The following is a 55,644-nucleotide window of genomic DNA, read 5'->3' as shown; positions in this document are numbered from 1 at the left end:
TGCTCTTTACAAACTCCTGAATCTTAACGGGAACTACGGCTTGCGGCACCGTCATGCGGCGGCAACTCACTTCTTTCCAATTCCCTTTCTTGTCAAACTCTACCTTATCGCCGTTGATAAACACTACATCGTAAGAAGAATCGAGAAACTCTTTCTCCATCTTCACAAAGGCTACTTTCGCATCGGAGAAATGCTGCTTGATAAAAGTTTGGGCAGTAGCCGGAAGCTGTTCGAAAGCAATTGGTTTGTCATTGTCCGCCATTGCCACTTGCATCGTAAATAAACTCACTAATAAAAACATCCACTTTTTCATAAGGCTTACTTTTTAAAGGGTTAATGATTCGTTTCGTTTAATTTTCTAATGCAAAGCAAAGCAACAAATCTGAAAGAATTTAGGAATTGAAAGAGTTATACGAGGAATTAACGTATTTTGACGTATTAAGAAAAAACAAATGCAAAGACGCCAAAACGCAGAAATAATATTAATTCACTTTGCGCTTTTGCGTCTCTGCATTCAATTTTAAAACTACTCTTGCGCACTTTTCTTCATCCGAAGCTCGTAAAGGTCGCTCCGGCGATCGCGCAAGTTGCGTACGCTTCCGTATGTGTGAAGCTCGTTCAACAAGTCAAGATCGACATCCGAAACGAGAATCATTTCAGTGTTTGGCGTAGCTTCGGCACGCTTGCCATCGGTGGGAAAAGCAAAATCGCAAGGGGTAAACACACCCGACTGAGCATATTGGATGTCCATGTTGTGCACACGAGGCAGATTACCCACACTACCGGCTATCACCACAAAACACTCGTTCTCAATGGCACGTGCCTGAGCACAGACCCTAACACGCGAATAACCGTTTTGCGTATCGGTAAGGAAAGGCACAAAAAGAATTTGCATCCCTTGGTCTGCCATCAGACGGGAAAGTTCGGGGAACTCCACATCGTAACAAATCAACACGCCTATCTTGGCACAATCGGTATCAAAAGTGCGTACCATCTTGCCTCCGCTTAACCCCCAACTCTTTACCTCATCGGGCGTGACGTGCACTTTTTCGTACATCTCTACCGTACCGTCCCGCCGACAAAGGAAACCCACATTATACAAGCTTCCGTCTTCTTTTACATAAGGCATACTTCCGGTAATAATATTGATGTTGTAACTGATGGCAAGCTCCATAAAGCGGTCTCGCACTTCTTCGGTGTATTGTGCCAAAGCACGGATGGATTGCGCTTCACCCATATCGTTAAACTTTGCCATCAAAGGCGCGTTGAAGTATTCAGGGAAAAGAACAAAATCGCTTTTATAGCCCGACACGGCATCGACGAAGAATTCTACTTGTTCGAACACATCATCAAGTGTCTTGTAAGAACGCATCTGCCATTGTACCAAACCGACACGCACCGTGGTTTTCTTGTCGACATACGAATCTGTAGGCGGCTGGTAATAGATGTTATCCCACTGAAGAAGCGTAGCGCAATGACGCGACTCCTCATCATTGGGCAAATAATTGCGCATCACGCGGCGCACGTGAAAATCATTCGAAAGCTGGAAAGTGAGCACTGGGTCGTAGATTTCACGCAAGCGTACCTTTTCAATGTATTCCTTGGGACGCATCGTATCGGCATACTTGTAATAGTTAGGGATACGTCCGCCGAACATAATGGCTTTCAAGTTCAGCTTCTCGCAAAGCTCCTTGCGGTAATCATACATTCGGCGTGCCAGCCGGAGCCCACGGTATTCGGGATGGATAAACACCTCGATGCCATAAAGGATATTCCCTTTCGGGTTGTGGGTATTGAACGTCTCGTTCCCCGTCACTTTAGCGTAAGTATGATCCCCTTTCACCATATCGTAATCGACAATAATCGAAAGGGCACATCCTACGATTTTGTCATCTGCCACGGTCACAATCTGCCCTTCGGGGAAAATGGTTATCAGTTTCTTTATCTGGGCACGTGTCCAGAATACATCTTTGTCGGCATACACACGTGTGAACGATTGCGCCAACTGGTCGTAATCCTCCATACGGAGATTACGGATTTCAATCTTGTTGATTTTATGTGTCTGTTCCATAAGTGTTTATAGTTAATAATTCATAGTTGACAGTTCATAATTGATAGTTAAATCAGATATTATCAACTATAAACTGCAACTATCAACTAATCTCAGTTTCTCACTAAATAAAGCCGGTCGGTGATGCAGGCGGGAAGTTCTTCCTGATAGTGCGTCACCATGATGAGTGTCTTATCCATACGCTCGCAAAAGGCTTCGATGATGTCTTTCACCATTCTCCGGTTATACAAGTCGAGTCCGTGGAGCGGTTCATCCAATATCAGAAGTTCGGGATCTTTTACGAAAGCACGCGCCAACAAGACCAAACGTTGCTCTCCGCTGGAAAGCTGAAGGAAACTACGGTCTTTCAAATCAAGAATGCCGAAGATATCCATCCACCATTCACATACTTTCCGCTCGGTTTCATTCGATTTCTTATAAAGTCCGATGGAATCGTGCAAGCCGCTCGCCACAATATCAATGGCAGGCAAATTCTTCAAGTATGCCCGGTGCATTTCAGGACTAACATAGCCAATATGCTTCTTAATTTCCCAAATGCTCTCCCCGCTCCCGCGCTTCCGCCCGAAAAGCGAAATATCACACGCATAGCTTTGGGGATTGTCGGCACATACAAGGCTGAGCAAGGTGGACTTCCCTGACCCATTGTCTCCGCTCAATGCCCATTTCTCGCCGCACCTTACCGTCCAATCCAGATCTTTTAATATTGTACGTTCGCCATAGCAGATGCTTACCTTACGAAGGTCAACAATATGTTCGGTGTGATACAGATTATTGGCATAAGGCAAGTTCAGAATGCGTTCACGCTTTTCTTCTGACAATACGTGAGGAGGGATTGCGGGACATGATGCCAAGTATTCCGAGAGCGTCATTTTAGTTCCGCAAGTACGGTCAAATACCGGCACTACGTGGGTGATGAAGGAAGGGATATCGTCCGATTTCGAGAGCACAAGGATGATTTGCAGGTCAGCCATTTCTGTCAATTTCTTCAAGAGCACTTGTAGCAAGTCGCGTGTCTTAGCATCCAGTCCGATGAAAGGATTATCCATAATCAATACCCGCGGATGGCTCAAGAGGGTCTTAGTAAGCTGGAATTTCCGAAGCTCCCCACTCGAAAGCAGGATAATATGCTTGTCAAGCATTGCCTCTACCCCGAACAAGTCGAACAAAGTGCGTTTCAAGGCTTCGTCCTTGCACGGTGGAAGCAAATCACGCACCACGGGCGTATCGTCCACATCGTGCGTGTTCCATCGTTGCTGATAATAATACGTAGCGTCCGAATCGCCATACGAATCACGGAAAGTGATGTACTTGATGTTGTCGGACACCATTTTCGATGCAGATGGAGAGAAATCATACTTCACCTCGTTCATCATCAGGAGCGGATAACGTCCCGTAAGGGTATCGACCAAAAGGCTTTTCCCTCCTCCGTTCGGTCCCACGATAGCAATGTGCTCGTCCGCTCCGAATTGTAAGTTAATGGGTTCCCGCAAGCGGTATGCCGGATGCCGGGTTACACCATTTTCAATTGTAATGATATTTTGCATTGTTCTCTATTTTATATTTCATATCTTATCTTATTGATGAATGATTGTTGCCGAACGGGGAGATACCACCAATTGGTTCCCTACAACTGTTCCAAATCCCATAATCAAGTCTATCTTTCCGCCTTGGCACACAATCCAATATTTTCCTTCAGGAATATCCACCGTTACCGGCTCGGTCCGTGCATTCAATACTATAATCGTGTTCATCCATGCGTCTCCGCACGGATTTCCCTTCAAGCGGAAAGCCACTACATTCCTTGCCTCCACCGGAAGAAACTCCAAATGTTCCTTTATCAAACTGGTATCACCCATACGGAAAGCGGGATGTGCCTTGCGCATCGCTATCAGCCCCCGGTAATAATCGAAGACCTCCCGATGAAGCATCTTGTTGTGCCAATTGATAGCATTCACCTCATCAGATAGGTTATACGGATTCGGCTCACCCTTCCGGTCGCGTAAGAATTCGTCTCCTGCAAAAAGAAAAGGAATACCTTGCGAAGTTAGGATAGCCGTTGTACCTAACTTCTGCAACGCACACAACTCTTGCACGGAAGCACCGGGCAAAGTCGCCTTCAAACGGTCGGTAAGGCACAAATCATCATGGCAACTCACATAGCTGATAAATTGTGCAGGAGAAAGCGAAACCGAATCATTAGGAGTCAAAGGGTATACTCCACCCGACAAACCGAAGCGAATCCCCCGTTCATATCCCAGACGCCCAATAAGGAACGCCCCTTTCTTATCATCACCGAAAGGTCCGCGCAAGCTATCGCGAAACTCATCACGGAAAACCGCTATGCCAGGTATTTTATCTACATTCGCCTTCATGGCAAGACTATCTGGAGAAAGTCCGGGAGCCGACGCCGACCAACCTTCGCCTCCTATATAAATAGTAGGGTCAATGCGGTCGAGAGCACGACGCACAGCATTCATCGTTTCTATATCGTGCAGACCCATGAGATCGAAACGGAAACCATCGATGTGATATTCTTTTGCCCAATAGCATACAGACTCCACGATAAATCTCCGCATCATCGCCCGTTCACTGGCGGTCTCGTTTCCGCATCCCGAACCGTTGGCAAAGTTCCCGTCCGCATCCTTGCGATAGAAATAACCGGGAACGGTACGCTCGAAGATTCCTCCTTGTGTGGTGAACGTATGGTTATAGACCACATCCATAATCACCCGAATACCCGCCTCATGCAAAGCTTGCACCATTTGCTTAAACTCACGGATGCGTGTTTCGGGAGTGTAAGGGTCGGTGGCATACGAACCTTCGGGCACGTTGTAGTTCTTCGGGTCATATCCCCAATTATATTGAATCCGTTCAGGTTTACTCTCGTCTATCGAAGCAAAATCCGCCACAGGCATCAATTGGACATGAGTCACACCCAATTCCTTCAAATGAGCAAGTCCCGTCCGTTCGCCCGTCCATGTATGCGTGCTATCTTCCGCCAACGCCAAATACTTGCCTCGATGCTTCATTCCGCCTACGGTATCAGCAGAGAAGTCGCGCAGATGCAGCTCGTAAATCACCATATCCGAAAAGCTTTTCAAGGGAGGACGCTTATCCTGCTCCCATCCTTCGGGGTCGGTAGTCCGCATATCGAGGATAGCCGCCCGATTCCCGTTCACTCCTACCGCCTTTGCCCATAATCCGGGCGTATCACCTTGCCATGCATCATCTATCCGCACATTGAATGCGTAGAAATATCCTTTCAAATCGCCTTCTACCGACACTTTCCACATTCCGTCCTCCGCAGGTTGCATATCAATCATCCACTTAGCAGAACCTCCTTGTCCCGTTTCGTAGACCAGCACCCGCACCGCTTGAGCGGTAGGTGCCCACAAGGCAAAATCAGTACGTGCAGGAGTGTACTCCATCTCTTCCCACACCCCTTTATACACCGGATATTCCTCGTAAGAAGCATACGAAGCGGCATGCGGGCGGCAAGCGGAAATCATCGTGACCAGTATTGCCATCAGTACTATCGGTTTAATGTTCATAGTTATTCTTGTTTTTCACCACAGATTACACATTTTATCAATGAATTACATTTCTCTTCATTATCTAATCACTTATTTTAATCTGTGTAATCTGTGGTGAACCCATTTTCATTTCACAATCTTCTCCGGGTGCTTGCGGATATAATCTTTCCACCCCGAATAAGCATCGGGAAGCGAGGGACGCCCCATCTGCAGGTAATGGCAATATGCGGCACCCAAGGCATCGGTAGCATCCATGAAAGGACCCATTTCCGATTCAGGAATGTGAAGCATCCGTTTCAGCATACTTGCCACTTGCTCCTTGCTCGCCTGTCCGTTTCCCGTTATCGCCATTTTGATTTTCAAAGGCGCATATTCGGTCACGGGAATATCCCGGCATAGGGCAGCCACTATCGCCACACCTTGCGCCCGCCCTAACTTCAACATTGACTGGACGTTCTTGCCATAAAAAGGAGCTTCGATAGCAAGTTCATCGGGCAAATACGAAGATATAACGCCCTGCACCCGCTGGTAGATGTGCTTTAATTTCAAGTATGGGTCTTCACACTTACGCAGGTCTATCACGCCTAACGTCATCACCTCAGGCTTGATGCCGGTCACCTTCAGCACCCCATACCCCATGATGTTCGTACCGGGGTCGATGCCCAAGATAATCTTTTCCTTTACGGGCTGTATCACGCTATGACCTCCATCAAGGTAGGAAAACCGATAACCTTGTCTTTAAATGTCTTCATCAGTTCCTCGTTCAGGCGTGCTCCCGTCTGCGTATGCCAGCGGTGGAGCGCGGCACTATCTTCCACTTCCCATTGCACGGAGAAACACTCGCTATCTTGCTCCTTATGACTCAAGATACGCAAGATGCGGGGATTCTTCAACTCACCCGATTTCTCCGCTTCGGGTATATAACATTCGTGAAGCCAAATGACGAAATTGCGTGCGTCCGCTAACTCCACATGATAAGTCGTATTATAAATCAGCATAAATTTCTTTTTTCCAGCAAAGGTACGAATAAATGAAAAATGAAGAATAAAGAATAAAGAATTTATTTTTGTGCATAGTCCAAGATTTAGTAAAACAACTCATTTTTCGTACTATTCTTCTACAAATATAGAAATAATTCCTACAACATATACACAAACAAGCATAATTTTATTACTTTTGCGCACAATTACACGACAATTGTGCAATTCATAACAAAAATGGAAACCAAGGAAAGCCTAATACAACTGATAGAAGAAAGCGTCCGCCAGAACTGGAACTTGGACGCAATGACCGATTACAAAGGAGCCACCCTACAATATCGTGATGTGGCACGTAAGATAGAAAAGATGCATATTCTTTTCGAGTTTGCCGGAATAAAGCCAGGAGACAAAATTGCTCTGTGTGGACGAAACAGTGCCAACTGGACCGCTGTATTCTTAAGCATCATTACCTATGGAGCTGTGGCAGTACCCATTCTTCACGAATTCAAAGCGGATAATGTACACAATATCGTCAATCACTCCGAAGCCCGCATGATGTTTGTAGGTGACCAGGTATGGGAAAACTTCAATGAAGCTGCTATGCCTCATTTGGAAGGCATTATTGAATTGAAGAATTTCGATCTCGTTGTGTCGCGTTCCAAACAACTCACCTACGCCCGTGAACACCTAAATGAAGAGTTCGGAAAACGATATCCGTGCCGTTTTCGAGCCGAAAACGTTTCTTATCGACGTGAAGACCCTGAAGAACTGGCAGTCATCAACTATACCTCCGGTACCACAGGATATTCAAAAGGCGTGATGCTCCCCTACCGCTGCATCACTTCAAATATCCAGCACATCCGCATGAAAGTGGGACTTCAGCCGGGAGATAACGTGGTATCAATGCTCCCGTTAGGACACATCTTCGGACTGACCTTTGATTTCCTTTATGGTGTAACTGCTGGTGTACATTTGTGGTTCCTCACCCGTATGCCATCGCCTAAAATTATTGCCGAATCGTTCTCAGAAATACGTCCTCGTGTCATTGCGTGCGTACCTCTCATCGTGGAAAAGATATTCAAGAAGAACATTCTTCCGAAAGTAGATAACAAATTAGGCAAGCTCTTACTGAAACTTCCAATTGTAAGCGATAAAATAAAAGAACAAATACGCACCCAAGCAATGGAAGTATTCGGCAACAATTTTATCGAAATCGTCATCGGAGGCGCGCCTTTCAATGCCGAGGTGGAAGCCTTCCTGCGCAAGATAAATTTCCCCTATACTATCGCTTATGGTATGACCGAAGCTGCCCCACTCATCTGCCATAGCCGATGGGATGAAATTGAATACACCTCATGCGGAAAGACCGTAATAAACATGGAGACTAAAGTACTTTCACCCGACCCTGAACGCATTCCCGGAGAATTGGTATGCCGTGGGGAAAACGTCATGTCGGGTTACTTTAAAAATCCTGAAGCCACCGCCCAAGCCATTGATGCTGAAGGTTGGCTTCACACGGGTGATATGGCGATAAAAGATGCCGAAGGGAACATCTTCATCAAGGGACGATGCAAAAACATGCTTCTCACAGCATCAGGCCAAAACATTTACCCCGAAGAAATCGAAGCGCGCCTAAACAACATGCCTTTCGTTGGCGAATCGCTCGTTCTGCTTTCAGGAGACAAGCTCATTGCCTTAGTTTATCCTGACCATGAAGAAACCTTTGCCCACGGACTAAGCAAAACCCAATTGGAACAAGTGATGGAAGTGAATCGAGGCGAATTAAACAAGCAATTACCTGCCTACTCACAAATCACTCGCATTCGCCTCTATCCCGAGGAATTCGAAAAGACGGCAAAGAAGAGCATCAAACGTTTCCTTTATCAGAACATCGAGGAATAAGCCCGTAGCGGCAATCATTAATTATTCGGCTAACCCAATAGCCAAACCTAACTTTAATTGAGAGTTTCTGCTTATTAACGGATTTTACTCTTAAATTTGTTTATGCCAAAATATAAGCGTATATTTGTAGAGAGTAAAAAATGAAAGCAGAATAACAAATGACTGATTATCCTCAATTATTAGTTTACAAAGCATCGGCAGGTTCAGGAAAGACCTTTACCCTTGCCATACACTATATCAAACAATTGGTGGAAGACCCAACAGCCTACCGCCGTATTTTGGCGGTGACTTTCACCAATAAAGCGACAGCTGAGATGAAGACTCGCATTCTGGAGCAACTATATGGACTGGGATATAATTTACCTACATCGGAAAGTTACCTAAACGAGTTAAAAAAAGCAAGTACGCTAAGCGAAACAGAAATACGGCAAGCAGCACGCCGGGCATTACACAACATCATCCACGACTATAACCGTTTTCGTATCGAGACCATTGATTCGTTCTTTCAAACGGTATTGCGTAACTTGGCACGCGAGTTGGAACTAGGTGCCAATATGACGGTAGAATTGAATAATATTGACGTACTCTCAGATGCCGTAGATGCAATGATAGAGAAATTAGACCGTCTTTCACCGGTGTTGAGTTGGCTGCTAGAATACATCGACCAACGTATTTCTGACGACAAACGTTGGGATATATCAAGTGAGATTAAAGGATTCGGGCGAAACATTCTTGATGAAGGATACATTGAAAAAGGAGAAGGATTGCGCAAGAAACTGGCAGACCCAACATTCATTCCTGCCTACCGCAAGAAATTGGAAATCCTGCGCAAAGATGTATTGGAACAGATGAAAAGCTTTAGCCAACAGTTCTTCGACACGCTGGAACTGAATAGACTAAGTCCTACCGATCTGAAAAATGGAGTACGTGGCATTAGCAGCTATTTTGATAAACTAAGTAAAGGAAAACTAAGCAATGATGTGCGTAACATCACAGTGGAAAATAGTTTGGCAAGTGCAGAAAACTGGGCGACAAAGACTTCACCCAAACGTACCGAAATACTTGCCTTAGCTACACAAGAATTAATACCTTTACTGAATACCGCCGAAGAATTCCGCATGAAAAATAACCTGATAGCTAATTCGTGCGACCTCTCACTCCGGTACTTGAATAATCTGCGCCTGCTTGCTCATATCGACAAGGAACTACGATTGCAAAACCAACAGCACAACCGTTTTCTCCTTTCAGATACAAATGCCTTACTACACAGCTTGATAAACGAAGGTGATGCTGCGTTTGTTTATGAAAAAATAGGCACCAGCATTGATACGGTGATGATAGACGAATTTCAAGATACTTCACGTATGCAATGGGAAAACTTCCATCTGCTTTTAGAAGAAAGCTTGGCACAACGAGAAGGAAGCCTCATCGTAGGAGACATCAAACAAAGTATCTACCGCTGGCGGAACGGAGACTGGAAAATACTAGCAGGACTGAATGCCGATCCTACTTTACGCATCCGCGAATTGACCTTACAAACCAACTGGCGAAGTGAGGCACGCATTGTACGCTTTAATAATGCCCTTTTCACTTCAGCCTGCCAAGCACTGAACCAACGTTATGAAGAAGAAAAAGGAGAATCGTGCCTGCCCTTACTTAACGCTTATAGCGATGTATGCCAACAGACCGCAAAACAGAGTGAAAAAGGATATGTAAAGCTTACTTTTCTCACCGATACCGAAGAATTGACCTATACCGAAGCAACTCTAGAAGAACTAGCAAAAGAAACCGACTCGCTCATCCGACAAGGAGTCCGTACAAATGACATTGCTATTCTGGTACGCAAGAACAAAGTAATTCCCGCCATAGCTGATTATTTCGATAAGCATACGCCCTACCGCATCGTATCCGATGAAGCTTTCCGGCTAGATGCCTCATTAGCAGTATGTATGATGATAGACGGACTGCGTTATCTCACTTCCCTCGAAGACCGTATTGCGGGAGCACGCCTTGCCGTGGCATACCAACATGAAATTCTGCATACCTGCACAGAGTTAAATCAAATTTTGCAAGACAATATCAAAGCTTATCTGCCATCCGGTTTTACAGAACATATACCTGAATTGCGCCTGATGCCCCTATATGAACTGTTAGAGAAACTTTTCATCCTGTTCGATATGGAAAAAATCAATCATCAGGATGCTTATCTTTGCGCCTTCTATGATGCTGTGACCGAATATGTACAACAACACTCATCGGAACCTACCGCTTTCATTGCTTATTGGGACGAACGTCTACACGAAAAAACTATCCCTTCAGGCGAGATAGAAGGTATTCGCATCCTCTCCATTCACAAGTCGAAAGGATTAGAGTTCCATACCGTCCTGATTCCTTTTTGCGATTGGAAAATGGAAAACGAAACCAACAACCATCTGATATGGTGTCAAGCCCAAGCCGATGCTCCAGAACCGTTTAACCAATTAGACCTTGTTCCGGTAAACTATTCTTCAGCCATGAAGGAATCGGTATTTAACGAAAACTACTGGGATGAACGCCTTCAATTATGGGTAGACAATTTGAACCTGCTTTATGTAGCATTCACCCGCGCCTGCAAGAATCTCATCGTTTGGGGAAGAACTGGAAACCGCCAAAAGGGAACCGTAGCTGAATTGCTGGAACAAACAGCTCCCCTGCTTCCAATATGGAAAAAACAAGAAGAAACCAAAGAAGACATTCCAGCCACATATTCTTTCGGCGAACGTTGCCTTTCGGAAACGAATAAAGAAAAACAGACTGACAATCCGTTGGCTACTTTGCCCGAAAGTATCACCGTACGAGTAGAATCGATAGAAACGCCCATCGAATTCAAACAATCAAACCAATCGGCAGATTTTATCCAAAACGAAGATGAAGACGAAAAAGAACAGAAACGTTATATCCGGCAAGGACAATTGCTACATCGAGTCTTTGCTTCTATCCGCACTGGACAAGAATTGCCACAAGCCTTGGCACGCCTAACCTTTGAAGGAATATTAGAATCAAAGGAACAAGCGGAACAAATCGAGAAACTGGCACGCTGGGCACTTGCTCATCCGCAGGTAAAGGACTGGTATGACGGAACATGGGACTTATATAATGAATGCAGCATCATCTATACCGATAAGGCAGGCAACTTCCAAACCCGACGCCCTGACCGAGTCATGATGAAAGGCAAAAAAGTAATCGTAGTTGATTTCAAGTTCGGAAAAAAGAAAGAAAACTATAACCGCCAAGTTAAAGAATACATGAACCTGCTTACCAGTATGGGATACGCCGATGTGAAAGGGTATTTGTGGTATGTATTCGAGAACGAATTGGAGAAAGTATGATTGATTTAAAAGCACTAAATATCGACAAACAAAATGAAAACATTTCTGCAAGAAGTAGCACACGATTTATATCAGAAGACTGGAGGTGATTTTAGCCATGTTGCGGTGGTCTTCCCCAACAAACGTGCCAGCTTGTTTTTCAACGAACACCTGGTACAGGAAAGTGAACGTCCCCTTTGGTCACCCTCCTATATCAGCATCAGCGAATTGTTCCGCCAAAACTCTCCGTGGCAAACCGGAGACCCCATTAAACTAATATGCGACTTATATAAAATATTCCGTCAAGTGACTGGAAGTACCGAACCCCTTGATGACTTTTATTTTTGGGGAGAAATGCTGATAGCTGATTTCGATGATGCCGATAAGAACATGGCAGATACCGATGCCTTATTCAGTAATCTAAAAGACCTAAATGCATTGACGGATAATTACGATTTTTTGGAAGAAGGACAAAAAGAAGCCCTTGCGCAATTCTTCCATAATTTCTCCATTGACCGCGTGACCGAACTGAAGCAACGTTTTATCTCGATATGGGATACGTTAGGGGACATCTACACCCGTTATAAAGCATTACTCGAAAATCAAGGCATTGCTTACGAAGGCATGATGTACCGGCAAGTCATCGAAACAATGGATATCGAACAACTTCCTTATAAGACATACGTTTTTGTAGGATTCAACGTATTAAATAAGGTAGAGCATACGCTTTTCAAAAAATTAAACGATGCGGGAAAAGCCTTATTCTACTGGGATTACGATACATTTTATATGGAACGTACTCCTCATGAGGCTGGCGAATTTATCCGCAGGAATCTACGCGATTTTCCTTCGGAACTTCCTCCCACATTGTTCAAGAACCTAAACCGTTCTAAAGAAATAATCTTTGCCGAATCGCCCACCGAAAACGGACAAGTGCGATTTTTGCCTCAATGGCTCCGCCAAAACCTGACCGAGAAAGAAAAAGAAACTGCCGTAGTGCTTTGCAATGAAGCTTTACTCCAGCCAGTGCTCCATTCACTCCCGGAAAATGTAAACCACATCAACATCACCATGGGATTCCCGCTTTCGCAAACTCCTGCCTATAGCTTCGTAAATGCCTTGTTGGAGCTTCATACTTCCGGTTACGATACCCGGAACGGACGTTATCATTTTGCCGAAACGGTAAGTCTTCTAAAACATCCCTATACCCGCCTGCTTTCTCCCGAAGCGGAAAAATTAGAGATAGAACTGACCAAAAACAACCGTTTTTATCCCTTTCCGTCCGAACTGGGAAAAGACGAAGCATTGGAATTACTTTTTAAGCCTTGCAATTCCAATGAAACACTATGCAACACGCTTTCGAAAGCGTTAGAACAAGTCGCCTTGCTTTATCAAAGACAACAAACAGATGAAAAAAATGCATTCGACCAACTCTACCGCGAAGCTTTATTCAAAACTTATACCTTGACCAACCGCTTCCATACTTTGCTCGAAAATAAAGAATTCAATGTGAAACCCGATACCTTCCAGCGCTTGCTAACCCGTGTCATGGCTTCTTCCAGCATCCCGTTCCATGGCGAACCAGCCATCGGCTTGCAAGTAATGGGCGTATTAGAGACCCGAAATCTAGACTTCCGCCATTTGATTATGCTTTCAGTCAACGAAGGAAAACTTCCTAAAACGGGAAGCGATGCTTCGTTTATTCCTTATAATTTGCGGAAAGCCTTCGGCATGACCACCATCGACCATAAGATAGCCGTCTATGCCTACTATTTCTACCGCCTCCTGCAACGCACGGAGAAAGCCACATTAGTATTCAATACCGCCACTGATGGCATCAATCGGGGCGAGATGTCACGCTTCATGCTCCAATTCCTTATTGAATGGGGTTATCCCATACGCCGCATCCGGTTGGAAACCGCCCAATCGCCTCAAGGCTCTACACCCATTCGTATCGAAAAAAATCCAGATGTCTTACTTCGTATGAGGCAAAGTTTCGACTTGAAAAACAATCCCAATGCCGTACTTTCGCCCTCTGCCTTAAATACATATTTGGACTGCCCACTGAAATTCTATTATAAATATGTAGCACGCCTAAGCACTCCCGATGAAGTTACATCTGAAATCGATGCTGCTACGTTTGGCAGTATCTTTCACTATGCCGCCGAACATATTTATAAAGATTTGACCGCACACGGAAAAGTCATCAACAAAGAAGCACTCGAAAAACTATTGAAAGATGAAATTCGTTTACAAACATACGTAGACAATGGTTTCAAGAAACTCTTTTTCCACCTTCCTCTTGAAGAGAAACCAGAGTATAATGGAATTCAACTCATCAACTCTGCTGTAATCCTGCGTTATATCAAGCAACTGCTTGGCAAAGACATGAACTATGCACCTTTTACGTTCATCAATTCGGAATACCCAGTACAAGAAGATATTGAAATTCATTCAACAGCAGGCACATTCCGTTCACGCATCGGAGGTACAATCGACCGTTTGGACTTGAAAGATAATATCTTCCGTATCGTAGACTATAAAACAGGAGGTCATGCCGATACCCCATTAAATGTAGAATCACTTTTCACCCCTGATGCCAAACGGTCGAATTATGTGTTCCAAACCTTCCTCTATGCCGCTATCGTATGCCGGATGTTACGGGAAAAGCACGATGACCGCCAAGTAGCACCCTCACTTTTGTACATCCACCAAGCGGCATCCGAAGATTATACTCCGATTATCCGAATGGGTGAACCACGGAAAACCGAACCTGTAGAAGATTTTGCAAAATATGAAGCAGAATTCCGAAACAACCTGGACCAATTGCTCACGCATATCTTCTCTCCAGAAATACCGTTCACACAAACCGAAGAAACCGACAAATGCGCATTTTGTGACTTTAAGGGATTATGCAAAAGAAGTTAAAATGCAAAGAAATTCATAAGAACGGCTCAACAAAATAGAAGAACAATACGTTATATAAATGTTTTTCATAGTAATTTCAATTTTAGTCCCAGCTTGTGAAAGTCCGGACTGAAAGAGACAAAAGCGTTTGCCTCTTATAGAAAAAGAGATTGCCTTCCCCTGCAATCTCTTTTTTCTTTTACTTATTTATAAGAAATAACTACAAAATCTGTAAATAAGGAGACTAGGAAAAAGCATTTTTTCTTTACCTTTGAAGACACATTAAAATCATAACACATATGGAAAACTATCTTTTCTGGATTGCTCCAGCCGCCTCGTTCCTGGCACTGGCTTTGGCAGCTTTCTTCTACAAGCAAATGAAAGAAGAAAGCGAAGGAACACCCGAAATGCAGGAAATCGCTGAACACGTAAGACGCGGTGCCATGTCATACCTCAAACAACAATACAAAGTGGTGACAATGGTATTCATTGGACTAGCTATTATGTTTGCTATCATGGCTTACGGATTCAATCTTCAAAACCATTGGGTTCCCGTAGCATTCCTTACCGGAGGTTTCTTCTCCGGATTATCCGGCTATTTAGGTATGAAAACTGCAACATACGCATCGGCACGTACAGCCAATGCCGCACGAAGTTCACTTGACAAAGGCTTGCGCATCGCTTTCCGGAGCGGAGCTGTCATGGGGTTGGTTGTAGTAGGATTAGGACTATTCGATATATCTTTTTGGTATTTACTTCTGGAATGGTGTATCCCCGATGATATGCTAAACCCGACTTCAAAACTTTGTGTCATCACTACCACGATGCTAACCTTCGGAATGGGAGCTTCTACACAAGCCCTCTTTGCCCGTGTAGGCGGAGGTATCTATACAAAAGCAGCCGATGTAGGAGCCGACCTTGTAGGAAAAGTAGAAGCCGGAATTCCCGAAGATGACCCGCGCAATCCTGCGACGATCGCCGATAATGTAGGAGATAATGTAGGAGATGTAGCTGGAATGGGTGCCGACCTTTACGAATCCTATTGCGGTTCTATCTTAGCAACTTCTGCTTTAGGTGCAGCGGCTTTCATCGGATACAACAACACAGAAATGCAATTTAAAGCGGTTATCGCTCCAATGCTGATTGCCGCTATCGGAATCATTCTATCCATCATCGGTATTTTTGCCGTTCGTACCCGTGAAAATGCTACAATGAAAGAACTTTTAAAAGCCTTATCAACAGGCACTAATTTAAGTTCTATCCTAATTATCATAGGCACTTTCCTTATCCTTTGGTTGCTTGATTTTGAAAATTGGGTAAATATCTCTTTAGCTGTAGTCATTGGCTTATTGGTGGGCATTATTATCGGACGCTCTACCGAATACTACACTTCCCAATCTTATAAACCGACCCAGAAACTTTCTGAAAGCGGCAAAACAGGACCGGCTACGGTTATTATTTCAGGTATCGGGCTAGGAATGATTTCCACCACAATTCCCGTCATCGCTGTTGTTGCGGGAATTATCCTTTCTTATTGGCTTGCTTCTGGATTCGACTTTACCAATATCGGAATGGGATTATATGGTATTGGCATCGCCTCGGTCGGCATGTTGTCTACTTTAGGCATCACCCTTGCTACAGATGCCTACGGTCCAATAGCTGACAATGCAGGAGGAAATGCCGAAATGAGTAAACTGGGCGAAGAAGTCCGCCGACGCACCGACGCACTCGATTCTCTAGGAAATACTACAGCTGCCACCGGAAAAGGATTTGCCATCGGTTCTGCAGCACTTACCGGACTTGCACTTTTAGCATCTTATATCGAAGAAATACGCATCGGTTTAGACCGTATCGGTACAACAATTCTCCAATTACCCAATAACATTGAAGTAGCGATCCATGAAGCAGGCTTCAGTGATTTCATGATATATTACGATGTGACACTAATGAATCCGAAAGTGCTTTCAGGCATGTTTATCGGAAGCATGATGGCTTTCTTATTCTGTGGATTGACCATGAATGCTGTAGGACGTGCTGCATCCAGTATGGTAGAAGAGGTCCGCAAGCAATTCCGCGAAATCAAAGGTATTTTGGAAGGGAAAGCCGAACCTGATTATGCCCGCTGTGTACAAATTTCTACCCAAGGCGCACAACGCGAAATGGTATTCCCCTCACTTCTTGCAATTATTGCCCCGATAGCTACCGGATTGATATTTGGTGTTCCAGGTGTTATCGGCTTGCTGATTGGCGGTCTTTCATCAGGCTTTGTATTGGCTATTTTCATGGCTAATGCAGGAGGCGCATGGGATAATGCTAAAAAATATGTAGAAGAAGGAAATTTCGGAGGAAAAGGGAGTGAAGTCCATCGTGCTACAGTAGTAGGCGATACAGTAGGCGATCCGTTCAAAGATACATCCGGTCCGAGCCTGAATATCCTCATCAAACTGATGAGTATGGTGGCTATTGTTATGGCAGGACTTACGGTATCCTGGAGCCTGTTCTAATAATATGTAAAAGAAGGGGTTGTCTCAAAAGCCCCCTCTTTCCTTTTTATAGCCAAGGCTTCACAATCTCTTCTGTTCTGTCCCAAAGTTCTTGCATCTGTACATGATGCACATATTTATCTGAAAGCCGTTTGGCATGACAACTTACATTCAATGTTCCGGTCCGCTTGCCTGCTTCTTCATCCAATAACAGATGAATAGCCGTAGCTGCTCCTTTTCGTGGAGTACGGATAAAAGGACGGAAAAGAATATCTGTCAACGGGTCAAACCATGCATGCATCGTAATGATATCAGTCGAAACGATACCCGGATCGGCTGCATTGACCACAATTCCCTTTTCACGCACACGATTAGCAAGATCGATAGTGAAAAGCGTCAGAGCTAATTTGGTATTGCTATAAATTGGAATACGCCAAAATGCGCCTTTCTTCCCCTTGGTAAAGAAATCAGGGAAATCCAGCCTGCCGATGGCATACGTACACGACACCATATTGACAATACGGCTTCCCTCTTTCATTAAAGGGAGCAATTTGCGCGTCAAGAGGTAATGCCCTACATAATTTACACTCACCGTTCGTTCTAATCCGTCTTCCGTGACATGCCTGCCCGTTTCCATTGTTCCGGCATCATTCATCAACAAGCTTACCGGCACATTCTCGGATAATAACCGCTCGGCAAAAGCCGAAACGGAAGCAAGCGAAGCCAAATCAAGTTCCCGTATTTCCAGTTGCAAGTCGTTTTGTTCCTGAAGCAACATCCGGCGTACTTCTTCTGCTTTCCAAGGACGGCAACTTGCCATTATCACTCGATAACCAGCCATAGCCACCGCACGAGTTATCTCCGTCCCCATACCTCCGTCGGCACCGGTGATAACCGCCAATTTCTTCTCATTTTCCATATCCTACCGCTTGTCTTTTCTCGATTTGTTCTATCTCTTTCTTCAGGCACGGAGGCAATTCTTCTTTCAAATGCTGATGACATGCCATTTCAATGGAATACATACGCGCGATGCAATAATTGCTATGCTTACAATTACACCGAGCATTTTCTTCTTCCCGCATACGGTTGACAAATCCCGGTTCATTCAGTAAAGCACGTGCCATTTGGACGGCTTCGAAACCGCAATCAAGCACTTCATCTATTTTTTCACGCGATACCAAACCGCCTACATAGACCAACGGCATCTTGATTTCTTTCCGGAACTTCAACGCATCTTCCAAGAAATAAGCCTCTTTGAAAGGAACAGTGGGAATCATCCACTTGCCTACCATTCGTACCCCATACTTCAACCACCAGCAGGTCATATAGTACGTCATCGTCCGGATAGGCATTTCGCCACGCATTACATACATCGGAGCCTTGCTCACGAATCCTCCACTCAATACCAACGCATGTGCGCCCGATTGCTCCAAACGCTTTGCCACTTGCAACGTTTCGTCCAGTTCCATACCTCCCTTGAATCCGTCACGCATGTTCATCTTGACCAATACTGCCATATCATTGCCCGCTGCCTTCATCACTTCGTCCATGACCATGTCCATGAAACGCATCCGATTCTGAAGCGAACCGCCATATTCATCTTTCCGGTGATTGGTAGACGGAGAAAGGAACTGGCTAATCAGATAACCATGGCCGGCATGAATCTCTACGGCATCAAAACCGGCTTCACGAGCCAAATTGACCGAACGTCCATACGCACGTGCCATTTCGGGCAACTCATCGGCACGAAGTCCGCGCACAAATGTAGGAGAATACAAATTAAATCCGCTGCTGGCACCTACAGGCGTACACCCACAAATGCTTTTATGTGACATATTTCCACAATGTCCCAACTGAATACCCGCGGCAGCCCCTTCTTTATGCACCGCATCGGTCAATTCACGCAAACCCGGAATAATCTCAGGACGCATCCACAACTGACGGTCGAAAGACAAACCGCTTTGCGTAACGGCAGCATACGCCACCGTAGTCATACCTACTCCGCCAGCCGCTACCGACCGATGATAATCCAGCAACATCTGCGAAGGTTTATTTCCCGGACACATACTCTCGAACGCTGCCGAACGAATCGTACGGTTACGCAACGTCAAAGGTCCTAATGTGACCGGAGTAAACAATTTCGAATCTTTCATATTTTTCAATATATATAAGGTATAATCCGTTTCCGTTTTCCTACAGCCTTCGTACCGAATTCATCACAATACCGATGATAAATGGCATTGGCACGTGGAACTAAATTGGCAGCCGTCCACCAGACAAACACCCATGCGGCAGGCGAAGCCGTGAGTACGGCAAATCCCGTCCATTCCACCAGTTCCCCGAAATAATTGGCAGAAGTAACATAGCGGTACATCCCCCTCTGCGGAAGATAATGACGAGTATCGCCGGGCTTACGCAACGTCCGAATCACATGGTCGGAGTGCAAGTTTATCCCCATTCCGATAAAAAACAAGAGAAGCCCGATGAGCGCATGCGGTTCCGACAAATAGCTCCATCCGATTCCGGTAGGTACATTCCCATTAAAATAAAAAAGACCTCCTGCCTGCATCATCCCGTTCAACACATTGAAGACGATACCCATCGCCATAATAGCCACCGGCATCTTGCTTTTCCCTTTCATCAGAAAAGGAAAAACAAACGAACGCTGGAAATAATGCAACAAGAAAAGCAACAGGAACAAGAACTGAGGCAACGCAACCCCTACCCCGCTACAAGCCCATAAGGCAAGCATCACAACAAACACAGGCGACTCCATCAGCACCCATGCCGCCTTGTTATTGATAGACCATCCCCACGAAGGTGTACGGAATATGCCATAACCGGCTTTTACAAAGTAAAGGGCAATAAATACAAGCAAGGCGATGCCCGACATTACCCACAAGAAAAGATGAAAAGTTTCCTGCTCCATGTCTTCAGATTTTTAAACGGCAATAAAGATACATCAAAACCACGAAATAAAGCACGGATTTACGGAAAAACCCACAAAATCATACAAATTAACCACCTGCCAATATCCTTCTCGCAATATCCAAATACCGGGTCATATCTACCGTGAAGGGGCCTTCGTAGACATCATGCCGCTTGCGCCCTAAGCGTACCACAATCGCGTCTTCCGATGGTATAGCGTAAATGTATTGCCCTAACATCCCCCTCATGCAAGGGATTGCCTCGCCATGGTAATGCATAATCCAGGTCTGCAAACCATAGTAATTAAGCGAATCCCTCCCCCATTGGTCTTTCAGGTAAGAAGCCGGACGGAGCATCTCGTCCATATAGGCTTGCGACACAAGCTGCTCCCCGTTCCAATTTCCACGATGCAGCATCAGCCTTCCGAAACGTGCCACATCACGGGCGGTCGTATGAAAACAACAAAACGCTTTCTCATCACCTCCCTCTTTATCCAATAACCAATAGGCATCCCGCTCCGCCTGCATCGGCTTCCATAACTTCTCTTCCGCATACCGGCTCAACGTCTCTCCCGTAGCCGTTTCAAGGACAAATGCCAAAAGTTGCGTTTCTCCGCTCCGATACGAGAATTGCACACCGGGGCGGTCTGTCACCTCCAGTCCGGTCACCAGCCGATACAAGTCATTCCCGTAATAACCATGCGTCATGACCGAAAAAAGCGAAGCATACGATTCGTCCCATGCCATACCTCCACTCATCGTAAGCAAATCCCGAACCGTAACATCCGCCTGCATACCTTTGGTATAAGAAGGGATGTAGCGCGAAACCTTATCGTCCAGACTATGTATCTTCCCCTCATCCAGCGCGATGCCGGTCAGAAGCCCCACTATCGTTTTCGTAGCCGAATACAGATTCGAGGTCAGCGTATCGTTCCACCCGTCCCGATAACTTTCGAACAAAATACTATCGTGCCGGATAACCAAGAAAGAAACGGTATGCAGGCTATCCAGGTAAGCCGAATCAGCCGGAAGGAGCCGATAGCGGTTATAGTTCTCCGCCCGCTCCCAATGCCAGACATCACCGGGATTATGATGCACCACGTTCCGGTGGAAAGTCTCCAAATCATCAATCACAGGCATCCAGTGCACCAAAGCCTGCCGGGCATAATAAGGCAAGGACATATAAACTACGGAAAGCAAAAGCACCGTCCCAATACTCCCACAAAGCCATTTCTTTTTCCTTGATAAAGACATACGCATATTGTTTTTAGATTTCCGCCAAAACGACAGAAAGATACTGTCAAAAAGACATACGGCTGCATCGCCCGACGCATACGGCTGCATCAGCCTTCTTACCCTGCTTCATCAGCCGATGCACCCTGCTTCGTTTATCTACACATTTAGCATTTCTGCAAATGTATGCATTTTTATCGGTTTCCACCACGGATTACACAGATTATTTCATTGACATGTACAAGACGAATGTGATTTCCCCTCATCCCACCCTCGTTCCTTATCAGAATAGTCGACGTATGGTAATGCGCTGTAATGCAACCTCTCTGGTGCATATGCACTTTGCGTTTGTGCGCTATGCTGGAAATGCACGATAACACGACCCGCAAATCACCTTTGCTCATAAGTTGTTTGTTTTTCTCTCTGTATCTTTCTCAAAAAGACAACAGAAGAACGCCGCCACTATTCGAATGAAACTACACCTGTTCTCTCAAATTAAATCTACCGTCCAGTTCAGACTTTGGAGTTTCAAGTCCAACTCCCTGAGCCGTTTGGCATAAGCGTCCATTTCTTTCCGGAATGCAGGCACATCAATCGTGCGTATGTACTTGATTTCATTCCGTCCGTAACGGTCATTCTCGATGACGTGGCTCAAGACATCGCGCATAACGGATATGCGCAACGTAAGGATGTCTTTCCGGGCAATCATCCGTGTCAATGTCTCCCCTTCATGCACGGTCTGCATGTTGGTATGGTTAATCCGATAGGTCAACTCCTCCAGTTGTGTCAGGCAATCGCCCAATTCCTTATACAAATCGTTTACGTCTTCGGCGGGCGTATTGTTCTATAATATCTGCGGAAAAAACTTTTTGTAGAAATTCAAAACTACCTCTTAAATGAAAGAACCGCGTGGCGCGATTACAAAGATTTTTGTCATAAGCTTGCCAATTACATATTTTATACTTACTTTTGTTCGAGTTTATTAAGAAACTGTCTTGCGTCGCGACTAAGTCAATATGCGTAAGAATTTGCCTAATTAAGACGATTACAAACGCTGAGGATATAGAACGCTATCTGAACGACTTACTCCAGCAATTGGAATGCCTGCTCATCGACCAAGACGAAGTGATGATTATGATAATAGTAATCAAAAAACAGAATATATGTCACTGTCAAGAATATCGGAAGTAAATATCGACCTTTGGGAAAAACAGAAGGTTCAGTTTCCGGCACATCCCGATGTCAACATTATTATGGGAGTGAATGGAAGTGGTAAAACCACATTTCTGAATAACCTCTACAAGTCATTGACGGCTGATAACAATAAACAAAATGGAGACATCGTTTATCTGCCTTCCATTGATAATATTTCAATGAGAGATAAGCGGAAGACTGCTACTGCATTAGCACAAGACCTGGAATATTTCATCTATGACATGAAAACCGGTCCTTCGCTAATGAGCCTTCGTATGTCCATGATAGATAGTTCTGCAAAAGAACAAGAAGATTTAAAAACACAGATTGCTGATTTTCAGAAAACAATTAATGACTTATTCGCTTTAACCAACAAACGGATAGAAATAGAGGGAAGCAAGTTCTCTGTAATCACGGATAACGGTACGTTACCTGTGGGAGCACTTTCTTCTGGAGAGATGCAAGTACTGTTGATTTTACTCCGTGTATTCTTATTAGGTCAACGTAAATCCATCGTTTTGATTGATGAACCGGAAAACTCACTGGATATAGATTGGCAATTTGAGCTCATCAACCTGTTAGTTCATTTCAATCCGAATGCACAGTTTTTCATTACGACTCATTCCCCCGCTCTGTTTGGAGATGGATGGGGTGATAAAGTCTGGTATATGGAACAAATCACAAAGTGACACGGCGTATGGAAAGAACCAATTGGATAGAGAAGCAAGCTAAGCTTTATCGGAACCTTGCCTTGACAGGACGTTACCAGGCAGTGGTACATTTGGAAGATAAAGAAGACGAGACCTTTTGGAATTACCAGCTTCAAAGTATCAAACCGGGACGTTACCGCTACCTGTATTTCAGCAAAAGCAATGACGGAAAGGATACACGCGGATGCGAGCAATGTCTGAAGTTCAGACCATACCTCACTACACGTTTTTTTATCTGCATAGACAGTGATTTACGCTTGTTAAGGGGCGAAACTGAACTTTCAGCAAAGAACTTCATAGCCCAAACATATACTTATTCTTGGGAGAATCACTTATGCGAGGCTTCTCATCTCAAAGAACGTATAAAGCAAGTACAAACGGAGACAGATTTTGATACACAGGCATTTCTGACATCGTTTTCAAGAATCGTTTATCAGCCGTTGTTGTATCTGATTCGATACAGTGCGGATTGTCACATCAATCAGCTGTGGAATGTATCAAAATTCAATGCTTGTATTCCCTTGCAGCCTAAACGTACTGATTTAGCTGATAACGGCAAAGAATATTTGAAAACCGTTCAATCTTTATTTGACACCGCCATAAGTGGACTGACTGAAGAACCGGCAAATGCAAATGGAACTTTGAACCCCCAAAATGCCTATTTGCATATTCAAGGCCACCAACTGTATAAACTGATGCTGCATATCGGAACTTTGCTATGCAAAGGAACAGGTATTGCTTTCAGGACAAACATACTTAATGAAGGATTGCATACCACAGGATATGACGAGATTGAAATGTTACAGCATGACTTAAAATCCATATTGAATAATTAACTCAAAAGAATAAGGAACAACCTATTTTAACACATCCATTTCTCATATATACTTGAGAATAACTACTTTTGCTTAGCCCTAATTTTATAACTAATATTTATGGATAATAGCTTACAAGAATTAAGTTCATGGCTTTCGGGGTGCAAGTATATCCCACCCAAGCGATCACGACAAAGAACCTTGCTGGATATTGCTGGCATTAATCATCGTGAAAATAGTTGGTCAGACATCTATGCTTATTTCTTCAATCCAAAAGAGAAACACAAACTTGGTCGTCTGTTTATTGACTCATTCAATGCCTTAATCGAACAAAAGTCTGGCTTAAAACCATTAAAATTAGAAAGTTTCACCATTACCCGTGAAAAAACAAACGATGATAAAAAACGAATAGATCTTTTAATCAAAAACGAAGAAGAAGCATTGATTATCGAAAATAAAGTTTATGCAGGAGTCTATAATGATCTTTCATCTTATTGGGAAAGTGTAAAAGTGCCTGAGATTAATAAAAGAGGAGTGATTTTGTCATTAGTACCAATAAAAAATACGAATATATTTATTAATATCACTCATAAAGAATTTGCTAATGAAATAATTAAAAACATCCCTACATATTTTCAATCTGCAGATTCAAAAAGTTTACTTCTTTTACAAGAATTTATCCAAAACATCTACAATGAAACATACGCCATGAACGAAGAAGAATTAAAGTTTTACTATCAAAATGAAAGTAATCGAATAAAGATTAACAGATTATCTGAAATTCACTCAAATGTGATTAATCATATCCGTAATTCCATAGAAGGTAAAGATAAGCAAGACAAAGAAAATATAAACACTCTGTTAAAAAATAGATGCTTATATTTAAGTGTTGAAGCTAAAGATAATAATCGCTTTACTTATTATTACTATAATGAATATTCAAGACAAATAATGCTGACTCTTAAATATGTCTCTCTATGGAATTATGAAGCCAATGGATGTCGTATTGATATGTATTTAGAAGTAAAAGGAGACATGCTGAAATTCGTTGAATCTCATAAAGATCTTTTAAAAGAAAAAGGCATTGTACCAGACGAACAATCAACACCTCAAAATTGGGGGTGGCATTTTCAAAAAAATACAATCCGATTTGAAACTGATGAATTATTAAATCAAGATAGTATCAGAGAAAAAATAATAAAAAGCATAATGGATTCTCAGCTCTATAGCAATGGCTTAAAAATCATTGAATGTTACCAAAATACATAAATTGAAGTTATGACCATTCTCCATCTTTCAGACACACATAACCAGCATCGGCAACTCACCGATTTGCCCAATGCAGATATCCTCATCCATTCCGGAGACTTCACCATAGTAGGTACGGAACAGGAAACGATAGATTTTCTCAATTGGTTTTGTGACTTACCTTATCGACACAAGATTTTCATTGCTGGCAATCACGACAATTGCCTATATGGCGCAACGTTATCCGGTTTGGATAAAAATTGCCACTATCTCTGCAATTCAAGCATCTGCATAGATGGCGTAAAATTCTACGGAATGCCCATGTTTGTAGAAGATGCCCTCGAAGGGAAAGATAAACATTATATCCAAGCCATTCTTACTGATACAAATGTCCTTATTACACATTGCCCTCCATTAGGCATCCTTGATTATGATGACAAGTATCATTACGGAAGTGATGATTTATGGCAGAAAGTCAATTCCATTAAACCTAAACTTCATCTGTTCGGACATATCCATTCTGATTATGGAACAATCGACCACGCCGACATTACTTTTTCCAATGCCAGCATAATGGACGAAGGGTATTTGTTACGGAAAGAGCGAATACACTTGCTCTATTTAGAATGATGAAAACAAGTGTTTCAAGTAATTCCAACTTTACCCAAACAAAAAATGCATATCCTAATAAAAATTTAACATTTAAAATGCAATTTCCATGATGTATGTGAGTATAATTCCCCAAAACTTAATTTAGCTGCCGTGATAAATCAATTCAAGAAAATAAATGTGTTTGGGAACATATCTCTGATACATATCAACTTAATGTTTAATTCCTTAAATTATTAAAATATGTCTTACGCATGGAAAGTAACGGTTAAGACTCCTTGGAAAAAATACGCTAAGGGGCTTTCAGTTCAAATTGTTATAAATTGTAACAGACCGACAAGTAAAGAAATTTTCGATGCTTTCAAAAATCAATTAGGCATTGAAAAAGAAAGTGGTGCAAATCCATCATTTGATATTAAGAAAATCAAATAATTGGTACTAAAGTCGTAATAATGACAGGATGTGTATTCTACACCCTGCCATTATTGAAAACTTATATATGAAAATAATAGATAAAATAATTGAGTCAATATCCAATTGTCTATCACTTATCTTAAAAAGACTCTGTATACCTCTTATGCTATCCACAAGTTAATAACAATTTTGCCGATTACAACGAAATGCGTAACTTTGTCGTTAATATGATGCGTTTTTACAAAAAGAAAGAGGATACCTCATGCAAGAAGTAAACTTTATAGCCATTGATTTTGAAACCGCTACGAGGAGACGGACTTCCATTTGCGAAGCGGGCATTTGTGTGGTACGTGATGGGAAGATTGCAGAAACTCGTTCGTGGCTGCTCCGTCCGGAAGGCAATTATTATAGTTATTGGAACATACAGATTCACGGGATACGTCCGAACGATACGGCAAATGCACCAGAATTTCCTGAAATATGGGCAAAAATAGCTGAATACTTGAAAGAGTGCCCTGTGCTCGTGGCACATAATGCCGCTTTCGATATCGGATGCATCCGCCATTCATTGGAGTTTTATAATATCGAAAAACCGGACATCACATATTATTGCTCGCTCCGTGCTGCCCGAAAGCTTTATAACTTTGATTGCAATAAACTGGATTACCTCTGCAATCAATTCGAAATACCTTACGGACTACACCATCGTGCGGGAGACGATGCCGAAATGTGCGCACGCTTGTTTCTGAGAGAGATTCGGGATGCGGCAAAATGCAATCACGAGAATATGGATTTCTGTAACGGGAAATTATAATGATATACTACACAAATAAATACCCCTCATAAACAAACTTTTATGATGAATATTTCACCAAAAAACAAAAAATCTTTTAACTTTGCTCGTGGTTAGTATAAGTAAACATTTTAAACTAATAATTACCATGAGAAAAATACTTTTATTTTTAGGATTGATGCTGACGGTTCTGTCTGCATCTGCCCGCGACAAGAATTTCTACATCTATCTCTGTTTCGGTCAATCGAACATGGAAGGCAATGCCCGGTTTGAACCGCAAGACACATGTAATGCAAGCGACCGATTTTTAGTAATGTCCGCCGTAGATTGCCCCGACTTAGGACGTGAAAAAGGGAAATGGTATCGTGCCGTTCCTCCCTTATGCCGATGCTATACGGGACTGACTCCAGCCGATTATTTCGGACGTACATTAATAAAGAACCTGCCCGAGAAAGTACGTGTAGGCATTATCCATGTAGCTATCGGCGGATGCCGCATCGAACTGTTCGATGAAGACAAATACCAAGACTATGTAGCTTCATCGCCCGATTGGTTGCAGAATATGGTAAAAGAATACGACGGGAATCCATACGCACGTCTGGTAGAACTAGCTAAACTGGCACAAAAAGACGGAGTTATCAAAGGCATCCTCTTACATCAAGGCGAATCAAATACCGGTGACCCGGAATGGCCCAACAAAGTGAAACTGGTTTATGAAAGACTGCTTTCCGACCTGAACTTAAAAGCCAAGAACGTGCCGTTATTGGCTGGAGAAACGGTCAATGCCGACCAACACGGAAAATGCGCCTCAATGAATGCCATTATCGACACATTGCCTCGTACTATCCCTACGGCTCATGTCATTTCCTCTGCAGGATGTCCTGCAGCCAAAGATAGCCTGCATTTTACAGCACAAGGTTATCGGATGTTGGGCACACGCTACGGCATGAAAATGCTGGAACTGTTGGGTAAAAGCAAGCCAACTGATAAAACAATACCTAATTCTGCTTCCAGCCCCCAAACTGGAAATACCTATACCGCAACCAAAACTGAAAAGGAATAGATATTCAACTTCCTAATGGTAAATAATAAAAAAGAGTCTGCCTCCAAAATAAAATCTGATATTACTTTGAAGGCAGACTCTTTTTTTATCGTTTAAAACATGAAAAATCAATTTTTCAATAATAAATCTTCATACTTCACCAAAGCTTGCTTAAATAACTGGATAGCCTCGTCCATTGTGCCATAATACTCTCCGCCCGAAGCATTCAGGTGACCTCCGCCATTAAAGAACTCAGACGCAACCTTATTGCAAGGGAAAGCCCCTACCGAACGAAGGGAAATCTTTATCATATCTTTCTCGGTATCTTCACGCAAGAAAGCTGAAAAACAAATATTCTTTATCTGCAACGGAATGTTGACAAAGCCTTCCGTATCTCCCTTCACATAACGGAACTTGTTTTGCTCGTTCTTAGTCAAAGTAATCAGTGCGGAACGGAATTGCGGAAAGACCTGCATCTTGTCGTACAATACATAGCCCATCAGACGCAAACGATCTTCGGAATACGTATTAAACACTTTACGGTATATTTCATCCTTATCAATGCCTTTCGACAACAATTCGCTGATAATGAAATAAATCTCCTGATTATTCGAATTGTACGTAAATCCGCCTGTATCGGTCATCATACCTGTATAGATACACTCGGCACCCTCTTTAGTTATATCCTCGAAACACCCCATGCGGCAAATCAAACGGAAAACCAATTCAGAGGTAGAAGATATTTCCGGATGCGAAATAACTACCTGACAAAAATCTTCCGGATTGAGATGATGGTCTATCAGGATTTTCTTTGCCTTGGCTTCAGCCACCGGCTTAGCTACAGCATCAATGCGTGACAACGCATTAAAATCGAGGCAACAAATCACATCGGCTTCTGCAATCAGCTTATCGGCAAATTCTCCGTACTTATCATAACGAATCACATCTTTCGCTCCGGGCATCCAACGCAAAAAATCAGGAAAAGCATTCGGCACAATCACATGCACGTCCTTATCCTGAGTTTCCAAGAAATGAGATAAGCCCAATGAAGAGCCTATCGCATCGCCATCGGGCGACACATGAGATACGATGATTATCTTATCGGCATGCTCGAAAAACTTAGCTGCCTTATCAATATTAGCTTGAAGAATAATTTTTGATAACATAAATCATAGTTTAAGTTGAGAATGCAAAGATACGGACTGAAACGCAAAGGCGCAAAAACACGGAGAATTATTTCTTTATGTTTTAGAAGAAACGCAGATTTCCTCAGATTATCTTTAGTTTAATCTGCGAAAATCTGCGTTAATCTGCATTTCTAAACAATTTCTTCACTTATCAGCGATGCAGAATCAACGCCGAACGTGCACCTACATTTACTTTTCCGCCTTGCATCGTACCTAAGCCTTTATCCGGATTGATAAGTCCGTCACGGCATACCACTTGCCAAGTGCCTGCCGGCAAGTCTACAGACACAGCTCTATCGCGTGCATTCAATATCACCGTTATATCGGTCCATGCATCTCCATTAGGTTGCCCTTTCAAACGGAAAGCAACCACATTATCTTCGGTTACAGGCAAGAACTCCAAATACTTACGCACCGCATCCGCATCTCCCATGCGGAAAGCAGGATGAGCACGACGCATAGCAATCAGCCCACTTACATAATCGAATATATCCCGGTTCTGTTTTTTAAGTTCCCAACGGATGGCATTGATTTCATCCGGACTATTGAATGAATTATGAACTCCTTGCTTATCACGCATCACTTCATCGCCTGCAAAAATAAAAGGCACGCCTTGTGAAGTCAAAACAGCGGTCAATGCTAATTTATGCAAATCCTTACGCACGTTTACCGAAGCATCCGGCATAGTAGCTTTCAGTCTGTCTGCCAAGCACATATCGTCATGACAACTTACATAACTAATGAACTGAGTAGGCTGCAAAGCCCAAAACTTAGGCACTTTATGACCACCTTCTCCATTGACCTGCGGATGCTCGACACCACCTGCGATACCGAAACGGATGCCTGCCTCGTGTCCTTTATATCCGGCAAGGAAAGCACCTTGAGCATCATTAGCGAAAGGTCCGCGCAAACTATCCCGGAACTCATCACTAAATGCAGCTATACGCGACAAGCGGTCTATGTTGTTCTTCATCGCCAACGAATCCATAGGCAATTGAGGTGCACCGGCTGCCCAGCCTTCACCATATATATAAATGGTAGGGTCTATCTCGTCTAACACTTTACGGATAGCACGCATAGTTTCCAAATCATGAATACCCATCAAATCGAAACGAAAACCGTCTACATGGTATTCCTCTACCCAATATTTCACGCTTTCTACCATAAATTTGCGTACCATTGCCCGTTCGGAAGCGGTTTCATTGCCACAAGCCGAAGCATTGGCAAACCCTCCTTCCGGATTCTGACGATAGAAATAACCGGGAACGGTACGCTCAAAATTACCCCCATCAGTGATTGCGGTATGATTATACACCACGTCCATCACAACACGGATGCCTGCCTCATGCAATGCCATGACCATTTGTTTAAATTCACGGATACGTACATCTGGAGTATAAGGGTCGGTAGAATAAGAGCCATCGGGCACATTGTAGTTCTTCGGGTCATATCCCCAATTGTATTGAGGCGTATCCAACTTGGTTTCATCTACCGATGAATAATCAAAGGAAGGTAGAATATGTACATGCGTCACGCCTAATTCTTTCAAATGGTCGATACCTGTCTTTTGCCCGCGTACCGTCTTTGTTCCTTCTTCTGTCAACGCCAAGAACTTACCGCGATGCGTAATACCCGACAACGAATCAATTGAAAAATCACGATGATGCATTTCATAAAGCACGATATCTGCAAAACTCTTTAACTCAGGACGCACATCTTGTTCCCACCCTTCCGGGTCAGTCGCTTTTAAATCAATAATTGCACCTCGATTGCCATTGACACCGACTGCTTTTGCCCATACACCCGGAGTATCGCCCAACCAATTTCCTTTCACCTTTACATCGAATGTATAAAATTGTCCGTTGAGGTCTCCATCGACTGATGTACGCCACAATCCGTCTTCGGCAGCCTTCATCGGCAATGTTTGAGTAGGCTCACCTCCTACTCCTTTAGTATAAAGTTTCAAATTCACCTCTTCTGCCGTAGGAGCCCAAAGAGCAAACTGAGTCGCTTCGGGAGTATAAACCATTTCCTCCCAATCTCCTTCCACTACAGGATAATTGTCATACGAATCATAATCACGCTGCATCGGCTGGCATCCCATTGCCGCCACAAACGGCAAAACGAATAAATGTCTTAATTTCATGGTACTTGTATTTAGTTTATTAAAGATTTTTGTCAAAGATACCTTTTTCTATTACAAACCCAGTGGAATTGAAAAAAAAATAGAAACCACCTATATTTTTATCTCATTATAAATCAATGGGAAAGCCGTATTGGAAAAACCTTTTTATAGAACTTTTCAACGAATGATTCCAACTTTAGAAATATACGATTTCGAATGCTTAAAAACTCCATATCTAGAGTTCTGTCTTTATTATAAGGCTACAATAGAATTATATTTTAATGACCTTTAAATGGGTCTACAACTATCTGTAAGCATGATTTATGGTTATATTTATTTATATTTTCATTATGTAAGCTAATGCAGCCAATTACTCTAGTTATCTTTGCGTATTATTAATTCTAATACCATAACATCACTGATTATGATTATAACTTTTCGAATCCAGTATCGCACGACATGGGGTGAAAACCTCTGTGTCTGCATTAACGAAGAAAACATTGTAAAATTATTTACTGTAGACGGGTATCATTGGCAAGGACAAACCGATTATCACCCCAACCCTTCTGTCTCTTTCATCACCTACCGCTATGAAGTACATCGCGAAGGCCGTTGCATCCGGAAAGAATTCGGAATCTTTCCCCACCAATTCTATTTGCCGGCAGGCGATGATACTCATTATTTAATACAAGACAACTGGCGTGACCTGCCGGCTGCATCTTATCGGTTCAGTTCGGCTTTCTGTCCTACGACCTCGCATTGTTCAGAGTCTTTTCCTCAAGCTTCAAGCAACACCCGTATCATATTCCGTGCCTTATGTCCAATGAACGGAAAAGAAGAACGGATATTAGGCATTACCGGAAACTGTAACACGTTAGGCAAATGGGGAGAAATCGCCCTGCTCCGTATGTTTGAAATACGACCCAACGTTTGGCAACTGACTCTAGATGGCGCCACACTCCCTCCTGACTTTGATTATAAATATGTAGCTATTGACCCTAAAAACGGTACCGTCATCGAATGGGAAGCACATGAGAACCGCCATATAACGCCTCCCTCACTACAACCTGGAGAAACTTATATTGCACCGGAAGAAGAAATATTCTTTGCCAGCGAACAATATAAAGTGGCAGGAAGTGCCATTCCGGTATTCTCGCTCCGCTCAGAAGGAAGTTATGGCGTAGGTGATTTCGGAGACCTCAAGACCTTCATCCATTGGGCAGCCGACACACACCAGCATGCCGTACAAATACTTCCTATCAACGATACGACCATGACGGGTACATGGACCGACTCTTATCCGTATAGCAGCATTTCAATCTATGCTTTCCATCCCATGTTTGCGGACTTACGCCAGCTCCCTGCCCTACATGATAAAGAAGCTGCCGCTACTTTCGAACAAAAACGCATAGAACTGAATGCCTTGCCTCAAGTTGACTATGAAGCCGTCAACCATTGGAAACGCGCCTACCTGAAAGCGGTTTTCTTACAAGAACAAGAAACATTCCTTTCCTCCGAAGGGTATCAAGCTTTCTATCAGGAAAATGCAGAATGGCTTCGTCCGTATGCCGCCTTCTGTTATTTACGTGACCGCTTCCAAACACCTGATTTTCATCAATGGCAAACATATAGTACATACCGTTCTGAATTTGCAGAACAATTGTGCTCTCCAGAAAATGAGGCATATACTGAAACTTCATTCCATTGTTTTGTGCAATACCTGCTTCACATCCAACTACTTGAAGCATGCAATTACGGACGAGAGCAAGGGGTTATTGTCAAAGGTGACATTCCTATCGGCATCAGCCGTACCAGTGTAGAAGCCTGGGTTGAACCTTATTATTTCAACATGAATGGTCAAGCCGGAGCTCCACCCGATGCATTCTCTACTAAAGGACAAAACTGGGTCTTGCCGACTTACAACTGGGAAGTGATGGAAAAGGATAACTACCAATGGTGGCAACGCCGTTTCCGCAAAATGGCAAACTATTTTACAGCTTACCGCATTGACCATATTTTAGGTTTCTTCCGCATTTGGGAAATACCGACCCATTCTGTGCATGGATTGTTAGGACAATTTGTACCGGCATTGCCTATGAGTGTAGAAGAAATCGAAAGCTACGGATTGCATTTCCAAAAAGAATTCATGACCCGTCCGTTCATTAACGATGCCATGTTAGACAGCATGTTCGGAGAAAAAAGTCAGGAAGTCCGGAATACGTTCGTTCAACATTCACATCATGACATCTACACCTTACGCCCGGAATTTGATACCCAACGCAAGATAGAGGCTTACTTTACCCAAACTGGAAAACCGGACAACGACCTGAAAGAAGGATTGTATGCATTGGTCAGCAATGTATTGTTCATCCCCGATAGGGATAATCCAGATATGTATCATCCGCGCATTGCCGTGCAAAATGACTTTATCTACCGTCAATTAAGCCAACAAGAAAAAGACGCATTCAACCGCCTGTATAACGATTATTATTACCGTCGGCACAATGAATTCTGGTATCATGAAGCTATGAAGAAACTGCCTATCCTCACACAAGCCACCTCGATGTTGGTATGTGGTGAAGACTTGGGTATGGTACCCGACTGCGTGCCTTGGGTTATGGAACAACTTCAGATTCTTTCACTCGAAATCCAGCGGATGCCAAAGAATCCGGCACATGAGTTCGGTCATGTATATGCCTATCCGTTCCGTTCGGTATGCACCATTGGCACACACGATATGTCTACGTTCCGTGGCTGGTGGGAAGAAGACCGCGACATAGCTGCCCGTTTCTTCTATCACGAACTCGGACATTGGGGAGAATTGCCCGAACATGCGCCAGGTTGGTTATGCGAAGACGTTATCCGCCGACACCTGTACAGCCCTTCTATGCTGTGTATCTTGACATGGCAAGACTGGACTTCTATGGATGAGGCCTTACGCAATCCGGATATTGCTATCGAACGGATTAATGTGCCTGCTAACCCCAAACATTATTGGCGCTGGCGTATGCACATCACATTGGAAAACCTAATGAAACAAGACGCATTCAACAATAAAATCCGCTGGATGATAGACGAATGCGGAAGATAACCCATTAACATAAAAGACCATGAAAGAAATACCTAACCTAAGTTTTTGGAAACTGTGGGACATCAGTTTCGGATTTTTCGGCGTACAGATAGCTTACGCCCTGCAAAGCGCTAACATCAGCCGTATCTTCTCCACTTTGGGAGCAGACCCGCATAGTTTGAGTTACTTTTGGATACTTCCTCCTTTGGCTGGCATTATCGTACAGCCACTCATCGGCATGTTCAGTGACCGTACTTGGTGCCGCTTCGGACGCCGTATTCCTTATCTATTCATCGGAGCACTTATCGCCGTACTCGTAATGTGTATGCTGCCTAACGCCGGAAGTTTCGGAATGAGCGTGTCAGAAGCTATGATTTTCGGACTTATCTCGCTTATGCTACTTGATACCTCTATCAATATTGCCATGCAACCCTTTAAAATGATGGTGGGCGACATGGTAAACGAAAAGCAAAAAGGACTGGCTTACGCTATCCAAAGTTTCCTGTGCAACGCCGGAAGCCTTGCCGGTTATCTTTTCCCATTTATCTTTGCGGCTATCGGCATCAGCAATATTGCCCCCAAAGGCGTAATACCCGATTCGGTTATCTATTCATTCTATGTAGGAGCAGCTATCTTGATATTGTGCGTTATCTACACGACAATAAAAGTGAAAGAATATCCTCCCCAACTTTATGCCGAATACCATGGCATCACGAACAAGGAGAAAGAAGAAAAAGTAAATGTCTTCAAATTGCTGGTCAATGCACCGAAAGCTTTCTGGACTGTAGGACTGGTGCAATTCTTCTGCTGGGCAGCCTTTATGTTCATGTGGACTTATACCAACGGGACGGTAGCCGCTAACGTGTTCGGGACACCTTCTATTGAAATTGTAAAAGACGGAGTGACAAACTTAGTGCTTAACACCCAATCGCCCGAATACCAAGATGCCAGCAACTGGGTAGGTATTCTCTTTGCCGTACAAGCAATTGGGTCAGTTATTTGGGCTGCCATATTGCCTTCGTTCAAGAACCGCAAGTTGGTCTACTCGCTTAGTCTGATATTAGGCGGCATCGGTTTTATTTCGACTTTCTTTATCCATAACCAATATGCTTTATTCGTTTCCTTCTTATTAATCGGTTGTGCTTGGACAGCAATGTTGGCTTTGCCGTTCACAATCCTGACCAACTCATTAAGCGGCGGACACATGGGGACTTATTTGGGATTATTCAATGGTACCATTTGCGTACCTCAAATTATAGCTGCCGCTACAGGCGGACAAATCCTTCATCTCTTCACTCGCGAAGGCAGCGTTCCTCCAGAAGTCAACATGTTGGTACTTGCCGGCATCTTGCTCCTTATCGGCGCTTGCTGTGTAGGCATTATTAAAGAAAAGAAATAACTTATATCCATCGGCAATCGCAGCCGGGTCCATCGGCATACGGACCCAGGTTCGATTGCCGATGGACTTAACTTAATTTTTCGGCGTATGATCAATGTTGCGAAGTATTGTCGAATAAGTACCCGTCTCTGCAATATCACTATAAGCCAAGCCTAATGACTTGCATTCTTGTTTCAAACGTTCCCGGTAAGCATCACCCAACGAACCGTCGAATATCACATATTGAATCTGAAACAAATCAGCCAATCCCGCCATTGTACCACTAAAGCCTTTACATATATACACATAATCTATGTGAAGTCGTTCATCCGATTGCTTATTTTTCCAACGGGAATCATTAGCCAATGCAACTTGTAAATTTTGTATCCGATAAAGATTGGTTTCAGAAAATAATTGTGAAACATCCCTATCTCGTTTAGTATAAATGCCTGAACGGGTAAAATACAAATAATCATCAGTTGGACTCAAATGTTCTATCCAAAACATTACCAACAATACATTCAAAGAACACAACATCCAAACCAACCTACGGGCAGAACGGCGTGAAACATAAAACACCGCCAAAACCAAAAACAAAGCAAATATCCATGCTTGCAAAGGAGAAAAATAAATAGAAGTTATTTGAGAGCCAGCCAAGCCTTGTACCCACTCCATTATACCGTTCAACAATTCAACCGAAATACTTAATCCTTTTACTAACCAAGGTATTGCCCCACAAAGCAAACAAACAAGTGCTAAACCCAAAATAACAATCGATAAAGGAGTGACCACTAAATTAGCAAGCAAAAAATAAGTAGGGAAAGTACCGAAATAACACAAAATAAAAGGCAAAGTTCCCAACTGAGCAGCCATAGACAATGCCATAGATTTCCAAATATAATCAAGCAATTTCCAACGAAAATGAAACAGTTTTTCAATAAATGGATATATCAACAAAAGAGACACTACTGCAATAAAAGACAATTGGAAACTGACATCAAACAAATACAAAGGCTGATATACCAACATCAGAAAAGCCGCCAATGATACCGAAAACACCCCGGCAAACCTGCTTTCTGTGAAAACCGATGCCACGGCACACAACGAATACATGACTACAGCCCGTATTACCGAAGGGCTTAACCCGGAAAGGAAAGCAAAACTCCATAGAAATACTACTATGAAAAGACTGATAACCCACTTACCACCAGGCAAATAACGGATCGGATAAAACAACCATGACAAGATTAACGCAAGAATGACAATGTGCATCCCCGAAAGTGCCAAGATATGGCTGGTTCCAGCTGCGGTATAACTGTCTTTCAATTCACGTGTCAATTCACTCTTATCCCCTACAGTCAATGCTGAAACTACAGCTTGTACATCATCATCCAATCCCCATGAACGATATGTATCAACAATTTTCTCCCGATAAAGCAATGCCTTTTGCCTGAAAGACAACGGATTTGTACGCTCCAGCTTATACCAATTCCCTGAAAAAGCGACCGCTGTGCCTCCAATTCCCTGCCGCTCCAAATACAATCCATAATCAAATCCTGAGAAATCCACATCCGAGACCGGACGACTGACACTTGCTTCAAAACAAACCCGATCTCCACACGACAAATCTCCTTGCACAGAATCAGGCATCCAATACAATACAATTTTACGGTTTACCGGATACCAAACACTATCGGATAAATTCTTTGTCCATTCCACTTCTACGATGGATTGCATGGTTTTAGGTTTTGGATGAGGCACATCAAGTATCGTTCCCACATAGACATTACGTCCTTCCGCCCAGTCAAAACGTACTTCTTCACGATTTGCCAAATACAAAATGCCTCCTAATAATGCGACATTTATATAAATCCCGCATCCGAAAAACATACGCCAACGATAACGGTTTAACGGATAACACGCAACGGAGAAGAAAAAAGTAACAATCCATGCCCCTATGAGCCATGCCAAATACGCCGCATCTGGAAACAACCAATCGGATATCAAAATTCCGGCTGCCAGCGAAATGGTCAGCCGGAACAACGGATAAGATGTAAAAAGAGAAAGCAACTCAACGACCCGCTATTTTCAACTGGTGAATCATCTCTCCCATATCAGGTGCCTTAAACACGGCACTTCCTGCCACCAAGACATCCGCCCCGGCTTTTGCCAACCGGGCTCCAGTTTCCTGATTCACGCCACCGTCTACTTCAATCAACGCATGAGAACCGGTACGTTCTATCAATTCACGCAAAGCACGAACTTTATCTATCGTATGCTCAATGAATTTCTGTCCGCCAAATCCGGGATTCACACTCATCAACAATACCATATCAACATCCCTTATAATATCTTCCAACAAAAAAACAGGAGTCGAAGGATTCAAAGTCACACCTGCCTTCATTCCTGCATCCTTAATTTGCTGTATCACACGATGCAAATGCACACACGCTTCATAATGCACATTCATCATCATAGCACCCAAATCTTTTACCTCATGAATAAACTTTTCAGGCTGTACAATCATTAAATGTACATCAAGAGGTTTCTCGCAAAGTTTTGCCACATATTTCAAAACCGGAAACCCAAACGAAATATTTGGCACAAACACACCGTCCATAATGTCGATATGCAACCAGTCTGCTTCACTCTTATTTATTTTTCCAAGTTCACGTTCCAAGTTGCCAAAATCAGCGGCAAGGAGCGAAGGCGATATTTTCAATTCTTTTTCCATGGCAATGTTATTACTAAATGAATAACAAATATAAGGATAAACATTCACATTTCAAAACAATGTGTCTTGAAACTTTATCTGCCAAAGCTAAAACGTAAACCTACTTGCAAATTAAAATTAAGCGGATGCTCTTTCCGAATGGTTTCCACCCCGCTGTCATCATCAAAATAATATACGATTCCCGGCTCTGCATACAAGCCTATCTGCTTTGTAAAATTTACCTGCACACCAGCCGATGCCACAACAGACCATTGCAATGCATCAATATCCAGAGAATGATGTTCCGTCTCCTGCATAGCCATTCCATTTACATATACTACATCTTGACTGGCTGAAACACATTTCTCTACCATACCTCCGGCTGATGCATAAAATGAAACCCAACGGCTATCGAACAAAGACCGATGCAATTTCAACGGAATCCCTATATAGTGCAATTCCTGTTCCTCTTCCAGATAAGCATCGGCACCAGAACGCAAATCAGACGAAAGCATCGTATAGTTTACCCCTGTCTCTAATGTCCAACGAGGAGCAAAATTCCACGTAAAAGACGCCCCTACTGTAACCGGCATTTTATGATGTACTTCGGTCTTCGAGATCTGGTCCCGATTATTCAACAACATCTGATTATAAGCTGAATAATTTCCGTCATTAGGCGCTAAAACCACATCAGCCATTGTTACCCGCGAATGTTGCAGCCCCAAACTCCCTACTCCGTTAAACGAGTTTGACGAACTGAATGGGGTATTGCCTGTATTTACCCCGACCGACCAGGAACGGGATTTCCGCTCCTGTCTTTCCGCCAACATTGCCCGATTGCGCTGCATCCGCTTCCGGTCTTCCATACGGCGAGACTGATATAAAACCGCTTCTTCCTCCGAACGGTCTTGTACATCTTCGACATTCGTTTTTTCTTCTTCCATATCTCTGCTTTCGGCTACAACGCCCATACGAAGCATCGCCGGTTGTCCCTGCTGCTCTGGATATTCCGTAACCGAAGCCAACAACACCTTTTCCGGCATCTTCTTCACCAAAGGCAACTCTGCAACCGAAGGCTGCGGTTTTTCGTCAGGCATAAACGGTATATGATTTTTTTCCGCAACCAAAGGCACTGAATAATATGAATCATCCGGCATTTGGCTTACCAACCAAAAGGTCAGGAAAGAAACAGCAACAGCCAATGCTGCAGCCGCTACGGCAAAACGCCGTGTCCTCCACATCGGAATAACCCGAGGAGGTGACATTTCCGTTTCCAGTCTTTCCCATAATCCATCTGGCAAAGGCTCGGAATATCCTTTCATTCTGTCACGCAAATACGCTTCCCATTTTTCTTTATCCTTCATTGCGATTCCTTCTTTCTGTATTCATTAATTTTCTTTATCAACAAACTTTTTGCCCGATAGAATTGAGACGATGATGTCCGTTCTGTTATCCCCAATATCGAAGAGATTTCTTTATGGCTCTTGTCTTCAAACACATACAGATTAAATACGGTCCGATAACCTTCAGGCAACTCACGGATCATCTGCATCAATACCGCTTGCGGAATTTTATCAAGACTATTATCATCCGTATCAGGCACATCCGGTATTTCATCCAACAAAACTTCTTGCTGAACCTGGGCATTCCGCTTCCGTAGAAAACCCAATGCCTCATTAACCATTACCCGTGAAAGCCAAGCCTTAAGCGAGCCTGACCCTTGATAAGTAAATTGTTTAATCGACTCGAATATATGCAAAAAGCCATCATGCAGCACGTCTTCCGCTGTATCTCTGTCGCCTGTATAACGAAGACAAATAGCCATCAGTGCACCGCCATACCGCTCGTAAAGCACACGGCGTGCATTCATATCTTCGCGCTTACATCGAAACGCCAATTCTTCTTCTGATATGTCTGCTTTTAACTGCATTTCCACTTATGAAATGAAATCCGTACCCAAATACTGCATCTCTTTACTTAAAAATCTCAGTTAAATTGTTTTAACATAACAGGATGCAGTAACTTCCGGCATTCTTCATTTAATTGACAAACAAAATACAGATTTATATGAAAATAATACATTATTTATACGCAATCCTTACTATTCTCTTACTCATGTTGCTTCCTTCATGTACATTAACGGAAGATGATACAGAGGATCAATTATACGGTGCTGCAGGCACTTTTTCAACCTTAGGTACAGTGATAATGAATGGAGAAAACCTATTTATCGAATCCGACTTATATGGAACATTGACACCTGAAAATCCGGAAACAATCACTTCCATTGATGCCGATTCTACCGGACAGCGCATATTGGCAGGGTTCATCTTCTTAACCAATCCCAATGCTCGGACTGCCATAGAAAACCGCCCTGTCCGAATTGTTGACTTCTTATATAAGGTACAAACCCTTCCGGCATCCGACTTACGCGATGCAGGTGAAGATATTTTCGGAAACAGTCCCTTACAAATATCCGATGTAACACTCAGCAAAAACCACCTCAACATCCAATATTCGTATAAAGGGAGCGCACAACACCCACACCGTTTCAACTTAATATTGACCAGTCAAAGCACAATAGATGCCAACGGCTTGCTCCCTGTAGAATTCAGACATGATGCATGTAACGATTCATCCGGTCAAACCATGGAGTCTATCGTATCATTTACTTTAGAAAGTATTCCCGAATGCCAATTGCCCGGCTTTAAAGGCTTCCGCATCATTTATAATAGCGGAGCCAATAGCCAAGCGGAATGGAAAGCCTTTAAATAATCCTTTATTTTAATATCGCTTTCTCCGAATACCGGTATCCGCGCAAGAAATCAGTTACATTCATCCGCTTCTTTCCGGCAAGTTGAACCGATAATAAATGCACAAAGCCATCGGTTGAAGCCACCTTGAAATAGGTTTTCTTATCGGTCAATATCGTTCCGGGCGCAAATGTGTGTTCCACGAATTCTTTCGAAGACTCGTATATCTTCATGGTTACAGGAGATGAATCCGGCTCACACAATTCGGTCCATGCGGCAGGATAAGGCGACAAGCCACGGATAAAGTCATAAACCGGCTTTACGCCTTTCGTCCAATCAATGCGGCATGTATCCTTGAATATCTTCGGAGCCGGGCGCAAAGGCTCTGTACTTGATAACGTTTCCTGAGGAATCGTCTTCACATTTCCTGCAAGAATCGCATCTACCGTCTTCAATACCAAATCTCCTCCTAACATCATCAAGCGATCATACACAACGCCTACATTATCAGTATCGGCTATAGGCACACGCACTTGGTCGATAATCTCTCCCGTATCAATTTCATGCTTCAAAAAGAATGTTGTAATACCCGTCTCTGTATCTCCATTGATTACCGCCCAATTGATAGGGGCAGCCCCCCGGTATTGAGGCAAAAGTGAAGCATGAAGATTGAATGTTCCCAAACGGGGCATCTGCCAAACCGCTTCGGGCAACATCCGGAAAGCGACTACAATCTGAAGGTCTGCCCGCAAGGCACGCAATTCTTCCAAGAAAGCTTCATCCTTCAATTTCTCCGGCTGGAGCACTTTCAATCCCTGAGATACGGCGTATGCCTTCACCGGGCTGGGTTGGAGTACACTCCCATGACGCCCCATCGGCTTATCGGGCATCGTAATGACCCCCACGACATTATATCCGCCTTCCACTAACCTCTTCAAACTCTCTACGGCAAACTCAGGAGTTCCCATATATACAATACGCAAGTCTTTCTTTTCCATATTACTTTCTTGTTTATGTTTTTCTCTCACCACAGATTACATGGATTAAATTACTCTAACTAACCCTATTCTATCTTCCGTCCTCTAATTTCTGACTCTAAATCACGTAATTCATCTTTTTCTTGTTTATCAGTCTCTTGAGCAGCATATAAAATCCGGCGTTGATTGAATTCCTCATACACACCATCCACAAAATTCTTCATCTGCGCATTCGAAATAGAACCAATACCTTTTAAGACATCTTTATTTTGAAAACTAAGCAAAGCGTCAACGTTATTCCGCCAAAAATCCAATGTCAAGTCTTTACGCTCTTTCACACGTAATTCCGCCGAATCAAGAAACAAAACCGTTAATCGATTCAACATATCAATCTCATCATTCAGAAGATAATTTTTAGCTATATAAATATCTTGTTTACGCACAATATTGCCTTTCCACGATGTAAGAGCCATATTGGGCTGAGAAGCATCGGCGCGGCTCATAATAATTTCAGCAGCAGTCTTATGAGTTACCGCATAAAGCAACTTGTTCTGAGTCTCTGCAAAGAACATTTGTGTCGCTTTATCTGTCTTATCATAATCGCTGCTCAATGCCAATAAATCACGAATTTTCTGATAAAACCGCTTCTCACTGGCACGAATATCACGAATGCGTTCTAATAATTCATCGAAATAATCAGGTCGCCCATCCGGATTCTTCAAACGTTCATCATCAATCGCAAATCCTTTGACCATATATTCTTTCAGATTACGATTTGCCCAAATTCGGAATTGAGTACCTCGCTTACTTCGCACCCTAAAGCCTATCGCCAATATCATGTCAAGAGAATAAAAAGTTACATTGTATTTCTTCCCATCTGAAGCAGTAGTTAAGTAATCCTTAACAACTAAATCCGATTGTAACTCCCCTTCTTTCAATATATTAGATATATGCATACTGATATTTGGCACAGAGGTGGCAAAAAGTTCCGCTAATTGGTTTTGGCTCATCCAAATGTTGCCATCCTTAGCATACAGAACCACCTTTGCTTTTCCGTCTTCCGTATTATATATAATAATATTATTCTGCTCCATAAGTCATAACGTGTTTATTTTATTCCGCCGAAAGATCTACTAATACTTGACGGTAGGTGTTCAGCATTTTCGATTTCGAGACGAAGCCTAAATAACGGTTCTCCTCGTCTACTACAGGCAAGTTCCATGCCTTCGTTGTATCGAATTTCTTCATGACTTCTTCCATCGAGTCGGTCTTGACTATCCGTGCTTTCGGCTTCTTCATAAACCCTTCCACCCAATAGCGGTGATACAACTCCTGACGGAATATGATGTTGCGGATATCGTCCAATTCCACGATGCCTATCAGTTCATCGTTCACGTCTACAACGGGGAAAAGATTCCGGCTCGACTTGGATATGGTCTTCACCATTTCTCCCAAATCCATGTCGGGACGCACCTTCAGGAAATCGGTCTCCACGATGCTCTCGATGTTCATCAAGGTCAATACCGCCCGGTCTTTATGGTGTGTAATCAATTCGCCCTTCTTTGCCAAACGCATGGAATAAATGCTATGCGGTTCGAACACGATGATGGTCAGATAGGCGCATACCGATACAATCATCAACGGAAGGAACAAGCCATAGCCTCCGGTCAGCTCGGCTATCAGGAACACACCGGTCAACGGGGCATGCATCACTCCCGACATCAGCCCAGCCATGCCCATCAAGGCGAAATTCTTTTCGGGCACATACGTATCGCCGATATGGAACTCATTACATACATACGAAAAGACAAATCCAGCGATGCAGCCCAAGAACAGACTCGGAGCAAAAATACCGCCGCATCCGCCTCCACCGTTAGTGGCACTCGAAGCGAACACCTTAAACAAGATAATCAAGAACAGGTAAGGCACCAACAAATGTGAATTACCATAGAAAAGCGAATTGTTCATCACGGTGTCCCACTCGTATTCCGTAGTCCCATTCAGCAAGAGCGAAATCGTGTCATACCCTTCACCGTAAAGCGGAGGGAAAAGGAATATCAAGATACTCAGCATCGTTCCGCCTATCGCAAACTTGACATACGGATTGGAATAACGCCGGAAGATATTCTCTATCCAATTCATGGCGCGGGTGAAATACCATGCTACCAATCCGCAAAAGATTCCCAACGCAATGGCATGCGGAATGCGCTCCAGCGAAAACGGATAGTCCAAATGAAACTGGAACATCGCCTCCGTACCCGTAAGCAAATAAGAAACCGAAGCCGCCGTAACACTGGTAATCAGCAACGGGAGCAAAGAAGCCATCGTAAGGTCTATCATCAACACTTCCAGCGTAAATACCAGCCCGGCAATAGGAGCCTTGAAGATGCCCGAAACCGCCCCCGCGGCACCGCATCCCACCAAAAGCATCAGGGTTTTATGGTCTAAGCGGAAGATACTTCCCAAATTGGAACCGATAGCCGAGCCCGTCAACACAATCGGGGCTTCCGCTCCTACCGATCCACCAAAACCGATGGTAATGGCAGAGGCACAGACCGAAGACCACATATTATGCCGCTTGATGCGGCTCTGCTTACGCGAAATGGCATACAGAATCTTGGTCACACCATGGCTGATATCATCGCGCACCACCTTCCGGATAAACAAGCCCGTAATGAAAATACCTACCACAGGATATACCAAATACAGCCAGTTGGCTTCCATCGGGTTGAACCAATCGGTAAGCAATTCCTTAATATATTCTACCAAAAACTTCAATACATACGCCGCCAGTGCCGTAAACACGCCCACCAACAAGCTCAATATCAGAATGAATTGTTTATCTTTGATGTGCTTCTCGCGCCACGTGATGAAACGCTGGAGCACATCAAACCTTTCTTCAGAAATCTTCATGTCCTGTCTAATTTTTCATCGTTCAAAAACGCACTTAGGTCCGTTGCCCAACACATACGGCTTCATCGGCTGATGAAGCCGTATGTGTTGGACGATGAAGCCGTATGCATTTTTGTCTGTATATAGCACAATTATTCGCGGATGATTTTAACCTCTCCCCCCTTGCCCAACTTAATGATGCTGGAGGGTTTGGGATGTCCCGTCTCTTCTCGGCGGTAATCCACCACATAATCGACCGCATTCTTTATCTCTTCGCTTATCTCACTAAAGACCGCCGGAGAAGGCTCGCCGCTGATATTGGCGGAAGTAGACACAATCGCCTTGCGGAACCGGAAGCAAAGCTCTTTCGAAAACGCTTCGTTGGTCACCCGTATGCCTACACTCCCGTCTTCGGCAAGCAAGTTGGGAGCTAAATTGCGCGCTCCGTCATAAATGATAGTCAAAGGCTTGGTTGTCAAGTCTATCAGGTCCCATGCCACGGAAGGGACATCTTGTACATAAAAATCCACCTTCACCGGGCTATCCACCAAAACTAACATCGCCTTGCTATCTGCCCGGCGCTTGATTTCATATACCCGCTTTACGGCTTCCTCATTTGTAGCATCGCACCCAATGCCCCATACGGTATCAGTAGGATAAAGGATTACGCCTCCTTTATTCATGACCTCGCATGCTTTCTTGATTTCTTCTTTCATCATAATACCTATTAATTAATATCAAACGCAGAGACGCAAAAGCGCAAAGCCTCAAATTAGAGAGCAAAGACCACGGAGAACAACCTGAGAAATATGAGTCCTTAGCATCCTCTTATGATAAATCTCCGCGTTTTTGCGCCTCTGCGTTCAATAAACTCGCACAAAAGTACAAAACTTTCATTAAATTTGCACGAAGAAAGCTTTACTTTATGACTACAGAACGAAAAATCATCCACATCGACATGGATGCCTTCTATGCATCGGTCGAACAACGCGACAATCCCGACCTAAGAGGGAAACCTGTCGCCGTGGGACATGCCGAAAAACGAGGCGTAGTAGCAGCCGCAAGCTACGAAGCACGCAAGTTCGGGGTGCGCTCGGCTATGTCATCGGTAAAAGCGATGAAGCTCTGCCCCCAACTGCACTTCGTTGAAGGGCGCATGGATGTATATAAAGAGGTGTCGGGGCAAATACATGAAATCTTCCACCGATATACCGACCTTATCGAACCCATCTCGCTTGACGAAGCCTTCCTTGACGTCACCCATAATAAAAAAGGTATAGAATTAGCGGTAGACATTGCCCGTGAAATCAAGCAAAGCATCCGCGAAGAACTGCACTTGGTGGCATCTGCCGGTGTTTCTTACAATAAATTCCTTGCCAAAATAGCTTCCGATTACCGCAAGCCCGACGGGCTTTGCACCATCCATCCGGCTCAAGCCCAGACGTTTATAGACCGCTTGCCCATCGAATCGTTTTGGGGAGTAGGACCCGTTACAGCACAAAAGATGTACACGTTAGGCATTTACAACGGGAGAACACTTCGGGAATGTTCGCTGGAGATGCTTACCCGTCAGTTCGGGAAAGCCGGACAAATCTATTATAACTTTGCACGAGGCATCGACGAGCGACCCGTTGAGCCAGTCCGCATCCGCAAGTCCATCGGGTGCGAACATACGCTTGAGAAAGACCTTTCAGTAAAATCTACCCTAATTATCGAATTGTATCACGTGGCATGCGAATTATGCGAACGCCTGGAACGGAAAAACTTCAGTGGCATGACCCTTACACTTAAAGTAAAGTTCCACGATTTTACCCAAATCACCCGAAGTATCAGCACAGACAAACCTCTCCACACACTCAAAGACATCCTTCCGCTATCCAAACAACTGCTATCGGGAGTGGACTATCAAAACCACCCGATACGCCTGTTAGGGCTTTCCGTATCGAACCCGAAAGAAGAAAATCCGGAAGGACTTCCCCACCCATCTGCCCAATGGATTCAACTTAAATTTGAGTTCAAAGAATAAGAATTGACACCCTTGCTACGAATATATTTAATTTTTATTAAAGAAAGCGTCTTTGTATTCGAATTTTTTCTTATCTTTGTTCCCAAATTCGGTATAAATAATGAGACAACTTAAGATTACCAAAAGTATCACTAACCGAGAGAGCGCTTCTTTGGACAAATACCTGCAGGAAATCGGACGCGAAGACCTGATTACGGTAGAGGAAGAAGTGGAACTCGCTCAGCGTATTCGCAAAGGCGACCGCGCGGCGTTAGAGAAACTTACACGTGCCAACCTGCGATTTGTAGTATCAGTAGCCAAACAGTATCAAAACCAAGGCCTGAGCCTTCCCGACTTGATAAATGAAGGAAACTTAGGCTTGATTAAGGCAGCGGAGAAGTTTGACGAGACCCGTGGTTTCAAATTTATCAGTTATGCCGTATGGTGGATCAGGCAATCCATCCTGCAAGCATTGGCTGAGCAATCACGTATCGTGCGGTTACCGCTCAACCAGGTAGGCTCGCTGAACAAAATCAGTAAAGCTTTCTCTAAATTCGAACAAGAGAACGAACGCCGTCCGTCTCCCGAAGAGTTGGCAGACGAACTGGAGATTCCGGTAGACAAGATTTCGGATACATTGAAAGTGTCCGGACGCCATATCTCCGTAGACGCTCCTTTTGTAGAAGGAGAAGACAACAGCCTGCTGGATGTGCTGGTGAATGACGACTCTCCTATGGCAGACCGCTCCTTGGTAAATGAATCACTTTCGAGGGAAATCGACAGAGCGCTTTCTACGTTAACCGACAGAGAGAAGGAAATTATCCAGATGTTTTTCGGTATTGGAACGCAAGAAATGACGTTGGAAGAAATTGGCGACAAATTTGGATTAACACGTGAACGCGTGCGCCAGATTAAGGAAAAAGCTATCAGAAGATTAAGACAAAACTCGCGTAGCAAGTTGCTCAAATCCTACTTAGGATAAAGTGCCGGTTCCCCATTTAAATGAAGGATGAAGAATTAAGAATGAAGAATCAGCAAAACATGCCCCAATTCTTCATTCTTCATTTTTTTATGTTAATTTCCATTTGGAGAGTTTCATATATGCCCGCAAATGCTTACTTTTGCTTCACAAAACTATAGATTTATGAAACATATCAAACTGCTTTGCTTTTTGCTTATCGCATCTATCATCATTCCGGCTCTTGCTAAATCGCCGAAAGATAAAAATAAATATGGTGTATATATCGCCGGAGTGTCTGCCTCATTCTCTGATTCATTGGTGTATTTCACCGATATCCAGTACGTTGACAGTGCTCTTTTAGGCGATAACGGCTTGTTGGTAGGGCGTGCGCAATACAGCATCCAACTGAAAGAATACCTGGAGCAAAAAGAGAACGGCAAGAACCGCACTTGTTTTGTTTATTACAACAAAAAGAAAAAGAACTTGCAGAAAGAAATCAATAAGCTAAAAGAAAAATACCAAAAAGGGAACACCTTGGTGCTTATTGACGTAAACCCTGAATTCAAATTTGAAAAAGCCATACAATATTGATTATCATGAAGAAGCTGTTCCTATACATTGTTTCACTCTTCATCATAGTGGGATGTTCGGATGAAATTCCTGAACAAAAACGCCCGATACAAGCCAAACGGGCGGTCCTTGCGTATCTGATAGCCAACAACAATCTAGATACAGACATCATGAACAATGTAGTATGGATGTATGAGAGTCTGGCAAAAAGCCAAGATTCATGCTCTTTAGCCATATATTATAAACCTTCTTCAAGTAACAACTATATAAATGAAGCGCAAATCCTGACTTTCTTCACCGACGGACACGGACAAATAAACGGCCAGCCTGCTTTAGAAGGGAATGATATTACCACCAGCAATGTAGTAGGACAAGCATTGAAATATGCAGCTATCTCCGGAATCGCCACTCAAGCAGAAGTCATGCAAGCCAATCTGCAAGCCATGACAGATATGATGCCAGCTGAAAGTTACGGTGTCATTTTCGGTTCGCATGCAACTAGTTGGATGCCCGCAACAGGAACGGATATCTCTACTTTCTCGTTCGGTTATGACGGAGTGGAACGAAATTCGATTAATATTCCCGAATTTGCAGATGTATTGGAAACATGTTTTCCGGGCAATCTTGATTTCGTCCTGTTTGATGCCTGCATGATGCAAACGGCTGAAGTATGCTACGAGTTGCGGAATGCCACGCATTATTGCATCGCATCGGTCATGGAAACACCAGTAGACGGATTTCCGTACCACCTGATTCTAAACAATTTGTATCAAGAGGACATTGACTTTGACAAGCTATGCGAAGATGTAATTACCTATAACAAAAAAGAAAAATTATGGGGTACGTACGCTGTAGTAGATTGCACACAAATGGATGCTTTTGCCGCTGCAGTTCGGGAAGAAATAACATCTAAAGCATCATTATTAGAAAACTTGTCACTTCATGCAATCCAACAATACGGGGTTGATCAATTCAGCTATTTCTCATTTGATGTAGCAGACCTTATCCGTCAATTAAACGAAGGTATCCTTCCAGATTCTTTCCAACAGATTTTAAACCAAACCGTACTTGCTAAAAGCTGCATTACAAATAGCAATGCCAATCCATACGGTTCGGTATTAAGAGATGAAGAAAAATATTGCGGAATCGGTATGTATATTCCAGATGCCGCAAACAATCCAAACTGGAATGCTTATTACCGCTCCGCTATATCGTGGTATCAAGCCGTATGGGGAAATTAATTTTCAATTCAGAAAATGTATTGCAAACGCAATTGCGCCAAGAAGAAATCTTTCTTATAGAAAGCGTTGCAATGCTCCCCTACCCACACGTAGCTACCATTCAGCTTCACGCCGAAGTATTGATTAAGATACCAGTTCACTCCTAAAGACAAATCGGTCTCCTCACCTCCATAAATGCCCGCACGGTTATCGTTCATATCCGTATAGTTCAATCGGGCAACCAATTCTATGGCTTGTGGAGTGGCAGGACGGCTTGGTATGCCATACATCGCATCGTATGCGAATCCGCTGCCTTTCAAAAGGAAACCGCCTTGAATATATCCCCCATGCGGACGATAAGCCTTCTTACTATCTGTACGGTTCAGCCGGTCGAAATAATATTCTGCCTGAACCATCCAACGAGGAGTCGTATAAAGTGCTTCGATTACTCCTTTTACCTCCGTTCCCATATCGGGTATCTCCGCTTCGAGCAACGAGGCAGGAAACATCGAAGTAATGCCTTCACTATCTACCGTGCCCATAGGCGGTTCTTCGGTATTGACTTGCTTCGTCCGAAAAGAAAAAGCTCCTCCTACATGAATCAAATGATGCGCTTCCCTTTGTTTACGCCATACGGCACGCGAAGTAGATACAAAAGCATTCTTCTGACCTTCCCCTATTTTATTAATATCGTTATGCGTATAAACCCCTGTCGCCGCATACCATGAATCAGTATAAAAATGATAAGTGACACCCAACTTACGGCTATCGCTAAAAGCCAAGACCGATGCCGCCGACTGATGAAAACGCAAATCTGCCGTACTGATAAGCATATCCAAAGAAAAAGGTTCATACGCATTACCCAACGAAAGCACACTGTTCTTGAAATGGTAATTCAGCAACAAATCTTTTATTGCTACTTTCCCACCGCCCAATCCAATATCAGCTTTCGCTTCCCAATGCCCATAAACGGCTTTGAATCCGACCCGGAAATCTTCTAACCGATAATAGCCCTGTACGTCTTCCTTGCCATAACCTGAAACCATAGCATCCAGCAAAGCACGCGAACGGAACTTAATCTTTAAAGACTCTTGAGCTGATACAGAAGACAATCCAATTACAACCCACCAAAAGAAAAACCAAACAAACTGTTTCATATACAAATAAAGGATTCATTGTTTCCGCCGGCAAAGCTACTCCGCCTTTCCCGTTGAAACAATGAATCCCTTATGTATCATAAATGCAATTTATACATTCACATTTATGTCAGAGAAATGTCATAGAAATGAAACCGGATTATCAGAACTCACTGGTAAAGTGGAACTTAATATGCTTAAAGTCATTCTGAGCCATCTGAAGCACATATCCGCTATCGGCAAGGAAGACATCGCGACCTTCACGGTCTTTTGCCATATACTGGAATTTACGCTTCTTGAAGGCTTCCAACTCTTCGGGGTCATCGCTCTCTATCCAACAAGCCTTATACAGACTGACCGGCTCCCAACGACACTTCGCATTGTATTCGTTTTCTAAACGATATTGGATGACCTCGAACTGCAACTGCCCTACCGTACCAATCAATTTCCGACCGTTGAATTGATTGATGAACAACTGTGCCACACCCTCGTCCATCAACTGGTCAATGCCTTTATTCAATTGCTTGGTCTTCATCGGATCGGCATTTTCAATGTACTTGAACATTTCCGGAGAGAAACTGGGCAAACCCTTGAAATGAAGCATTTCACCTTCGGTCAATGTATCGCCGATTTTAAATGTCCCGTTATCCGGCAAACCGATAATATCGCCTGCCCAAGCCTCGTCTACCGTAGTCTTGCGCTGTGCCATGAATTGTGTAGGCGACGAGAAACGCATCGTCTTGTTATGACGCACATGCAAATAAGGCGTATTACGAGTAAACTTGCCTGAACATACTTTGCAGAATGCCACACAAGAACGGTGGTTCGGGTCGATATTAGCAGTAATCTTAAATACAAAACCGGTAAACTTGGGTTCATCGGGCATCACCATACGTTCTTCTGCCTGCACCGGACGCGGACTGGGAGCTATCTCCACAAAACAATCCAACAATTCCTGCACACCGAAATTATTCAATGCAGACCCGAAGAACACCGGAGCCAGTTCCCCTTTCAAGTATTCATCCACATTAAATGCGGGATATACCCCTTCTATCAACTCCAAATCATTCCGAAGCTTCTCAGCCAACGGCGCGCCGATGTGATTATCCAAGTCTTCGGTATGTATATCTACCTCAACCTTTTCCGTCACTACTTGCTTCGAAGGCTGGAACAAGTTCAATTTCTTTTCATAGATGTTATATACACCTTTAAAACGCGGACCGCTCTCAATTGGCCATGTCAACGGACGTACATTGATTACCAATTCCTCTTCCAGTTCATCCAACAAGTCGAACGGGTCTTTAGCTTCCCGGTCCATTTTATTGACGAATATAATTACCGGCGTATTACGCATACGGCACACTTCCATCAGCTTACGGGTCTGTGTTTCTACACCCTTTGCACCGTCCACCACAATGATTACACTATCTACTGCGGTCAAAGTCCGATACGTATCTTCCGCAAAGTCCTGGTGACCGGGCGTATCCAAAATGTTTACCTTATAATCATGATAATCAAACTCCATCACAGATGTCGTAACCGAAATACCACGTTGTTTTTCGATATCCATCCAGTCGGATGTAGCGGTTTTCTTAATCTTATTCGACTTTACAGCACCTGCCACCTGAATCTGACCTCCGAAAAGCAACAATTTCTCGGTCAATGAGGTTTTACCGGCATCCGGATGCGCGATAATCGCAAATGTCCTTCTTCTTTCAATCTCCTGATTTGCCATATTTATTATTGTTCTCAATTTTCAATTTTTGAATACATTCTTTCAAACTATCTACCCAATAAGGAATTTCTATTTGATACGTTTGTTTGATTTTCGTCTTATCCAAAACCGAATAATGCGGACGAGTTGCCCGAGTCGGATATTCTTCAGTATGGAGCGGACGGACACGGCAAGTAGTTATTCCTGCCAATTGATGAATCATTTTCGTAAAATCATACCACGAACAGACCCCTTCATTACTGAAATGATAAACACCCGGTACGATTCCTTTATTCAATGCCGCATAAATAGCCGAAGCTAAATCGCGGGCATAAGTCGGAGTACCGATTTGGTCAAAAATAACACCCAACGATTCTTTTTCACATCCTAAACGCAGCATAGTCTTTACAAAATTATTGCCAAACGTAGAATAAAGCCAAGCCGTACGGATAATCATCGTGTTCGGACAATACTTCATCGCTTCCTGTTCTCCGGCTAATTTTGTCGAGCCATATACCGAATTCGGGCAGGTAGGGTGGTCTTCCCGATAAGGGATATGCGCCGTACCATCGAAAACATAATCGGTGGATACTTGCACCAGCCATCCGTTGCGGCTCTGAATTGCCTTAGCCAAATATCCCGGAGCCAAACGATTCAGCTTATCACACAAATCCACATTGTCTTCCGCTTTATCGACCGCCGTATATGCCGCACAATTCACGATAACATCAATCTCATGCGCTTTTACATAAGCCTCAACCGCTTGTTCATCGCAAATATCCAGCTCAACCACATCGGTAAAGAAATAATTAAATTCTTTATTCGCTTCAGCCTGAAGGCGCATTTCATTACCCAACTGGCCATTTGCACCTGTGACCAATACATTTTTCATATCAATCTAAATCTAATTCTCCCTTTTTATCCTTTATATAATAACCGGCAAGCATTGCCAGCAAATCACTGATTACTTTCACCGCTTTTTGGGTGTCTTCACTCACCTCTTTCTTTTGCAGTTTCAGCATCCACACGCCATACATTGCATCGAAACATGTTTCCAATTCAGGCACATCCTTATCCGCGCCCTTTGCCCGAAGCTCTACGATAAAGGGCAAAGCCTTGTAATAAGCAGCACTATAATAAGGGAACTTAGGCGAACGAAGCAAGCGCAAATGCAAATCGGTCAGCCATACGATAATGTTCTTATTGATTTGCAAATGCCCTTTCTGCATCACTCCTTCGTCATGCATCATGTTGATCAAATCAATATACCATTGCGTCAATTCTTTCTTCTGAGCTTCGGAAAGCGAAGGATAAGGTTCGATAATACACTTCTTTATCTGCTCGATATCGAACCCGTTGGCGCGAATCAAGTCTTCCACCTGCCACATATAAAGCAGGTATTCCGCAATATTCTGTTGTTTTAATTGTTGAGAGATATACATATCAAGCTAATGATTTTCCGAGACAAGCAAATACAATACCTACAATTGCCGCAATCATCACCACCACGCCGATGATACGATTTAGCATCCAGATGCCTCGCACATTGAACCGAGTACGCACCTTATTGACAAAATACGTAATGCTAAACCACCACGTGACGGCTCCCAATATGATAGCAAGATAGCCTACCAACTGGAATCCGATAGGGCTGCCCGGCATCACAAACGAGAAACGGGCAAAGAGACCGATAAACAGGAAGATAATCAACGGATTGGAAAATGTAACAAAAAAAGCAGTGACAAAATTATGCAAGTACGTTCCCCGCTTTCCCGAAGAAGGGCGCAATGATTTCACCGGATTGCTCCGAAACGTATAAACACCAAAAGCCAACAACATAATGCTTCCCACTACTTGCAGAAAGAGTTGGTGCTTAACGATCAGCTCGTCCATAAAACTCATGCCGTATCCCGTAAGCAACGCATAGCAAATATCGCTTAACGCCGCTCCCAATCCGGTCACAAAACCAAACCAGCGTCCCTTATTCAATGTACGTTGAATACAAAGAACGCCCACAGGTCCTAACGGAGCAGAAACCACCACTCCCACTATAAACCCTTTTATCAATAAATCCAGTATGGTAACCTGTTCTATCCAATTCATAGTGCAAAGATGCTACTTTTTTGCGAAATTACCTACAATTTTCCTCGCTAATATCGAAAAGAAAGCAGAATCATTATCCGATTCGAAACAAAAAGCAACCGAAAATATATACAAACCCATACGCAACTAGGAGAGTTTGCCTATCCATATACTTGAAAAGCTTCACGCTGATAGCTGCATTCTACGTTCTTCGTTCCAAAAACATACGTTCTTCGTCCCAAAAACGTACGTTTTCCATTGCAAGAACGTACGTTTTTGGAACGGAAAACATAAAACCCAGCCTACTGCACAAAGAAATCATAGTGAACTAAACACATTGGATATGGATTTTCCCAAATTTGTTCGGTTATTCCAAGTAATTGTGTAACTTTGCACATTGATTCATCAGAAAATACATTTTTAATCCAAACAAGCGTATGATTCTATTTTTCAGAACACCCAATCAAAGTGTGATTGCTACCCAATGCAACAAGGAAATGAATGCAGACGACATCCAAAAGCTGAGTTGGCTGTATAGCAATGCTACGGTAGAAAAGGAAGAGAATTTACAAGGTTGGTTCATCGGTCCACGCCGCGAAATGATTACGCCGTGGAGTACGAACGCGGTAGAGATTACCCAAAACATGGGGCTT

Annotated in this window: 43 protein-coding genes and 2 pseudogenes (1 of these 45 only partly in view); 19 read left to right on the top strand and 26 right to left on the bottom strand. The window is 43.4% G+C overall.

The features are described from left to right. The 6 genes from B5F91_RS01990 to B5F91_RS01965 form a co-directional block, all read right to left on the bottom strand. On the bottom strand, window positions 1–313 hold a 313-nt coding region (locus B5F91_RS01990), incomplete at its 3' end, for a PepSY-like domain-containing protein (protein WP_087427446.1). 213 nt (window positions 314–526) lie between these two features. Then, entirely contained in the window at window positions 527–2,071 is a 1,545-nt protein-coding gene (locus B5F91_RS01985) for a carbon-nitrogen hydrolase family protein (RefSeq protein ID WP_087427423.1), read from the bottom strand. A gap of 92 nt (window positions 2,072–2,163) precedes the next feature. Continuing rightward, complete coding sequence (locus tag B5F91_RS01980; RefSeq protein ID WP_087427422.1) at window positions 2,164–3,615, bottom strand: ATP-binding cassette domain-containing protein; 1,452 nt, start codon at window positions 3,613–3,615, stop codon at window positions 2,164–2,166. Between the two features lie 30 nt (window positions 3,616–3,645). Beyond that, window positions 3,646–5,622, bottom strand: a complete 1,977-nt coding sequence (gene pulA / locus B5F91_RS01975) for a type I pullulanase (protein WP_087427421.1) — start codon at window positions 5,620–5,622, stop codon at window positions 3,646–3,648. Between the two features lie 108 nt (window positions 5,623–5,730). Beyond that, window positions 5,731–6,300 (bottom strand): crossover junction endodeoxyribonuclease RuvC, encoded by a 570-nt coding sequence (gene ruvC, locus B5F91_RS01970; RefSeq protein ID WP_087427420.1) that lies wholly within the window; start codon window positions 6,298–6,300, stop codon window positions 5,731–5,733. Further along, entirely contained in the window at window positions 6,297–6,602 is a 306-nt protein-coding gene (locus B5F91_RS01965; RefSeq protein WP_087427419.1) for a DUF4286 family protein, read from the bottom strand. The genes ruvC and B5F91_RS01965 overlap by 4 nt, the downstream gene beginning before the upstream one ends. A 219-nt stretch (window positions 6,603–6,821) precedes the next feature. On the opposite strand from B5F91_RS01965, the gene B5F91_RS01960 reads away from it, so the two are divergent. From B5F91_RS01960 to B5F91_RS01945, 4 genes are all read left to right on the top strand, one after another. Beyond that, window positions 6,822–8,486 (top strand): AMP-binding protein, encoded by a 1,665-nt coding sequence (locus tag B5F91_RS01960; RefSeq protein ID WP_087427445.1) that lies wholly within the window; start codon window positions 6,822–6,824, stop codon window positions 8,484–8,486. 158 nt (window positions 8,487–8,644) lie between these two features. Next, entirely contained in the window at window positions 8,645–11,854 is a 3,210-nt protein-coding gene (locus B5F91_RS01955; protein ID WP_087427418.1) for a UvrD-helicase domain-containing protein, read from the top strand. Window positions 11,855–11,887: 33 nt separating this feature from the next. After that, entirely contained in the window at window positions 11,888–14,761 is a 2,874-nt protein-coding gene (locus B5F91_RS01950; RefSeq protein ID WP_087427417.1) for a PD-(D/E)XK nuclease family protein, read from the top strand. 278 nt (window positions 14,762–15,039) lie between these two features. Then, on the top strand, window positions 15,040–17,244 hold the full coding sequence (locus tag B5F91_RS01945) for a sodium-translocating pyrophosphatase (RefSeq protein ID WP_087427416.1): 2,205 nt from the start codon (window positions 15,040–15,042) through the stop codon (window positions 17,242–17,244). A 46-nt stretch (window positions 17,245–17,290) separates the two neighbouring features. Here B5F91_RS01945 and B5F91_RS01940 read toward each other — a convergent pair whose 3' ends face one another. From B5F91_RS01940 to B5F91_RS01920, 5 genes and pseudogenes are all read right to left on the bottom strand, one after another. Continuing rightward, the gene (locus B5F91_RS01940; RefSeq protein ID WP_087427415.1) at window positions 17,291–18,142 is read right to left on the bottom strand and encodes an SDR family oxidoreductase; all 852 of its coding nucleotides are present in this window, start codon (window positions 18,140–18,142) and stop codon (window positions 17,291–17,293) included. Next, window positions 18,132–19,376, bottom strand: a complete 1,245-nt coding sequence (locus B5F91_RS01935; RefSeq protein WP_087427414.1) for an NADH:flavin oxidoreductase — start codon at window positions 19,374–19,376, stop codon at window positions 18,132–18,134. Before B5F91_RS01935 ends, B5F91_RS01940 begins: the two co-directional genes overlap by 11 nt. Before the next feature lie 5 nt (window positions 19,377–19,381). Continuing rightward, the gene (locus B5F91_RS01930) at window positions 19,382–20,152 is read right to left on the bottom strand and encodes a DUF1295 domain-containing protein (protein ID WP_087427413.1); all 771 of its coding nucleotides are present in this window, start codon (window positions 20,150–20,152) and stop codon (window positions 19,382–19,384) included. A gap of 88 nt (window positions 20,153–20,240) precedes the next feature. Continuing rightward, a complete protein-coding gene (locus B5F91_RS01925; protein ID WP_087427444.1) occupies window positions 20,241–21,404 on the bottom strand; it encodes a serine hydrolase in 1,164 nt (387 codons plus the stop codon). Window positions 21,405–21,873: 469 nt separating this feature from the next. Next, window positions 21,874–22,212: pseudogene (locus tag B5F91_RS01920) on the bottom strand (DIP1984 family protein); the annotation flags it as partial. Window positions 22,213–22,546: 334 nt separating this feature from the next. Here B5F91_RS01920 and B5F91_RS01915 point away from each other — a divergent pair. The 7 genes and pseudogenes from B5F91_RS01915 to B5F91_RS01885 all read left to right on the top strand — a co-directional run. Next, window positions 22,547–23,266, top strand: coding sequence for an AAA family ATPase (locus B5F91_RS01915; protein WP_158099876.1), 720 nt, complete (start codon window positions 22,547–22,549; stop codon window positions 23,264–23,266). 8 nt (window positions 23,267–23,274) lie between these two features. Then, window positions 23,275–24,123, top strand: coding sequence for a DUF4435 domain-containing protein (locus B5F91_RS01910; protein WP_087427410.1), 849 nt, complete (start codon window positions 23,275–23,277; stop codon window positions 24,121–24,123). 99 nt (window positions 24,124–24,222) lie between these two features. Then, on the top strand, window positions 24,223–25,371 hold the full coding sequence (locus tag B5F91_RS01905) for a PD-(D/E)XK nuclease family protein (protein WP_087427409.1): 1,149 nt from the start codon (window positions 24,223–24,225) through the stop codon (window positions 25,369–25,371). Window positions 25,372–25,380: 9 nt separating this feature from the next. Then, window positions 25,381–25,980 (top strand): metallophosphatase domain-containing protein, encoded by a 600-nt coding sequence (locus tag B5F91_RS01900; RefSeq protein WP_087427408.1) that lies wholly within the window; start codon window positions 25,381–25,383, stop codon window positions 25,978–25,980. Between the two features lie 222 nt (window positions 25,981–26,202). Next, a complete protein-coding gene (locus tag B5F91_RS01895; protein WP_087427407.1) occupies window positions 26,203–26,391 on the top strand; it encodes a hypothetical protein in 189 nt (62 codons plus the stop codon). Between the two features lie 244 nt (window positions 26,392–26,635). Further along, window positions 26,636–27,187, top strand: coding sequence for a 3'-5' exonuclease (locus tag B5F91_RS01890; protein ID WP_087427406.1), 552 nt, complete (start codon window positions 26,636–26,638; stop codon window positions 27,185–27,187). Between the two features lie 127 nt (window positions 27,188–27,314). After that, window positions 27,315–28,139, top strand: a pseudogene (locus B5F91_RS01885) (sialate O-acetylesterase); the annotation flags it as partial. A 197-nt stretch (window positions 28,140–28,336) separates the two neighbouring features. Here the strand turns inward: B5F91_RS01885 and B5F91_RS01880 are convergent. Continuing rightward, the gene (locus B5F91_RS01880; RefSeq protein WP_087427404.1) at window positions 28,337–29,374 is read right to left on the bottom strand and encodes a bifunctional oligoribonuclease/PAP phosphatase NrnA; all 1,038 of its coding nucleotides are present in this window, start codon (window positions 29,372–29,374) and stop codon (window positions 28,337–28,339) included. A gap of 172 nt (window positions 29,375–29,546) precedes the next feature. Beyond that, entirely contained in the window at window positions 29,547–31,541 is a 1,995-nt protein-coding gene (gene pulA / locus B5F91_RS01875; RefSeq protein ID WP_087427403.1) for a type I pullulanase, read from the bottom strand. 403 nt (window positions 31,542–31,944) lie between these two features. On the opposite strand from pulA (B5F91_RS01875), the gene B5F91_RS01870 reads away from it, so the two are divergent. Together B5F91_RS01870 and B5F91_RS01865 are read left to right on the top strand one after the other, a co-directional pair. Then, a complete protein-coding gene (locus B5F91_RS01870; protein WP_087427402.1) occupies window positions 31,945–34,611 on the top strand; it encodes a 4-alpha-glucanotransferase in 2,667 nt (888 codons plus the stop codon). A 19-nt stretch (window positions 34,612–34,630) separates the two neighbouring features. Next, window positions 34,631–35,989, top strand: coding sequence for an MFS transporter (locus tag B5F91_RS01865; RefSeq protein WP_087427401.1), 1,359 nt, complete (start codon window positions 34,631–34,633; stop codon window positions 35,987–35,989). A gap of 72 nt (window positions 35,990–36,061) precedes the next feature. Here the strand turns inward: B5F91_RS01865 and B5F91_RS01860 are convergent, their stop codons facing one another. The 4 genes from B5F91_RS01860 to B5F91_RS01845 all read right to left on the bottom strand — a co-directional run bounded on the left by B5F91_RS01860 (window position 36,062) and on the right by B5F91_RS01845 (window position 40,593). Then, complete coding sequence (locus tag B5F91_RS01860) at window positions 36,062–38,038, bottom strand: ComEC/Rec2 family competence protein (RefSeq protein WP_087427400.1); 1,977 nt, start codon at window positions 38,036–38,038, stop codon at window positions 36,062–36,064. A gap of 1 nt (window position 38,039) precedes the next feature. After that, window positions 38,040–38,702 (bottom strand): ribulose-phosphate 3-epimerase, encoded by a 663-nt coding sequence (rpe, locus tag B5F91_RS01855; RefSeq protein ID WP_162611689.1) that lies wholly within the window; start codon window positions 38,700–38,702, stop codon window positions 38,040–38,042. Window positions 38,703–38,776: 74 nt separating this feature from the next. Further along, complete coding sequence (locus tag B5F91_RS01850) at window positions 38,777–40,045, bottom strand: outer membrane beta-barrel protein (protein WP_087427399.1); 1,269 nt, start codon at window positions 40,043–40,045, stop codon at window positions 38,777–38,779. Next, window positions 40,042–40,593 carry a sigma-70 family RNA polymerase sigma factor gene (locus B5F91_RS01845; protein WP_162611690.1) on the bottom strand — a complete coding sequence of 184 codons (552 nt, stop codon included), beginning with the start codon at window positions 40,591–40,593 and terminating at the stop codon, window positions 40,042–40,044. Before B5F91_RS01845 ends, B5F91_RS01850 begins: the two co-directional genes overlap by 4 nt. Window positions 40,594–40,748: 155 nt before the next feature. Here B5F91_RS01845 and B5F91_RS01840 point away from each other — a divergent pair, with 155 nt between their 5' ends. Beyond that, window positions 40,749–41,456, top strand: a complete 708-nt coding sequence (locus tag B5F91_RS01840; protein WP_087427397.1) for a NigD-like C-terminal domain-containing protein — start codon at window positions 40,749–40,751, stop codon at window positions 41,454–41,456. 4 nt (window positions 41,457–41,460) lie between these two features. Here B5F91_RS01840 and fmt read toward each other — a convergent pair whose 3' ends face one another. From fmt to B5F91_RS01820, 4 genes are all read right to left on the bottom strand, one after another. Continuing rightward, a complete protein-coding gene (gene fmt / locus B5F91_RS01835; RefSeq protein WP_087427396.1) occupies window positions 41,461–42,432 on the bottom strand; it encodes a methionyl-tRNA formyltransferase in 972 nt (323 codons plus the stop codon). Between the two features lie 65 nt (window positions 42,433–42,497). Beyond that, entirely contained in the window at window positions 42,498–43,505 is a 1,008-nt protein-coding gene (locus tag B5F91_RS01830; RefSeq protein WP_087427395.1) for a virulence RhuM family protein, read from the bottom strand. A gap of 19 nt (window positions 43,506–43,524) precedes the next feature. Then, a complete protein-coding gene (locus tag B5F91_RS01825; protein ID WP_087427394.1) occupies window positions 43,525–45,324 on the bottom strand; it encodes a chloride channel protein in 1,800 nt (599 codons plus the stop codon). Window positions 45,325–45,455: 131 nt separating this feature from the next. Then, window positions 45,456–46,019: an L-threonylcarbamoyladenylate synthase gene (locus B5F91_RS01820; RefSeq protein ID WP_087427442.1), complete on the bottom strand. Its 564-nt coding sequence runs from the start codon at window positions 46,017–46,019 to the stop codon at window positions 45,456–45,458. A 209-nt stretch (window positions 46,020–46,228) separates the two neighbouring features. Between B5F91_RS01820 and dinB the strand changes: the two genes are divergently transcribed. From dinB to B5F91_RS01800, 4 genes are all read left to right on the top strand, one after another. Beyond that, window positions 46,229–47,329: a DNA polymerase IV gene (gene dinB, locus B5F91_RS01815; protein WP_087427393.1), complete on the top strand. Its 1,101-nt coding sequence runs from the start codon at window positions 46,229–46,231 to the stop codon at window positions 47,327–47,329. Between the two features lie 100 nt (window positions 47,330–47,429). Next, window positions 47,430–48,290 (top strand): RNA polymerase sigma factor RpoD/SigA, encoded by an 861-nt coding sequence (locus B5F91_RS01810; protein ID WP_087427392.1) that lies wholly within the window; start codon window positions 47,430–47,432, stop codon window positions 48,288–48,290. 162 nt (window positions 48,291–48,452) lie between these two features. After that, on the top strand, window positions 48,453–48,860 hold the full coding sequence (locus B5F91_RS01805; RefSeq protein WP_087427391.1) for a hypothetical protein: 408 nt from the start codon (window positions 48,453–48,455) through the stop codon (window positions 48,858–48,860). 5 nt (window positions 48,861–48,865) lie between these two features. Next, a complete protein-coding gene (locus B5F91_RS01800; protein WP_087427390.1) occupies window positions 48,866–50,080 on the top strand; it encodes a clostripain-related cysteine peptidase in 1,215 nt (404 codons plus the stop codon). A gap of 8 nt (window positions 50,081–50,088) precedes the next feature. Here the strand turns inward: B5F91_RS01800 and B5F91_RS01795 are convergent, their stop codons facing one another. The 5 genes from B5F91_RS01795 to B5F91_RS01775 all read right to left on the bottom strand — a co-directional run bounded on the left by B5F91_RS01795 (window position 50,089) and on the right by B5F91_RS01775 (window position 55,012). After that, window positions 50,089–51,216 (bottom strand): porin, encoded by a 1,128-nt coding sequence (locus B5F91_RS01795; RefSeq protein WP_087427389.1) that lies wholly within the window; start codon window positions 51,214–51,216, stop codon window positions 50,089–50,091. A gap of 142 nt (window positions 51,217–51,358) precedes the next feature. After that, on the bottom strand, window positions 51,359–52,930 hold the full coding sequence (locus B5F91_RS01790) for a peptide chain release factor 3 (protein WP_087427388.1): 1,572 nt from the start codon (window positions 52,928–52,930) through the stop codon (window positions 51,359–51,361). Continuing rightward, a complete protein-coding gene (gene rfbD, locus B5F91_RS01785; RefSeq protein WP_087427387.1) occupies window positions 52,911–53,801 on the bottom strand; it encodes a dTDP-4-dehydrorhamnose reductase in 891 nt (296 codons plus the stop codon). Before rfbD ends, B5F91_RS01790 begins: the two co-directional genes overlap by 20 nt. Before the next feature lies 1 nt (window position 53,802). After that, window positions 53,803–54,351 carry a DUF4924 family protein gene (locus B5F91_RS01780; RefSeq protein WP_087427386.1) on the bottom strand — a complete coding sequence of 183 codons (549 nt, stop codon included), beginning with the start codon at window positions 54,349–54,351 and terminating at the stop codon, window positions 53,803–53,805. 1 nt (window position 54,352) lies between these two features. Continuing rightward, complete coding sequence (locus B5F91_RS01775; RefSeq protein WP_087427385.1) at window positions 54,353–55,012, bottom strand: LysE family transporter; 660 nt, start codon at window positions 55,010–55,012, stop codon at window positions 54,353–54,355. A 416-nt stretch (window positions 55,013–55,428) separates the two neighbouring features. Here B5F91_RS01775 and purL point away from each other — a divergent pair, with 416 nt between their 5' ends. Next, a protein-coding gene (gene purL / locus B5F91_RS01770; protein ID WP_087427384.1) for a phosphoribosylformylglycinamidine synthase crosses the window boundary here: on the top strand, window positions 55,429–55,644 show its start. Its footprint extends 3,486 nt past the window's final position; the window shows 216 of its 3,702 coding nt (coding positions 1–216); the start codon lies at window positions 55,429–55,431; its stop codon lies off the right edge, out of view.

Source organism: Bacteroides sp. An322 (genome assembly GCF_002161765.1).
GTDB lineage: Bacteria > Bacteroidota > Bacteroidia > Bacteroidales > Bacteroidaceae > Phocaeicola > Phocaeicola merdavium.
Note: the sequence above shows the minus strand (reverse complement) of the source record. Positions and strands in the feature narration are given on the sequence as shown.

Excerpts from the sequence above, each read along its gene's own strand:
- B5F91_RS01985 (WP_087427423.1), bottom strand. The coding sequence starts at position 2,071 with ATGGAACAGACACATAAAATCAACAAGATTGAAATCCGTAATCTCCGT.
- B5F91_RS01980 (WP_087427422.1), bottom strand. The coding sequence starts at position 3,615 with ATGCAAAATATCATTACAATTGAAAATGGTGTAACCCGGCATCCGGCA.
- pulA (WP_087427421.1), bottom strand. The coding sequence starts at position 5,622 with ATGAACATTAAACCGATAGTACTGATGGCAATACTGGTCACGATGATT.
- B5F91_RS01965 (WP_087427419.1), bottom strand. The coding sequence starts at position 6,602 with ATGCTGATTTATAATACGACTTATCATGTGGAGTTAGCGGACGCACGC.
- B5F91_RS01960 (WP_087427445.1), top strand. The coding sequence starts at position 6,822 with ATGGAAACCAAGGAAAGCCTAATACAACTGATAGAAGAAAGCGTCCGC.
- B5F91_RS01955 (WP_087427418.1), top strand. The coding sequence starts at position 8,645 with ATGACTGATTATCCTCAATTATTAGTTTACAAAGCATCGGCAGGTTCA.
- B5F91_RS01950 (WP_087427417.1), top strand. The coding sequence starts at position 11,888 with ATGAAAACATTTCTGCAAGAAGTAGCACACGATTTATATCAGAAGACT.
- B5F91_RS01945 (WP_087427416.1), top strand. The coding sequence starts at position 15,040 with ATGGAAAACTATCTTTTCTGGATTGCTCCAGCCGCCTCGTTCCTGGCA.
- B5F91_RS01940 (WP_087427415.1), bottom strand. The coding sequence starts at position 18,142 with ATGGAAAATGAGAAGAAATTGGCGGTTATCACCGGTGCCGACGGAGGT.
- B5F91_RS01935 (WP_087427414.1), bottom strand. The coding sequence starts at position 19,376 with ATGAAAGATTCGAAATTGTTTACTCCGGTCACATTAGGACCTTTGACG.
- B5F91_RS01930 (WP_087427413.1), bottom strand. The coding sequence starts at position 20,152 with ATGGAGCAGGAAACTTTTCATCTTTTCTTGTGGGTAATGTCGGGCATC.
- B5F91_RS01925 (WP_087427444.1), bottom strand. The coding sequence starts at position 21,404 with ATGTCTTTATCAAGGAAAAAGAAATGGCTTTGTGGGAGTATTGGGACG.
- B5F91_RS01915 (WP_158099876.1), top strand. The coding sequence starts at position 22,547 with ATGTCACTGTCAAGAATATCGGAAGTAAATATCGACCTTTGGGAAAAA.
- B5F91_RS01910 (WP_087427410.1), top strand. The coding sequence starts at position 23,275 with ATGGAAAGAACCAATTGGATAGAGAAGCAAGCTAAGCTTTATCGGAAC.
- B5F91_RS01905 (WP_087427409.1), top strand. The coding sequence starts at position 24,223 with ATGGATAATAGCTTACAAGAATTAAGTTCATGGCTTTCGGGGTGCAAG.
- B5F91_RS01900 (WP_087427408.1), top strand. The coding sequence starts at position 25,381 with ATGACCATTCTCCATCTTTCAGACACACATAACCAGCATCGGCAACTC.
- B5F91_RS01895 (WP_087427407.1), top strand. The coding sequence starts at position 26,203 with ATGTCTTACGCATGGAAAGTAACGGTTAAGACTCCTTGGAAAAAATAC.
- B5F91_RS01890 (WP_087427406.1), top strand. The coding sequence starts at position 26,636 with ATGCAAGAAGTAAACTTTATAGCCATTGATTTTGAAACCGCTACGAGG.
- B5F91_RS01880 (WP_087427404.1), bottom strand. The coding sequence starts at position 29,374 with ATGTTATCAAAAATTATTCTTCAAGCTAATATTGATAAGGCAGCTAAG.
- pulA (WP_087427403.1), bottom strand. The coding sequence starts at position 31,541 with ATGAAATTAAGACATTTATTCGTTTTGCCGTTTGTGGCGGCAATGGGA.
- B5F91_RS01870 (WP_087427402.1), top strand. The coding sequence starts at position 31,945 with ATGATTATAACTTTTCGAATCCAGTATCGCACGACATGGGGTGAAAAC.
- B5F91_RS01865 (WP_087427401.1), top strand. The coding sequence starts at position 34,631 with ATGAAAGAAATACCTAACCTAAGTTTTTGGAAACTGTGGGACATCAGT.
- rpe (WP_162611689.1), bottom strand. The coding sequence starts at position 38,702 with ATGGAAAAAGAATTGAAAATATCGCCTTCGCTCCTTGCCGCTGATTTT.
- B5F91_RS01850 (WP_087427399.1), bottom strand. The coding sequence starts at position 40,045 with ATGAAGGATAAAGAAAAATGGGAAGCGTATTTGCGTGACAGAATGAAA.
- B5F91_RS01840 (WP_087427397.1), top strand. The coding sequence starts at position 40,749 with ATGAAAATAATACATTATTTATACGCAATCCTTACTATTCTCTTACTC.
- fmt (WP_087427396.1), bottom strand. The coding sequence starts at position 42,432 with ATGGAAAAGAAAGACTTGCGTATTGTATATATGGGAACTCCTGAGTTT.
- B5F91_RS01830 (WP_087427395.1), bottom strand. The coding sequence starts at position 43,505 with ATGGAGCAGAATAATATTATTATATATAATACGGAAGACGGAAAAGCA.
- B5F91_RS01825 (WP_087427394.1), bottom strand. The coding sequence starts at position 45,324 with ATGAAGATTTCTGAAGAAAGGTTTGATGTGCTCCAGCGTTTCATCACG.
- B5F91_RS01820 (WP_087427442.1), bottom strand. The coding sequence starts at position 46,019 with ATGAAAGAAGAAATCAAGAAAGCATGCGAGGTCATGAATAAAGGAGGC.
- dinB (WP_087427393.1), top strand. The coding sequence starts at position 46,229 with ATGACTACAGAACGAAAAATCATCCACATCGACATGGATGCCTTCTAT.
- B5F91_RS01810 (WP_087427392.1), top strand. The coding sequence starts at position 47,430 with ATGAGACAACTTAAGATTACCAAAAGTATCACTAACCGAGAGAGCGCT.
- B5F91_RS01805 (WP_087427391.1), top strand. The coding sequence starts at position 48,453 with ATGAAACATATCAAACTGCTTTGCTTTTTGCTTATCGCATCTATCATC.
- B5F91_RS01800 (WP_087427390.1), top strand. The coding sequence starts at position 48,866 with ATGAAGAAGCTGTTCCTATACATTGTTTCACTCTTCATCATAGTGGGA.
- B5F91_RS01795 (WP_087427389.1), bottom strand. The coding sequence starts at position 51,216 with ATGAAACAGTTTGTTTGGTTTTTCTTTTGGTGGGTTGTAATTGGATTG.
- B5F91_RS01790 (WP_087427388.1), bottom strand. The coding sequence starts at position 52,930 with ATGGCAAATCAGGAGATTGAAAGAAGAAGGACATTTGCGATTATCGCG.
- rfbD (WP_087427387.1), bottom strand. The coding sequence starts at position 53,801 with ATGAAAAATGTATTGGTCACAGGTGCAAATGGCCAGTTGGGTAATGAA.
- B5F91_RS01780 (WP_087427386.1), bottom strand. The coding sequence starts at position 54,351 with ATGTATATCTCTCAACAATTAAAACAACAGAATATTGCGGAATACCTG.
- B5F91_RS01775 (WP_087427385.1), bottom strand. The coding sequence starts at position 55,012 with ATGAATTGGATAGAACAGGTTACCATACTGGATTTATTGATAAAAGGG.